Annotated in this window: 47 protein-coding genes (2 of these 47 running past the window's edge); 22 read left to right on the top strand and 25 right to left on the bottom strand. The window is 59.3% G+C overall.

The window, feature by feature from the left end:
• Together ACUNV4_RS07495 and ACUNV4_RS07490 are read right to left on the bottom strand one after the other, a co-directional pair.
• Positions 1–264: the 5' portion of a TRAP transporter permease gene (locus tag ACUNV4_RS07495; protein ID WP_430877887.1), read on the bottom strand. Its footprint begins 1,527 nt before the window's first position; only the first 264 of its 1,791 coding nucleotides appear in the window; it begins with the start codon at positions 262–264; the stop codon falls past the left edge of the window.
• A gap of 50 nt (positions 265–314) precedes the next feature.
• Positions 315–1,268, bottom strand: a complete 954-nt coding sequence (locus ACUNV4_RS07490; RefSeq protein ID WP_430877886.1) for a TAXI family TRAP transporter solute-binding subunit — start codon at positions 1,266–1,268, stop codon at positions 315–317.
• 194 nt (positions 1,269–1,462) lie between these two features.
• Here ACUNV4_RS07490 and ACUNV4_RS07485 point away from each other — a divergent pair, with 194 nt between their 5' ends.
• Positions 1,463–3,169 (top strand): thiamine pyrophosphate-binding protein, encoded by a 1,707-nt coding sequence (locus ACUNV4_RS07485; RefSeq protein ID WP_430877885.1) that lies wholly within the window; start codon positions 1,463–1,465, stop codon positions 3,167–3,169.
• A 90-nt stretch (positions 3,170–3,259) separates the two neighbouring features.
• Here the strand turns inward: ACUNV4_RS07485 and ACUNV4_RS07480 are convergent, their stop codons facing one another.
• The 4 genes from ACUNV4_RS07480 to ACUNV4_RS07465 all read right to left on the bottom strand — a co-directional run bounded on the left by ACUNV4_RS07480 (position 3,260) and on the right by ACUNV4_RS07465 (position 10,448).
• Entirely contained in the window at positions 3,260–5,722 is a 2,463-nt protein-coding gene (locus ACUNV4_RS07480; RefSeq protein ID WP_430877884.1) for a GcvT family protein, read from the bottom strand.
• 297 nt (positions 5,723–6,019) lie between these two features.
• Positions 6,020–7,042 (bottom strand): GlxA family transcriptional regulator, encoded by a 1,023-nt coding sequence (locus tag ACUNV4_RS07475; RefSeq protein ID WP_430877883.1) that lies wholly within the window; start codon positions 7,040–7,042, stop codon positions 6,020–6,022.
• An 18-nt stretch (positions 7,043–7,060) separates the two neighbouring features.
• Positions 7,061–9,064, bottom strand: coding sequence for a non-ribosomal peptide synthetase (locus tag ACUNV4_RS07470; protein WP_430877882.1), 2,004 nt, complete (start codon positions 9,062–9,064; stop codon positions 7,061–7,063).
• 37 nt (positions 9,065–9,101) lie between these two features.
• The gene (locus tag ACUNV4_RS07465) at positions 9,102–10,448 is read right to left on the bottom strand and encodes a cytochrome P450 (RefSeq protein WP_430877881.1); all 1,347 of its coding nucleotides are present in this window, start codon (positions 10,446–10,448) and stop codon (positions 9,102–9,104) included.
• A 152-nt stretch (positions 10,449–10,600) separates the two neighbouring features.
• On the opposite strand from ACUNV4_RS07465, the gene ACUNV4_RS07460 reads away from it, so the two are divergent.
• Positions 10,601–11,293 (top strand): lysophospholipid acyltransferase family protein, encoded by a 693-nt coding sequence (locus ACUNV4_RS07460; RefSeq protein WP_430877880.1) that lies wholly within the window; start codon positions 10,601–10,603, stop codon positions 11,291–11,293.
• 111 nt (positions 11,294–11,404) lie between these two features.
• On the top strand, positions 11,405–12,412 hold the full coding sequence (locus tag ACUNV4_RS07455; RefSeq protein WP_430877879.1) for an ABC transporter substrate-binding protein: 1,008 nt from the start codon (positions 11,405–11,407) through the stop codon (positions 12,410–12,412).
• Here the strand turns inward: ACUNV4_RS07455 and ACUNV4_RS07450 are convergent, their stop codons facing one another.
• Positions 12,413–12,895: an ureidoglycolate lyase gene (locus ACUNV4_RS07450; RefSeq protein ID WP_430877878.1), complete on the bottom strand. Its 483-nt coding sequence runs from the start codon at positions 12,893–12,895 to the stop codon at positions 12,413–12,415.
• A 135-nt stretch (positions 12,896–13,030) separates the two neighbouring features.
• Here ACUNV4_RS07450 and ACUNV4_RS07445 point away from each other — a divergent pair, with 135 nt between their 5' ends.
• Genes ACUNV4_RS07445 through ACUNV4_RS07435 form a run of 3 tightly spaced genes read left to right on the top strand, consistent with a single transcriptional unit; the run spans position 13,031 to position 16,025 of the window.
• Positions 13,031–13,546: a molybdopterin-dependent oxidoreductase gene (locus ACUNV4_RS07445; RefSeq protein WP_430877877.1), complete on the top strand. Its 516-nt coding sequence runs from the start codon at positions 13,031–13,033 to the stop codon at positions 13,544–13,546.
• Positions 13,543–15,345: an ATP-binding response regulator gene (locus ACUNV4_RS07440; protein ID WP_430877876.1), complete on the top strand. Its 1,803-nt coding sequence runs from the start codon at positions 13,543–13,545 to the stop codon at positions 15,343–15,345. The genes ACUNV4_RS07445 and ACUNV4_RS07440 overlap by 4 nt, the downstream gene beginning before the upstream one ends.
• Positions 15,342–16,025, top strand: a complete 684-nt coding sequence (locus tag ACUNV4_RS07435; RefSeq protein WP_430877875.1) for a response regulator — start codon at positions 15,342–15,344, stop codon at positions 16,023–16,025. Before ACUNV4_RS07440 ends, ACUNV4_RS07435 begins: the two co-directional genes overlap by 4 nt.
• A 78-nt stretch (positions 16,026–16,103) precedes the next feature.
• Here the strand turns inward: ACUNV4_RS07435 and ACUNV4_RS07430 are convergent, their stop codons facing one another.
• The 5 genes from ACUNV4_RS07430 to ACUNV4_RS07410 form a co-directional block, all read right to left on the bottom strand.
• The gene (locus ACUNV4_RS07430; protein ID WP_430877874.1) at positions 16,104–16,646 is read right to left on the bottom strand and encodes a queuosine precursor transporter; all 543 of its coding nucleotides are present in this window, start codon (positions 16,644–16,646) and stop codon (positions 16,104–16,106) included.
• Between the two features lie 149 nt (positions 16,647–16,795).
• A complete protein-coding gene (locus ACUNV4_RS07425) occupies positions 16,796–17,791 on the bottom strand; it encodes a branched-chain amino acid aminotransferase (RefSeq protein ID WP_430877873.1) in 996 nt (331 codons plus the stop codon).
• 12 nt (positions 17,792–17,803) lie between these two features.
• Positions 17,804–18,544, bottom strand: a complete 741-nt coding sequence (locus ACUNV4_RS07420) for an ATP-binding cassette domain-containing protein (RefSeq protein WP_430877872.1) — start codon at positions 18,542–18,544, stop codon at positions 17,804–17,806.
• Positions 18,537–19,253, bottom strand: a complete 717-nt coding sequence (locus tag ACUNV4_RS07415) for an ABC transporter permease (RefSeq protein ID WP_430877871.1) — start codon at positions 19,251–19,253, stop codon at positions 18,537–18,539. Before ACUNV4_RS07415 ends, ACUNV4_RS07420 begins: the two co-directional genes overlap by 8 nt.
• A 14-nt stretch (positions 19,254–19,267) precedes the next feature.
• Complete coding sequence (locus ACUNV4_RS07410) at positions 19,268–19,642, bottom strand: diacylglycerol kinase (protein ID WP_430877870.1); 375 nt, start codon at positions 19,640–19,642, stop codon at positions 19,268–19,270.
• A gap of 3 nt (positions 19,643–19,645) precedes the next feature.
• Between ACUNV4_RS07410 and modA the strand changes: the two genes are divergently transcribed.
• Genes modA through mbfA form a run of 4 tightly spaced genes read left to right on the top strand, consistent with a single transcriptional unit; the run spans position 19,646 to position 23,290 of the window.
• Complete coding sequence (gene modA / locus ACUNV4_RS07405) at positions 19,646–20,506, top strand: molybdate ABC transporter substrate-binding protein (protein ID WP_430877869.1); 861 nt, start codon at positions 19,646–19,648, stop codon at positions 20,504–20,506.
• Positions 20,507–20,523: 17 nt separating this feature from the next.
• Entirely contained in the window at positions 20,524–21,171 is a 648-nt protein-coding gene (gene modB / locus ACUNV4_RS07400; RefSeq protein ID WP_430877868.1) for a molybdate ABC transporter permease subunit, read from the top strand.
• A complete protein-coding gene (locus ACUNV4_RS07395) occupies positions 21,168–22,262 on the top strand; it encodes an ABC transporter ATP-binding protein (protein WP_430877867.1) in 1,095 nt (364 codons plus the stop codon). The genes modB and ACUNV4_RS07395 overlap by 4 nt, the downstream gene beginning before the upstream one ends.
• A 44-nt stretch (positions 22,263–22,306) precedes the next feature.
• Complete coding sequence (mbfA, locus tag ACUNV4_RS07390) at positions 22,307–23,290, top strand: iron exporter MbfA (RefSeq protein ID WP_430877866.1); 984 nt, start codon at positions 22,307–22,309, stop codon at positions 23,288–23,290.
• 166 nt (positions 23,291–23,456) lie between these two features.
• On the opposite strand, the gene ACUNV4_RS07385 is transcribed toward mbfA, so the two are convergent.
• Positions 23,457–24,452, bottom strand: coding sequence for a hypothetical protein (locus ACUNV4_RS07385; RefSeq protein ID WP_430877865.1), 996 nt, complete (start codon positions 24,450–24,452; stop codon positions 23,457–23,459).
• 67 nt (positions 24,453–24,519) lie between these two features.
• On the bottom strand, positions 24,520–25,329 hold the full coding sequence (locus ACUNV4_RS07380; protein WP_430877864.1) for a hypothetical protein: 810 nt from the start codon (positions 25,327–25,329) through the stop codon (positions 24,520–24,522).
• A gap of 373 nt (positions 25,330–25,702) precedes the next feature.
• On the opposite strand from ACUNV4_RS07380, the gene ACUNV4_RS07375 reads away from it, so the two are divergent.
• The gene (locus tag ACUNV4_RS07375; RefSeq protein WP_430877863.1) at positions 25,703–26,470 is read left to right on the top strand and encodes a response regulator transcription factor; all 768 of its coding nucleotides are present in this window, start codon (positions 25,703–25,705) and stop codon (positions 26,468–26,470) included.
• 129 nt (positions 26,471–26,599) lie between these two features.
• Positions 26,600–30,214 carry a bifunctional proline dehydrogenase/L-glutamate gamma-semialdehyde dehydrogenase PutA gene (gene putA, locus ACUNV4_RS07370; protein ID WP_430877862.1) on the top strand — a complete coding sequence of 1,205 codons (3,615 nt, stop codon included), beginning with the start codon at positions 26,600–26,602 and terminating at the stop codon, positions 30,212–30,214.
• Positions 30,215–30,360: 146 nt separating this feature from the next.
• On the opposite strand, the gene pntB is transcribed toward putA, so the two are convergent.
• The 4 genes from pntB to hemC all read right to left on the bottom strand — a co-directional run bounded on the left by pntB (position 30,361) and on the right by hemC (position 35,890).
• Positions 30,361–31,782: a Re/Si-specific NAD(P)(+) transhydrogenase subunit beta gene (pntB, locus tag ACUNV4_RS07365; protein ID WP_430877861.1), complete on the bottom strand. Its 1,422-nt coding sequence runs from the start codon at positions 31,780–31,782 to the stop codon at positions 30,361–30,363.
• 6 nt (positions 31,783–31,788) lie between these two features.
• On the bottom strand, positions 31,789–33,294 hold the full coding sequence (locus ACUNV4_RS07360; RefSeq protein WP_430877860.1) for a Re/Si-specific NAD(P)(+) transhydrogenase subunit alpha: 1,506 nt from the start codon (positions 33,292–33,294) through the stop codon (positions 31,789–31,791).
• A gap of 325 nt (positions 33,295–33,619) precedes the next feature.
• Positions 33,620–34,855: a sensor histidine kinase gene (locus ACUNV4_RS07355; RefSeq protein WP_430877859.1), complete on the bottom strand. Its 1,236-nt coding sequence runs from the start codon at positions 34,853–34,855 to the stop codon at positions 33,620–33,622.
• A 45-nt stretch (positions 34,856–34,900) separates the two neighbouring features.
• Positions 34,901–35,890 (bottom strand): hydroxymethylbilane synthase, encoded by a 990-nt coding sequence (gene hemC / locus ACUNV4_RS07350; RefSeq protein WP_430877858.1) that lies wholly within the window; start codon positions 35,888–35,890, stop codon positions 34,901–34,903.
• 290 nt (positions 35,891–36,180) lie between these two features.
• Here hemC and ACUNV4_RS07345 point away from each other — a divergent pair, with 290 nt between their 5' ends.
• A complete protein-coding gene (locus ACUNV4_RS07345; RefSeq protein ID WP_430877857.1) occupies positions 36,181–36,651 on the top strand; it encodes a hypothetical protein in 471 nt (156 codons plus the stop codon).
• Between the two features lie 203 nt (positions 36,652–36,854).
• Here the strand turns inward: ACUNV4_RS07345 and ACUNV4_RS07340 are convergent, their stop codons facing one another.
• The 6 genes from ACUNV4_RS07340 to ACUNV4_RS07315 all read right to left on the bottom strand — a co-directional run bounded on the left by ACUNV4_RS07340 (position 36,855) and on the right by ACUNV4_RS07315 (position 44,984).
• Positions 36,855–38,147, bottom strand: a complete 1,293-nt coding sequence (locus ACUNV4_RS07340) for an NAD(P)/FAD-dependent oxidoreductase (protein WP_430877856.1) — start codon at positions 38,145–38,147, stop codon at positions 36,855–36,857.
• A gap of 122 nt (positions 38,148–38,269) precedes the next feature.
• The gene (gene dgcA, locus ACUNV4_RS07335; RefSeq protein WP_430877855.1) at positions 38,270–39,274 is read right to left on the bottom strand and encodes an N-acetyl-D-Glu racemase DgcA; all 1,005 of its coding nucleotides are present in this window, start codon (positions 39,272–39,274) and stop codon (positions 38,270–38,272) included.
• Positions 39,271–40,266 carry an N-acetyltransferase DgcN gene (gene dgcN / locus ACUNV4_RS07330; protein ID WP_430877854.1) on the bottom strand — a complete coding sequence of 332 codons (996 nt, stop codon included), beginning with the start codon at positions 40,264–40,266 and terminating at the stop codon, positions 39,271–39,273. The genes dgcA and dgcN overlap by 4 nt, the downstream gene beginning before the upstream one ends.
• Positions 40,267–40,411: 145 nt before the next feature.
• Positions 40,412–42,055, bottom strand: a complete 1,644-nt coding sequence (locus ACUNV4_RS07325) for a c-type cytochrome (protein WP_430877853.1) — start codon at positions 42,053–42,055, stop codon at positions 40,412–40,414.
• 16 nt (positions 42,056–42,071) lie between these two features.
• The gene (locus tag ACUNV4_RS07320) at positions 42,072–43,355 is read right to left on the bottom strand and encodes a hypothetical protein (protein WP_430877852.1); all 1,284 of its coding nucleotides are present in this window, start codon (positions 43,353–43,355) and stop codon (positions 42,072–42,074) included.
• 78 nt (positions 43,356–43,433) lie between these two features.
• The gene (locus ACUNV4_RS07315) at positions 43,434–44,984 is read right to left on the bottom strand and encodes a phospholipase D-like domain-containing protein (RefSeq protein WP_430877851.1); all 1,551 of its coding nucleotides are present in this window, start codon (positions 44,982–44,984) and stop codon (positions 43,434–43,436) included.
• Between the two features lie 379 nt (positions 44,985–45,363).
• On the opposite strand from ACUNV4_RS07315, the gene ACUNV4_RS07310 reads away from it, so the two are divergent.
• The 9 genes from ACUNV4_RS07310 (at position 45,364) to ACUNV4_RS07270 (ending at position 56,416) form a co-directional block, all read left to right on the top strand.
• Entirely contained in the window at positions 45,364–47,577 is a 2,214-nt protein-coding gene (locus tag ACUNV4_RS07310; RefSeq protein WP_430877850.1) for an AAA family ATPase, read from the top strand.
• 263 nt (positions 47,578–47,840) lie between these two features.
• The gene (locus ACUNV4_RS07305; protein ID WP_430877849.1) at positions 47,841–48,539 is read left to right on the top strand and encodes an exopolysaccharide biosynthesis polyprenyl glycosylphosphotransferase; all 699 of its coding nucleotides are present in this window, start codon (positions 47,841–47,843) and stop codon (positions 48,537–48,539) included.
• A 278-nt stretch (positions 48,540–48,817) separates the two neighbouring features.
• Complete coding sequence (locus ACUNV4_RS07300; RefSeq protein WP_430877848.1) at positions 48,818–49,606, top strand: WecB/TagA/CpsF family glycosyltransferase; 789 nt, start codon at positions 48,818–48,820, stop codon at positions 49,604–49,606.
• Between the two features lie 5 nt (positions 49,607–49,611).
• Positions 49,612–50,970: a lipopolysaccharide biosynthesis protein gene (locus tag ACUNV4_RS07295; RefSeq protein WP_430877847.1), complete on the top strand. Its 1,359-nt coding sequence runs from the start codon at positions 49,612–49,614 to the stop codon at positions 50,968–50,970.
• Entirely contained in the window at positions 50,967–51,881 is a 915-nt protein-coding gene (locus tag ACUNV4_RS07290) for a glycosyltransferase family 2 protein (RefSeq protein ID WP_430877846.1), read from the top strand. Before ACUNV4_RS07295 ends, ACUNV4_RS07290 begins: the two co-directional genes overlap by 4 nt.
• Positions 51,881–52,825, top strand: coding sequence for a glycosyltransferase family 2 protein (locus ACUNV4_RS07285; protein ID WP_430877845.1), 945 nt, complete (start codon positions 51,881–51,883; stop codon positions 52,823–52,825). Before ACUNV4_RS07290 ends, ACUNV4_RS07285 begins: the two co-directional genes overlap by 1 nt.
• Positions 52,822–54,390: an O-antigen ligase family protein gene (locus ACUNV4_RS07280; RefSeq protein ID WP_430877844.1), complete on the top strand. Its 1,569-nt coding sequence runs from the start codon at positions 52,822–52,824 to the stop codon at positions 54,388–54,390. The genes ACUNV4_RS07285 and ACUNV4_RS07280 overlap by 4 nt, the downstream gene beginning before the upstream one ends.
• A 43-nt stretch (positions 54,391–54,433) precedes the next feature.
• Positions 54,434–55,447 carry a UDP-glucose 4-epimerase GalE gene (gene galE / locus ACUNV4_RS07275; RefSeq protein WP_430877843.1) on the top strand — a complete coding sequence of 338 codons (1,014 nt, stop codon included), beginning with the start codon at positions 54,434–54,436 and terminating at the stop codon, positions 55,445–55,447.
• A 102-nt stretch (positions 55,448–55,549) separates the two neighbouring features.
• The gene (locus tag ACUNV4_RS07270) at positions 55,550–56,416 is read left to right on the top strand and encodes a glycoside hydrolase family 16 protein (protein ID WP_430877842.1); all 867 of its coding nucleotides are present in this window, start codon (positions 55,550–55,552) and stop codon (positions 56,414–56,416) included.
• Between the two features lie 18 nt (positions 56,417–56,434).
• On the opposite strand, the gene ACUNV4_RS07265 is transcribed toward ACUNV4_RS07270, so the two are convergent.
• On the bottom strand, positions 56,435–57,671 hold the 3' portion of the coding sequence (locus tag ACUNV4_RS07265) for a sensor histidine kinase (RefSeq protein ID WP_430877841.1). 572 nt of this gene lie beyond the right edge of the window; 1,237 of the gene's 1,809 nt are visible here — the last part of the coding sequence; its start codon lies beyond the right edge, outside the window; it ends in the stop codon at positions 56,435–56,437.

The following is a 57,671-nucleotide window of genomic DNA, read 5'->3' as shown; positions in this document are numbered from 1 at the left end:
CTGCCAGACAATCCACAGACAGGCCGGCAGGCAGATGGCAAACAGCATGACCCCCAGGGTCCGGTTCAGCGGCGAGACATCCCTGTCCGGAACGTCCGGCCGAAATGCAGCCAGAAACACCCAGGGCAAGGCGAGTGCCATGTGCAGTGGCCGACTGACCAGATTGGGAATCAGCCCGCTGAACACCAGCCACAGATGGAAGCCTATGGACAGGGCACCCAGCAGCGCCCAGGGCAAACGGCATCCGGTTTGTCTGGCAGTCATCATGGAATGTACCTTTATCCGGTCCGTAGCCTCTGCGGCAGTTCAGTCGATCAGGGTCTCTGTGCTGCAGTCAGTTCCATGCCGATTTCATCGTAATACCGAACGGCCCCGGCATGCAGTTGCCCGAGATTCTCCATCAAGGCAGCATCTACACTACCCCACCACGCTGACGTGCCGCTCATCGCCTGTTTCTGTTCCCAGTACGTTCGTGTCATCTGATAAGCCGTTTCCTCGTCCATGCCCGTGGTGGTGTAGGCGACAACCGGTAGCGAGGTAGTGACGATATCCTCTTCCTGCCCACTGTAGGTGCCCGCCGGAATGACCATGCGTGTTCGACCGCTTGTCCCGATCTGCTCGTCATCCAGCGACAGTACCTGCACTCCGGTGCTGGCGGCGGCTTCGATGACATTGGGCGCCGGCCATGAACCGGCAGTCACGAAACCGTCAATCTGCCCGTTCTTCAGCGCCGCCACGGCGTTCGACAATTCCACCTCGGCCAACTCGACCTTGCCTTCCAGACCGAACAGGGTCAGATACCTTGCCCCTTCGGTGGCGCCGAACGAGCCCTTGCCAAGCAGTATCGTCTTGCCCGCCAGACCGGCAATATCCTCGATACCACTGTCGGATGCCACCACGAAATGCATGGTCAGAGACGGGATCGGGAACAATGCTCGAATCTCGTCGAAGGCGGGTCGACGCTTGCCTTCGAACATGGCCTTGCCGGACTGCGCCAGCCCGACCAGCGCCGGCGGCGTGGTGAATACATAGTTGCCCTGACGGATGCCGGCCTCCATCACGTTCTGCACGGATCCCTGGCTTTCCTCGACCGTCACGCTGATGTCTCCATCACTGCCCTTCTTCATGGCCTCCGCCAGCTCCACCGCCATCTGGTAGTACGAAGAACCGGTCTTGGCCGACTTGTAGGTCACGCGGGTCTCCGCCAGCGTTGCAGTTGCGGCAAGCAACAGCAGGCTGCCAGTCAATACTGAGGTGATCGATTTCATCAGGGTTCTCCAGTGATTCCAAGGTTGCGCTTCGCAATCTCGCAGTGTACCCGAGTGGCTCTGCGGCTTGATGCATGGGAACGAGTCTGAACATGAGCGGCAAGTCTGTCTACAATGGCAGATCAGGCAGTGCACCGTGCTCTGCTGCTTCCTATCTCACGACTGTATGCCGGCATGGCCGGACGGGAATCGACATGACTCGTCAAACAGGTGGACAACTACTGGTCAACGCTTTGAAGAACCACGGCGTGGAACGCGTATTCTGTGTACCCGGCGAAAGCTATCTGCCAGTACTCGATGCGCTGTATGACAGCGGTATCGAAAATACCCTGTGCCGCCAGGAAGGCGGAGCTGCCATGATGGCCGAGGCCTGGGGCAAACTGACCGCAACACCGGGCATCTGTTTTGTCACACGTGGCCCCGGGGCAACCAATGCCACCGCCGGTTTGCACGTTGCCTTGCAGGACTCGACGCCGATGATCCTGTTCATTGGCCAGATCGACACCGGCATCCGGGAACGCGAAGCCTTTCAGGAAGTGAACTACCACCGTTTCCTGGGTGAGTCGGTGAAATGGGTGGCCGAGATCGAAGACGCCGAACGCATGGACGAGATGATTTCCCGAGCGTTCCATGTCGCCACCTCCGGTCGACCGGGACCCGTAGCGCTGGCCTTGCCGGAGAACGCGCTGTCTCAGCTGGCCAGTTCAAAGCCGGTAGCCCCCTGGCAACAGATCGAGACCTGCCCCGGCGAAGAACAGATGGCGCAACTGACCGACCTGCTTAAGGATGCGCTCAGACCGATGGTCATCCTCGGGGGTTCGCGCTGGAACCAGGATGCGGTTCTCGGCTTCCAGAGACTCGCGCAACAATGGCAACTGCCTGTCGCCTGCTCGTTCAGACGTCAGATGCTGTTCGATCACACCCACGGCAATTATGCCGGCGATGTCGGCATCGGCATCAACCCGGCTCTGCGTCAACGCATCGAGGAAGCCGACCTGCTGCTCATGATCGGTGCTCGCCTGTCCGAAATGCCCTCCCAGGATTACACCCTGCTGGATATTCCGAGTCCGCAGCAGACGCTGGTTCATGTACACCCCGGTGCCGAGGAGCTGGGACGTGTCTACAGACCGACCCTGGCCATTCATGCCAGTCCGACGGCATTTGTGGCCTCCTTCGAATCCCGATCCATTCCAGCTGGCGTCGCTGACCGCTCGGCTCGGGTCGAATCCGCGCATCAGGACTACCTGTCCTGGTCAACACCTGACGATATCGTCACTCCCGGCGATGTGCAGATGGGCAAGGTCATGCAGTCGCTGCTGGCAAGCCTGCCTGAGGATGCCATCATCACCAATGGTGCCGGCAACTACGCCAGCTGGATTCATCGGTTCTGGAAATTTCGCCATTACGGCTCGCAGCTGGCACCCACCTCCGGTTCCATGGGCTATGGCCTGCCAGCGGCCATCGCTGCAAAACTGTGCGAGCCCGAGCGTACCGTGGTTGCATTTGCCGGTGACGGCTGCTTCCAGATGACAATGCAGGAGTTCGGTACGGCCGTCCAGTCAGGTGCCAACATCATCGTGTTGCTGATCGACAATGGCATTTACGGCACCATCCGCATGCATCAGGAACGACACTTTCCCGGCAGAGTGTCGGCCACCTCCTTGCAGAATCCGGATTTTGCAGCATTGGCCCGTGCCTATGGTGCGTTCAGTTGTACGGTCAGGAACGACGCCGAGTTCCTGCCGGCCTTGCAACAGGCCATGGACGCCGAAACACCGTCCCTGATCCACGTGTGCATCAGCGCAGAGGCCATCACCCCCACGATGACGCTGAGTCAGATTCGGCAACAGGCTGAAAAGGCGGCAGCAAGTACTGACACCGCCGCTGCTCGGGGACGCTGAGCCCGGAGTAGCCACGCTGGTGCTACCCCGGTCATGCAGATGGCTGTAGCGACGGATCACGCAGCCGTTGACGCCACAGTCACGCTCCTGTCAACGGCCCTGATCGCGCAGTGCCTTGTTATCGGGGTCGTAAGGTGATTCGGCGACCACGGTAGCCGATCGCCGGTGTCCGAGAACGTTGATTTCCACCGCCGTTCCGGGCACCGCCAGTTCGGGTCTGATGTAGCCCAGAGCCAGGCTCTGGCCGATGCGATGCCCGAAACCGCCTGAGGTGATGTAGCCGACGAGCTCATCCCCCCGATGGACGGGACAACCGTACAGCGCATCGGTCGCGTTGATCCTCTCGGCATCGTCACCGGCAACGTCCGCCTTGTCCAGCACGAAGGTGGCAAAGACATCCGGCAAGCCGGCCGCCGCTTCCTGCAGCAGTGACTCCTTGCCGATGAATGAGGTCTTGTTCAGGTCAACGAAGCGGTCCAGCCCCGAGCGCAGCGGCGAGTACTCGTGGTCCAGATCCACTTTCCAGGCACGGTAGCTCTTTTCCAGTCGCATGGATTCCATCGCGTACATGCCGAAATCCTGCATGTCATGCGCCGACCCCGCCTCCATCAAGGCGTCATACAAGGCCAGCTGACGGGCTGCCGGTACATGCAACTCCCAACCGAGCTCACCCACGTAGTTCACCCGCAAGGCCTGCACCTGTATACCGGCCAGCTCCAATGGCTGACACGTCAACCAGCGAAAGGCCTCATTGGAGAGATCGGTATCGGTCAGCGTCTGCAGTACATCCCGCGAGCGTGGTCCGGCCACCACCAGTGTGCCGTGCTCGTCACTGATATCGGACACGGTGATGCCACCCTGCGCTGGCAGATGATCGGTCAGCCATTGAGAGTCATGCCACTTGGCCGCAGCGGCGGATATCAGCCAGTAGTGTTCCGCGGCCAGTCGCGTCACGGTCATCTCCGACCAGACGCCGCCACTCTCGGCACAGAAATAGGACAAACCGACCCGTCCGATACCGGGCAATCGACCCGCGATCATGGTGTTCAGCCAGTCGGATGCTCCTTCGCCCTTGAGCTCGAATCGGCTGAAACCGCTCAGGTCCAGTAGGCCCACATTGTCACGAACATTGCGACACTCCTGTCCGACCGCGTCGAACCAGACTCCGTGCTGGTAGGAGGGACTCTCTTCGGCCGTATCCTGCTCCCGGGCAAACCAGGTTGCCCGCTCCCAACCGCCGCGCGCACCGAAGCGGGCACCCTTGGCCTGCAGCCTGTCGTAGCAGGGAGACACCTTGCGAGGACGCCCGGCAGGACGCTCTTCCACCGGGTAGTTGATGGCGTATTCATGCTGGTACAGCTCGATGGCCCGATCCACCACATAGTCCTGATCGGCATAATCGGTATAGCGCCTTGGATCCAGATTCCACAGATCCCATTCCGGCTTGCCGTCGATGATCCATTCGGCAATGGACTTGCCCGCACCACCGCCCTGACAGATGCCGAAACTGAACCCCGTGACATGAAAGAAATTCGGCAAACCGAAGGCAGGACCGATATAGGGAGCTCCATCCGGCGTGTACGGGATCGGACCGTTGATGACGCGCTGTACGCCGACACTACCCAGGATTGGCATGCGTTCGCAGGCCTTCTCGATATACCATTCGAGTCTGTCCAGATCATCCGGGTACAACTCGTAGGCAAACTTCTCGGGAATGCCGCCATCCTTCCAGCGTGCCGTTGCCTTCATCTCGTAGGGCCCCAGAATCAGGCCGGTTTTCTCCTGCCGCAGATAGTAGGAATCGTCCGGATCACGTACCAGTGGCAACAGACCCTCGGTGGCTTCGAGTTCGGGAATCGACTCGGTGACCAGATACTGGTGCTCCATCGTGACCAGAGGCAGAAACCTGCCACCCAGTCGAGCCACTTCTGCCCCACGATAGCCACCGGCGTTGACCACGTATTCGGCAATGACATCCCCCTTGTCGGTTGCAATCTTCCACTCGCCATTGGCCATGCGCGAGATTCCCGTCACTCGCGTGAAGCGGTGGATGCTCGCCCCCGCCTTTCGTGCATGAGCGGCCAGCGCCTGTGTCAACTGGCTGGGATCGATGTCGCCATCCACGGGGTCCCACAGAGCACCCAGCAATTCATGATCCTGCAGAAACGGATGACGCGCCTTCATTTCGGCAGTATCCAGAATCTCGTACTCCAGCCCCAGGGTGTTGGCCATGGCGCTGACATGACGAAACTCTTCCATGCGTTGTCTGGTCTGTGCCAGACGAATCGATCCGGTCTGATGATAATTGATCGGATACAGGGGATCGTCACACAGCCTGGCGTACAGCTGCGTGCTGTAATGCTGCAACTTGATGATGTTGCGCGAACTGGAAAACGTCGGGATGTTGCCGGCTGCATGCCAGGTGGATCCGGAGGTCAGTTCATCCATTTCCAGCAGCATGCAATCGGTCCAGCCACGCTGGGCCAGATGATAAAGCGCACTGGTACCGGCCACACCACCACCGATAATGACGACACGGGCTTGTGATTTCACGCTGATTCCTCTGTCTGGTTATCCACGGACTGGCATGACAGGACCTTGGGCGGTTCGTTCACCGGGGTGAACCCCGAGGTGATGTCATGTCGTGGCTCTGTGGCTGTGTCGGTATGAGACAGACAGGGTTTCGACCCTGATCTGTGGAACCTTGTACCGCCTTGCCGCAGTGTCTCAAGTATCGTCCTGTCAATGAACAACCAACAGGAGGCAGACGACCGTTTGGCGACACAAGACGACACGGGCGCGGGGATGACGCTGTCCAATCGCTCAATGAGCCTCTGCCAGGCTCACAGCTCAGACCTTGTCATCCCTTCTTCGAGCTTCCGTTGGCGAGCACCCGAACTGGCGGCGGAATCGTCTGGAAAAATAATCTGCCGAAGCGAACCCGACAGCAGTGGCAACGTCCATGACGCTCAAGGTTGTCTGGCGCAGCAGCTCACGCCCGGCCTTCAGGCGCAATGCCTGATAATGGAGAGTGGGTGTTGTCTGCAGATAGGTGCGAAACAGACGCTCCAGTTGTCGGGACGACAGGCCAACCATCTCCGCCAGCTCACTGGTGGCAATCGGCTGTTCCAGATTGACTTCCATGAGCTCGATGCAACTGACAAGGCCTGCGTGATGAATACCGGAGCGTTCCACGATGCTGCGCCGCTGCGGATCGGTGGCTGCTCGAATCCGCGTGGAAATGAACAGATCGGCCACCTGCAGTGCCAGTGTCGAGCCATGATCCTGGCGTATGATCGCCAGCATCATGTCCAGCGCTGCTGTCCCACCAGCGCAGGTGAACAGGCCCTCGTCTTCCTCGAACAATTCACTGGTGACGGCAATGTGGGGAAAGGCCTCGCGAAAGCCCGGCATGTTTTCCCAGTGAATGGTACAGCGTCGATGCCGGATCAGGTCCGCCTGCGCCAGCAGATAGCTTCCCGTATCCAGCGCACCAATCCGGGAACCCTGGGCGGCATACTGTCGCAAGGCACGCAGAGCCTTGGAGTCCTTGTAGGACAAGGGCTCATGCGGTCCGCAGACGATGACTCGATCGAAGCGATCGCCACTGCCGATTTCCCGATCAACCGCCAGTTTCATGCCGTTGTTGGCAATGGCATCAGCAGTCGAGGTACCCAGCAAGGTCCATTGATAGAGCGCCTGCCCACTGAATCGATTGGCCGCGCGCAGGGGTTCCACCGCCGCGATGAAGGGTAGCATGCCAAAGGTATCGGGCAGAAAGAACGCGATGGATTGCCGGGCCTCTCCGTCGATGACCCCGAATCGCCGATAGTCGGCTGCCCTGTCCGTGGCAACTTCCTGTTTATCGCGCACCGGCCGTCCCGCTCGACGTCACGCCGCGTTGCGTTCGTCCAGAAAGCGCGCCAGCTCGGCAACGGTCGGATAGTCGAACAGGTCGGTGATATCCACCTGATCCGGCCAGTTGTCCTCGATCGCCGCATGAATCTGCGCCAGGGTCAGAGAGCTGATACCCAGTTCGAACAGATTGTCCTCGGCCGCAACCGTCATGTCCTCGACCTGTGCATTGCAGATCGCCAGCAGACGTGAAGTGGTATCCCCCGCCTCTGCTGCCTCATCGACGGATTCCGAAGTGGCGTCAGTGTCGCTTGACGACGCTTGCAGCAGAGCCTCGTATTCGCCCTGCTCCAGCGCCTCTACCAGCAGAAAGCGCTGCACCTTGCCGCTGGTTGTCTTGGGAATGCGTGGCACCGGTATCACGGCATGCACGGCAACCCCGACGGTTTCTCCGAGCAGACGGGTCATGTCACGGGCCTTGTCCACCAGGTCGGCCGCTTCCGCGCGATGCAGAACGAATATCAGCAGCTTCTCTTCCCCGGTCTCGGCCACACGCCGACTGGATATCGCCAGTTTGCCTCGCTCGACCAATCCGGCCTGCAGAATGATCTCTTCCAGATCGTGCGGATACACATTCTGACCGCTGACAAAGATGATGTCCTTCGAGCGACCGGTGATGTACAGCTGACCCGCATGCATGAAGCCCAGATCTCCGGTATTCAACCAGCCATCGCCATCGATGGTCTGTCGATTGAGCTCGGGTTCGCGATAATAACCGGCGGTGACATTCTCGCCATGGATGCAGATATGCCCGGTCGTGTCATCTGGCAGAGCAGCTCCTCCTTCATCCGTGATGCGAATGCTGACATCCTTCACCGGATAGCCGACAGAGACGAACTCCACACCACGCTCTCCACCGTCGACAGTATCGAACATGGCGTCATCGGGTCTGGCGGTGCGGGCGTCGAACAGGCTGACCTGCTGGGCAATGCCCAGTCGAGTCCGGTCTATGACCAGGGTGGAAAACGTACTGTCCAGCGCCGGAAAGGCCACCGCCAGACTCGCTTCGGCCAGTCCGTACACCGGATACATGGAGGCAGGGTTCAGGCCCAAGGGTGCCAGCGCCGTCACGAATCGATGACACAGGGACACCGATATCGGCTCGGCACCATTGAAGATCAGGCGAATGCCTGACAGGTCCAGCGATTCGAATTTCTCCGGTTTGAAGGATTTGAGCAGATGCTGAAAACCGAAATTGGGCGAACACAACACCGTGGCGCCGGCCAGTACGGCTTCGTCCAGCCAGGCGCCGGGCCGGCGCACGAAGACATCCGTTGGCATCAGAGAGTGATTGTTGTCCATGAAGACCGGCGTCAGATGAAAACCGATCAAGCCCATATCGTGAGTGAGCGGCATCCAGCTGAACTGGTGCTCGGTGGGCGTCATGCCGGAGCTGCTGACAATGGAACGCAGATTGGTCAGCAGGTTCCGGTGAGTCAGTACCACGCCCTTGGGTGTACTGGTGGAACCGGAAGAGAACTGGATGAATGCAACATCATTCTCGTCAGGCGCATGAATCGCAGGTTCTGCCGCAGCAGGTGCCACCTGATCCGATATCACCGTGCGCTGGCTCAACTCGGCAAAGCCTTGCTCCAGGTCGTTCTGTGCAGCAAAGTCCTGCAAGCGCTCGGCAGTGCGGGCATCGGTGAAAAGGCCCGGTCTGTCGAGCGTCGAGGCGATACGAAAGAGTTTGAAGCGGTGTTCGGAACTGTTGCCGCCCGATACGGGAACAGCGGTGATACCACCGAGCAGACAGGCCCAGAAGCCTTCCAGAAAATGCGAATTGTCTGCTGTCTGAATGATCAGCTGGCTACCCGGCTGCAAGCCTGCATTCTGAAATTGTGCAAGCCTGGCACGGGCTCTCGTCAACAGTTCACGATAAGGCAGCTGTTGCCGTTTGCCTTGCCCTTCGATCAGGTTGACATGGCTTTCGCTGCCGGCCCTGTCCAACAGCATGTCGGTGAGTGTTTGATGGTTCATGCAATTCACAAGGCTCTTGAAGCAATCCTGCAGGACGTCAGCGCAATTCCGGCATCAGCATGATGCTGTGCAGGGAACGCAGATTGATATGGGGTTCAACTGTCACCGGTTTGCCGGCAACATGGGTAAAGCGGATATGTCTGGCCAGCAGGCCCAGATGCAGTTGCATATCCACTATCGAAAAGAATTCGCCAATACAACGTCTGGAACCCAGTGAAAACGGGTAATAGACGTGCCGGTTTCGCTGCCGGCTGGCTTCCTCGCTGAAACGCTCGGGCAGGAATTGTTCCGGCGCGTCCCAGTAGCGTGCGTCGCGATGCAGCAGATAGGGGCACAGGAACACATCCGCACCTGCCGGTACCAGGGTGTCCTGTTCCTCGCCGGGCAATCGGTCCTCGTTGATCGCCTTGCGGGAAAACAGCCAGACCGGCGGGTACAGTCGCAAGGTCTCGTCGATGATCTGCCGCGTGTAGCGCAGCGCCGGCAGATCGGCAAAGCCCGGCGCATGATCCAGCGCGTCGACTTCCTCATGCAACAGGGACTCTGCACGGGCATCCTGCGACAACAGATACCAGGCCCAATTGAGGGTTCCGGCCGTGGTCTCATGCCCGGCCACGATGATGGTCATGACTTCGTCGATCAGCGCCTTGTCGGACATCGGCTGACCGCTGTCCTTGTCACGGGTTTCCATCATCAGCGACAGGAAATCGTGTTCGATGCGGTTCTGCTCTCGTCGCCGCGCCATGATGGCCGCCACGTGGCGTGTCAGCGCACGGAAACGCATTGCCAGCTTCAGATCCCGAGTGACATCCTCGACCAGCATGGCAAAGGGATTGACACCTTCCTGCGCGATCAACTCGTCCAGATCCTGACTGAACAAGGCTCGCAGGATGACCTCCAGTGCCAGATCGCTCATTTCGGTGGTGATGTCCACCACCGTACCGCTGACGGCTTTCTCCTGCCATTGGCGCAACCTGACCTCGTTGCAGCCTTGCATCATGGCGGCCTGCGCCTCGATGATCCGGCGGTGAAACACCGGCTGGATCATGCGTCGTTGAGAACGCCAGAAGTCGCCATCGCTGACAATGATGCCATTGCCCAGCAGCATCTTCACCCGTTCGAAGCCGACACCCTTGTTGTAGTTGCGGTGATTGCCGATCAGGACGTGGCGCACATGATCCGGGTTGTTCAGCACCAGTGCCGGAGACTGCCGCTCCAGAGGCTTGACGGTGATGGTGTCCCCGTATTGTTCCTTCCAGAGCGCGAGTTTCTCGAACGAGGCATCGTCCACATTGACATCGAATGGCTCTTGCGGCCCGGGAGCCTGCCTGGCAGCCACATCGCTCGACGATGCTTCGGTCACGGTGGAATCGGTGTGCGACACGGTTCTGGATGGCGGGGTGGTGTGCGACACAAGGAAAGCAATCCGGTTGAACGACCCCGAAGTGCGGGTCGGAAAGAAACTGACTGAATGGTGCGAAAGTATATCATTGAGGACTCCGATCCGTGCCCGAGAGCCACGACGACACCATGAACATGAAACAGAGGCGCCGACAGCTGACCGCCCGGCTGATGCCACCACTGGTATGGGGCCTGATACGCCTGATCTGGAAGACCTGCCGGATAGAAGCCGTGCTGGGTGAACAGCACATGCACGCCTTGCGTGCAGAGCGGACTCCCTTCATTCCCTGCTACTGGCACCAGCAGCAGATTTTCTGCGTCCGTTATCTGCTTGATCAGGCAGCGATGGACCCCGACCTGAAGCTCGGCTATCTGATCAGTCCATCCCGCGATGGAGACATGGCCACGCGCATGTTCTCGTCTCAGGGAGTCCATATCATTCGGGGCTCGGCAACCCGAGGTGGCGCGCAGGCCCTGCGGGACATCTATCTGCAGATTCGCAAGGAAGGTGTCTCGCCGATCGTCACGCCAGACGGGCCAACCGGCCCCATCTACAAGACCAAGGCCGGGGTTGCCATGCTGGCGCAATTGAGCAAGGCTCCCCTGCTGCCTCTGGCCTACCAGGCATCGAGTGTCTGGTATCTGCGATCATGGGATCGCTTCATGCTGCCACGTCCCTTCTCACGCATCGTCATTGCGCTGGAGGAACCGATGCACATCGGTCGCGACGACGCTGCTGACGACTTCCAATCGGCCTGCCAGCGCTTCGACCAGAGACTGGAACAGGCATCAGCCGCCTGCCAGCGATATCTGCGGGACAAGCAGTGAACCAACCACCCGGCGTGAACAGCAAAGTTCATGGCGTTTAACCTCTGAGTTCTGGACGCCCTCTGCGCGCTGCGTCATCGTTGCTTGAACCTCCCAGCACAACGGAATGCCATGCTCCTGCGCGCCCTGTCCATTGCACTCCTGTATTTACATGCAGGAATTGCACTCGCTCAGTCGACAGCCATTCGCTATCTCAACGACTGGCGCTGGGAAGGACAGGCCGCTCCGCTGCTGCTGGCCCTGGATCGCGGCTTCTTTGACGCAGAATCACTCGATGTCTCCCTGGAACCGGGTAATGGCTCCGTCAACACCATCCCTCGAATAGCCTCGGGCGAATTCCAGATGGGTTCGGCTGACATCAACTCGCTGATCACCTGGAGAGACGAGCATCCGGACAGGGACATGAAGGCGGTCTTCATCATCTATAACGAAGCCCCCTATGCCGTCATGGGTCGCCCCTCGCAAGGCGTCACCGGACCGCTGGATCTGGAAGGTCGGGTTCTGGGCGCTCCCCGCTTCGATGGAGCTTTTGCACAATGGCCGGCATTCGTCGTCGCCAACGGCATCATCGAGGAGCGGGTCACCATCAGGGACGTCGGCTTTCCGCAGCGAGAAGCCATGCTTGCCAGCGGCGAGGTCGACGCCATTACCGGCTTTTCGTTCTCCTCCTACATCAGCTTGCAGAAAAACGGTGTGCCATCCAGCGATATCTCACTGATGCTGATGAGCGATTTCGGACTGCATCTGTATGGCAATGCGATCATCGTCAATCCCGAGTTTGCAGCAGCGCATCCGCAGGCGGTAGAGCGATTTCTGCGAGCGCTGGTCAAGGGTATTCAGGAAACCGTCGGCAACCCGACGGCGGCGGTCGAGCATGTGCTGGCACACGCCGGGAATGCCGATCGCGAGATCGAATTGCAGCGACTGGTCATGGCTGTCGGACATCATATCGACACCGAGGAAGTACGCGCCATGGGCCTGGGGGACGTGGTCGAGGCCCGACTCGAAAAATCCATTTCCCAACTGGATGCAATCCATGACTTCGCCAGCAAGTCCACGGCCCGCGATATCTTCGATGACCGCTTCCTGCCCGATTACAGCGCGCGCCGCCTGCCCTGATCAGAAAACGATCTGATATCCGGTGTCGAGCCAGTGTTCCTCCAGGTTGCTGCCATGGCCGATACGATCGACCACGGTGAACAGGCCGTTGCCTTCGATCGGGGTCAGTACACCGTGCCAGACATTGCGATGGTAGTTCACACCCTGCAAGCCGTCGGTCAGGAATACCCGGGGTTTTCCGGGTTTGCCGTCATTGTCCGGCGCAACAATCACCAGAAACGGATCACTGCTCATGGGGATGAAGGCCTGACTGCCCGAGGGATGCCGCTCCAGCATGCTCAGGGTCAGCGGCGAACGGTAGGGATGGGCGTGAAAGATGCTGATGCCCGCCCGCCCATCGCTGAAATCCAGGGTTGCCACATCGGTGTAGCGCGCGCAATTGCCTTGATTGATCATGACCGTGGGTGACGGCTGGACCTGGAGAATGTCACCAAAGGGTTCGAACTCGGCGGCGACCAGCGGAGAAATGGACAAGAGGCTCATTGAAGTGTTTCTCATTGTTTGCAGGGGTAGTCAATCACCCAAATGGGTAAGCCGACAACAGGGTTTCAGTCTGCCAAATCCTGCCGTGATCCGTTACGGTAATATCTTCAGGCAAATCAACATACCGGAGCGATCATGCGCTACTTGGCGTCTCTGTCAGCCAGCGTTCTCTGCATCATATTGTCATTTTCTGTTCAAGGGGTTCATGCCGACAACCTTCCGGCGCCCAGTGGCAAGGTACTGCTGACGATCACGGGAAACATGACGCTTCCCAATGTCGGGAATGAAGTACATCTGGATATTGCCACGCTGGAGAGCCTGCCGACTACCGAATTCGTGACCAGCTCCCCATGGCATGAGTCGGCCGAGCGTTATACCGGCGTTCGTCTGAACGACCTGCTGAGCGCCATCGGCAGCAGCTCCCGGGAAATCGTCGCCATCGGACTGGATGATTACCGCTTCACGATCACCGATCTGGATCTCGAACACTACCCGGTCATGATCGCCTACCGTCAGAATGACAGCTACATCTCGGTCAGAAGCCTGGGCCCCTTGCGAATCATGATGCCCTTTGATGAGTACCCCGAACTCCTGACACCACTCAATGAATCCCGCTCGGTATGGCAATTGGTGAAGATGGAACTGCATTGAGTAGACGCTGGGTTGCCTGGATTCCAGGCCTGGCAGCCTTGATCTGTCTGGTTGTCATGTTGTACCTGCTGGTGCAGATCGACAGCACCCGCAAGCAGTTGCAGGATGATGGTGTACTGGAATTCAACTTCGTGCAGCAGGTCGATCACAATCTGACCGGCTTTGCCCAGAGCCTGCTGGACTACCTGCTGGCCACACCCGCAGAACGCGACCAGCAGCGAGACCTGTACATTCAGAATTACGACATCCTGTATGGCTCGATCCTGCATTCGGGAAACAGCTGGCTTGGACACCTGACCGAACTGCAAAAGGCCCAGGAATTCATGCAACGAACCCGAGAATTCCTGTTGCGCAACGAGCCCTACATGTCGCCCGATCACACCTTCGGCAGGGATCAGCTCATGCAGCTCAAGCGTGAGTCGATCGAACTGTCACAGCTGATCTATGGCATAGGCCTGGAAATGTTCGAGCGCAAATCGATCGTTCGCGACGCCATCTCTCGCCGCATGGACGATCTGTACCGCGCCCTGTGGTTCTGCAGTATCTGTTTCGTGCTGGTATCCCTGACCAGCGTTCTGCTGTTCGTCGCCACGATGCGCCGTGCCGCCAGTCTGCGCTCCGCTGCCCAACTGACCCAGACACAATTGAGCACGGCACTGGATGAGCTGACAACCGGCGATATCGAACGGCGCGCACAGAATCGGTTCATGGCATCGGCCAGTCATGACTTGCGCCAGCCTCTGCACGCACTCGGACTTTACCTGAACGCACTCAGACGGCATGTCTCCACCGATCAGGGGCAGCTCATACTGTCGAACATCAACCGCTCCACCGAAGCGCTCAATCAGTTGCTCAACAGCATGCTGGACCTGTCGAAGCTCGATGCCGGAGTGGTCGATGTCAACTGGACCAACCTGAGCCTGGACGCCGTCTTCGACAATCTGCATCAGAACTTCCTGCCCGAGGCCAACCAGAAGGAGCTGGCACTGGATATCCAGTACAGCGGTCTGTATGTGCACTCCGACCAGGTACTGCTCGAGCGCATTCTCGGCAACCTGGTGGCCAACGCCCTGAACTACACCACCGCAGGCTCGGTATCGGTAAGAGCCACTTCCAGCGATGGCCAGGCTCGCATCTGTGTATCGGACACCGGCCCGGGCATTCCTAACAGTGAGCAGGATGCCATCTTCAACGAGTACTACCAGCTGCAGAACCCGGAACGTGACAGATCCAAGGGGCTCGGACTTGGCTTGTCGATCGTCAAACGGCTGACGCGTTTACTGGACGTCGAACTGTCCCTGAGCTCTGCAGAAGGCATCGGTAGCTCCTTCAGCCTGACACTGCCCTTGGCCAACAGCGCGGACATCGACAGCGCAGGCAACTCCCTGCAGGGATCCACCTCACTCTGCCGCGATACCCTGCACGGACTATCCATTCTGGTAATTGACGACGAGCAGGATGTGCGGGATGGTATGCAGACATTGCTGATTCAGCACGGTTGCGATGTGTCGATTGCAGATTCCGCCGAACAGGCTTGCGAGAACATCATTTCCGAAGACTGGGTGCCGGATCTGATCATTGCCGACTATCGCTTGCGCGACGAGAAAACCGGCGAAATGGCGATCAGACAGGTTCGAGAAGAAGTCAACATGGACGTTCCGGCCATGATCATCACAGGTGATACATCGCCGGCGCGCCTTCGGGAAGCCACCGCCAGTGGTTTTCTGCTGCTGCACAAACCGGTAATTGCCGACGATCTGTACAAGGCAATTACAAGACTGGTAGGAGACAGACCGTGAACATTCTGATGGTAGAAGACCACCGCCTCGTGGCAGACGCCATGCAGGTCATGCTGACCGAGATCGATTCCTCCATCCGGATCACGCCCTGCTATTCCACACAGCATGCGCTATCGGTGATCGATTCCGGCAAGCGTTTCGAACTGGTGCTGACAGACCTGTTCATGCCGGGTATCGACGGAATCGGCCTGCTGGTCGGCCTGCGCAACCGCGACAAGCGCATTCCCGTGGTGGTGATCAGCGGCTCCGATGACGACAAGTACATCCGCACGGCCATGGAAAACGGTGCCTCGGGATTCATTCCCAAGACCCTGCCTGCCGCCGAAATGATCAGTGGCATTCGCAAGGTTCTGGAAGGAGGCAGCTTCTTCCCCGAACGCTTCGCCGCCCTGGACAACCAGCTGCGGCGCGGAGATCTGCCCAGCGCCGGCAATCAGAATGCCAGCAGTCTGCGACCCGGCCAGAAACAGCTGCAAGTGCTGCAATTGATGGCCGATGGCAATTCCAACAAGCAGATCTCGCAGATCGTCGGCATTTCCGAAGCTACGGTGAAATATCACACATCGCAGCTGTTCAAACTGCTGGGCGTGAAGAACCGGACTTCCTGTGTGCGCGAAGCCCAGCAGCGTGGCCTGATCAACAGCTACGAAGACAATTCACCGGATACGCCGGTGGCCTGATAAGCAGGTCGAACGCCAGTACACAGGAACCGACCGATGGCAAGGTAGCTCAGCCGCCGTGATGCAGCTGAGCGCCTGTCACTTGCAGACGCCACTTCGGCTTGTGCTGCTCATGCGGGATGCCAGTACCCCGTACACCAACACGGACAGAGCAGCGACCGACCACTTGACGGCCAGATCCCCCATTGCCCATTGATGCCAGGGAGCACCGGTACCGATGAAGGCGATGCCGAAGAACAGCAGCGTGTCCACAACCGAGCTGATACCGGAAGAGACGCTCGGTGCTACCCACCAGCGACCGACGCGCAGTCTGTCGAAGATGGCCACATCGAGCAATTGAGCGAGCAGAAAGGCCAGGCCGGAGGCAATGGCGATGCGCTGATCGATGGTGTCCACGGACAGTGACAGCAGTACGCCGACGGCGAAGCCGACATACACCACCTTGCGTGCACAGGCAGCGCCCCAGAAACGATTGACAAGGTCATTGACCAGGAAGGCCAGCGGATACGTCAGCGCACCCCAGACCAGCCAGTCATTGATCGGGAAGGCAACCAGGTAATTGGATGCGCCGACAATGACCGCCATGGCAACCACGGCCCACCAGGGAAAACGAGATGTCAAGACAGAACTCCTGAAAACCGGCGATTATAACCCGAGCGGCGGCATTGGCAGGATTGCCGAGCGGATACGCTGCGACAATTGCTGCCTGTGTCGGAAAATCAGGAGCTCGAACGGACCCTTTGCTGGTATCCGGGCCTGCCGATCCAATATCAGAGGTGCGTCAGCCAGCCATGTGTGTCGGCACTCTTGCCCCACTGAATGGCATTGAGTTCCTCGCGCATGGCACGAATTCGTGGCCCCACCTGGCCGCTTCCCACCTTGTACTCCCGCCCACCGTGTATCAAGGTGCCCACAGCGGCCAGCACCGCAGCGGTGCCGGACAGGCCCGCCTCGCAATCGGGCTTTGCCGAACGCTCCAGCAGCTCTTCGACCGTCAGCTCACGCTCCTGCACATCCATGCCCTTGTCACGCGCCAGGGTCAGCAGCGAGTCCCGGGTGACCCCGTGCAGAAAGGATTCATCCAGCGCCTTGGTAATGATCTGGTTACCATCCACCAGAATGAAATTCGCCGCCCCGGTTTCCTGCACATCACCACCCGGACAGAACAGTACCTGATCGGCATTGACTTCGCTTCTTGCCCGCATGATGTGCTTCAGCGCGCTGGCGTAGTTGCCCCCGCCCTTGACCATGCCGTGATCCGGTCCACAGCGAACACCTTTTTCATCCAGCAGCAGACGCAGACAGGCATCGCCGCCGGCGAAGTAGTCGGCAACCGGTGACAACAGCACATACTGCATGGAGCTTGCAGATGGCGCGGCCGCCTTGCCGATGGCCGCTTCGGTACCGATATGTGTCGGCCTGATGTACATGGACGCAGGCGTGTCCGGGATTTCGTCGGCGTACAGAGCAACGATCTCGGTGATCATGCGCGTGGTCTGCTCCTGATCGATGGCCGGCAAATACAACAGCTGGCTGCTTTGCGCAAAGCGCGCCACATTTCTGTCCATGCGGAAGATGGCGACACTGCCATCCACCTGACGGAAGGCCTTCAACCCTTCGAAGCAGGTGCTGGCGTAATGCAGAACATGCGCCCCGGGATGCAGCGATATGGAATCACTGGGTACAATCCGGGCATCACTCCAGCCATCGGCAAAATGGCTGATGACCATCTTGTCCATGAATCGAGTACCAAAATCACCTGCCATAACCACTCCTTCTCATACCAGCAGCTCGCCAGCCAGCCAGCGACGCGATACCGGATTGTTAGTCTGATTGAAAAATATCGTGCAAGGGCTTTGTTCGACAATCCGGCCGTTGTGCATCAGCACGACTTCCTGTGCCAGTCGCCTGACCTGACCTACATCATGACTGACCATGACCAGACGCAAACCTGCCTGCATGGCGACAGTCAGTTGCTGCTCTATGACCAGTGTCGAGGCCGGGTCGACGTTTGCCGTCGCTTCATCGAGGAAGAGCATATCAGGCTTCAGTGCCAGCGCACGTGCCAATGCGACCCGTTGCTGTTCTCCACCCGACAGCCGCTGTGCCGACACATGCATGATCGTCTCCAGTCCGGCATCCTGCAGGGCCTGGATGGCCTGTTGTCTGGCCTGCCGTGGCGTCAGGCCGGTAAGGCGCAATGCATAGACGAGATTCTGCAAGGCGCTGCGGCGCAGCAGGACCGGACGCTGCAGCAGCAGTCCGATCTGGTGTCGGCGGGCTGCATCCGGGGCCGAACCCGCCCACAATACCCGTCCGTGATCGGGGACCATCAGATCACACAGGGTACGGATCAGCAATGACTTGCCCGCACCGTTCGGTCCGACGATGGCGCTGCAGGGCGCCTGCCCCAGACTGATGCTCGGCAGATCGAGCAGCACACGCCCAGCACGCTCGATCTGCAGGGATTCGCCGACCACGAGACCGACCGCTGATGACCCACTACGCTGCTCAGGCATGTCCACTGACTCCCTGACGACGCATGTAGGAGCCCAGTCCGAGCACCGCCGCATTGACCATCAGGGCCAGCATCACCAGCACGATGCCCAGGCCCAGAGCCAGCGACAGATTGCCCTTGGAGGTCTCCAGTGCAATGGTGGTGGTCATGACGCGCGTGACATGATTGATGTTGCCACCCACGATGATGACCGCGCCCACCTCGGCGATGGCTCGTCCGAAACCGGCCAGTACTGCGGTCAACAGGCCATGACGCCCCTCCCACAGCAGAGTCTGCAGCCGACGCCACCCGGTGACGCCGAACAGGGTCAGCTGATCGGCATACTGCTCGTGCAATACAGTGATCGTCTCGCGCGTCAGTGCCGTCAGAATCGGCGTGACCAGAATCGACTGAGCGATGATCATCGCAGCGGGCGTATACAGTAGCTGCAAGGGTCCCAGAACACCGGCATTGGACAACAGCAGATAGACCACCAGGCCGACCACCACCGGGGGGAGTCCCATCATGGCACTGGTCAGCGTCACCAGCACCGGCCGTAGTCGTGACCGGGTGACCGCCAGCCAGGCGCCCAGGGGAAATCCGATGATCGCGCCGATCAGCACGGCGCACAGACTGACCTTCAGCGACAGCAGAATGATCTCCTGCAGGTCACCATCAAAGGCCATGATCAGGTGCAGCGCTTCCAGCAGCGCATCGGAAAAACTCTGCATGGGAACTCAGGCAATCAAGCGGCAAACCAGATGCCGAATACCACGATATCCACCCAGACATACAGCCACAGAGCCAGCGTCATCAAGACGGCCCCCGACCCCATATCCTTGGCCCTGCCCGACAACAGGTGGTGCTCGGCACTGACCCGATCAACCACGGCCTCCACCGCACTGTTGACCAGCTCGACAATCAGGACAAGCGCAGTCACACTGACCAGCAGAACACGTTCGACACGACTGACGTCCAGCAGGAATACCAGTGGCAGGAAAACCAGCGCCAGAATCAGTTCCTGACGAAAGGCTGCTTCGTGATGAATTGCCGCTCGAATACCGTTAAAGGCGTAAACTCCCGCAAGTCGAATTCTTCGGATTCCAGTATTCTTCTGCATTCAATGACGACCCTGATTCACTTTCCGGTATGCACCCGCATGAAGCATAACGTGCTGAAGCAATCAACGGGTATGATGACAGTGTTGTTACTGGCCGTTCTGCTGTTCACAGCTACTGTGCCAGCATCGACACAAGCCTCCGGGCAACCGCCTCTGCTGGCACTGGCGTCAAGCTTTCGTGATCTGTGGCCCGAATTGAGCCAGCTGTACAGCGAACAGACCGGACAGCCGGTACCACGCACCAGCTTTGCATCCTCTGGTCTGTTGAGCACGCAGATTCGACATGGTGCTCCCTTCGAACTCTTCCTGTCCGCCGACGAAGCCAGCGTCGACCGATTGCATGCGGCCGGCAAGACACGCGATGCCGGAGCCCTGCTGGCACGGGGAACGCTCTCGTTGGTCTCCTTGCGCAATCAGGGCGATGACACCGATGAACAAGACCTTGATCACACGCCGACGCTGAGCATGCTGAATGAAGGCATCGAGCGGCAACAGGCCTTCAGAATCGCCATACCCAATCCGCAACATGCCCCCTACGGCAAGGCGGCCAGGGAATCACTGCAGAACAATGGCCTGTGGCCACTGCCACCCGGCTTTCTGCTCAATGCCGAGAATGCCGCTCAGACCCTGCAGTTTGCACTCACGGGGGCCGTCGAATACGCCATCGTTCCGGATTCATTACTGATTGGTGCGCCTGCCGAGTTGCTCGTCACGCCACTACCTGCTGACAGCTATCGGGCCGTTGTACACAAGATGGTCCTGCTTGAGTCTGCCGGCTTGCAGGCAGAACGGTTGTTCAACTGGCTGCAGCAGCCATCGGCCAGCGCGGTTCTGGCACGCCATGGCCTGACACCCGTTCACTGACCGGCATCGACGCACTCATGTCACCGTTTCTGGTTTCCTTCAAACTGGCCTTGTGGACGGCCCTCATCCTGCTGCCCCTGGGCTTGCTGATGGGTCGCTGGCTGGCGTTCTCGACCTTCCGCTACAAGCCCTGGATAGAAGCCCTGCTGTTTCTGCCACTGATTCTGCCACCGACAGTCATCGGCTATTATCTGCTGCAATTGTTCAGCCCGGAGACTGTCACCGGTGCCCTGAGCACCCGTTTGCTCGGAGCACCACTGGTGTTCACCTTTCCGGGTCTGGTGGTGGCGTCGATCGTGGTGAACCTGCCGTTTGCCGTGCAACCGATTCAACTGGCGTTCAGTGCCCTGCCACTGGAAGTGCGCGAAGCGGCCTGGGTCAGTGGTCTGTCACCCTGGAAGACCTGGTGGCACATCGAGCTGCCGCTTACCTGGCAAGGGCTGCTGGCCAGCGCCACCCTGGTGTTTGCACACACTCTGGGGGAGTTCGGTGTCGTGCTGCTGGTGGGCGGCAACATTGAAGGTGTCACTCGTACCGTGTCCATTGCCATCTACGACAGCGTGCAGGCCTTCGACATGCAGACTGCCGGCTGGTACAGCATTTCGCTGCTGCTGTTCTCACTGCTGGCCCTGCTGATCGTTCGCCGGAGTCAGCCTGCCACGTGACCGGTTCGCTGACAGTCCGCATTCGGCAATCACTTCCCATCAGTCTGGATGTGCAGCTGCACTGTGCTCCCGGAGAACTGCTGGCGCTGGTGGGCCCTTCCGGTAGCGGCAAGAGTACGGTACTGCGAACCATCGCCGGTCTGCACCATTCGGGGACAGCACATGTGAGCTGCGGTGACAGTCACTGGCAGGACAGCGAGGCAAACATCAACCTCTCGCCACAGCAACGACGTGTGGGCATGGTCTTCCAGCACTATGCCCTGTTCCCTCACAAGACGGTACTCGAGAATGTCATGCTGGCCATCCACGATTCCCCTCGGGAAGAGCGTCGGCGGCGGGCTCTGGAATGGCTTGCCCGTACCAACATGACAGGTCTCGAATCTCGCAAGCCTGCGCAGCTGTCCGGCGGTCAGCGGCAGCGCGTCGCCCTGGCCAGAGCACTGGCGCGCGAGCCAGCGGTGCTGTTGCTCGATGAACCGTTTTCTGCCGTCGACCAGCAAACCCGCCGCAAGCTGTATCGCGAGCTCGCCCAGTTGCGTCTCCACCTGCAGGTGCCGATGCTGCTGGTCACTCACGATATCAACGAAGTGCAGCAGTTGGCCGACAGCCTCTGTCTGATACATCGCGGGAAGTCCTTGCAGCAGGGCGATGTCCAGGAGGTCATCAACGCGCCTCGCGACAAGGAAACGGCCAAGCTGCTCGGTCACCAGAATCTGCTGCCGGCCAGGGTACTGCAGAACCAGCCCTCACAGACACTCTACGAGCTTGAATCCGGCGAACAGATGAGCGGACCACCCGGTGAACTTGCCAGCGGCAGCGCCGTGATACTGCTGGTGCCTCCCACCACGATCTCCATCCTGGATGCGTCACAACCGGGAACGAGTGGCAACTGCCTGCGAGGCACCGTCAGCGACGCGGTGGGCATGGGCGACGAACTGTCAGTCCGGCTTCATCTGGAAACGGTCACCAAGGCTCTGCGCTTCCGGGTTCCACTGCACGTTGCCAGACAATCCGGGATACGTGCAGGCGTGACACTTGACATCAGGATACGGGATACAGATATTCATGCGATCGCCGCTGAACCTGGATGAACAAGGCCAGCGTCATCTCAACGGACGCACACTGAACAAGCCGCATGCTGAGTCGAATCCTGCCCAATAGCCGTCGATCCTTCACCAGCCTGAGCGAACAGGAGATACTGGCACTGGCCATTTCCTCCGAAGAGGATGACATGCGCATCTACCGCTCCTACGCCGATGGCCTGCGCGACAGCTACCCTGACTCCGCACGCATCTTCGATGGCATGGCGGAAGAGGAAAATCGTCATCGAAGCCTGCTGATCGAGCTGCACAAGCGCCGCTTCGGCAATGAAATTCCGTTGATTCGTCGTGAACATGTCCGCGGCTACTACGAACGCAAACCCGATTGGCTGGTTCGCCCACTGCCTTTGGCCAGAACACGCGCCATGGCCGAAGAAATGGAGACGCAGGCAGAGCGCTTCTATCGCGCAGCCGCGTCCCGCGTTCAGGATGCCGATACCCGAAAGCTGTTGGGGGACCTGGCCAACGCCGAGTCCCGACACAACGATCTGGCGGTCAGGCTGGGTCAGGAGAACGTGCCGGAGGAAGTCAGGACCCGAGAAGAGGACACCGAGAAACGGCAATTCCTGCTCACCTATGTGCAACCCGGCCTGGCAGGCCTGATGGACGGCTCGATCTCCACACTGGCCCCCATCTTCGCGGCAGCCTTTGCCACCGGCGACACCTGGAATACCTTCCTGATCGGTTTGTCAGCGTCCATTGGCGCAGGGATCTCCATGGGATTCACCGAAGCGGCCCATGACGATGGTGTGCTGACCGGGCGAGGTTCACCGATCAAGCGCGGCCTGGCGTCGGGCATCATGACCACCATCGGCGGCCTGGGCCATGCCCTGCCCTACCTGATCCCGGATTTTCGAACGGCGACCACGGTGGCCATCGCCGTGGTATTCGTGGAACTCTGGGCCATCACCTGGATCCAGAACCGGTACATGGAAACACCGTGGGGACGTGCCATCTTTCAGGTCATTCTGGGTGGATCACTGGTGCTCGCAGCGGGTATCCTGATCGGGGTCGCGTGACAGGATCCGGCATCACGGCAACCGTACTTTTCAGGCATCCTTCCTGCGCCCTGGCTCTCGCCAGAGCGCAGGAAGGATGAAAAAGTCTGCCGATATCGCCAATAGCTACAGGACCTGCGATCCGACTTTCGCCAGGACGCCGGTGGACCGGAGTCTGCCGATACCTTCAGGTATTGTCTTCCAGCACGATTTCGTTCTTGTCACAGCTCCTGACGGCGGCCTGGAACCCCATCTTTATCAGGGACTCGTTGCTCGCCGAAAGACTGCCCTTCATGACCGTCGCGCCACTTCTCTCCACCAGTGCCGTGGTGGTGAGCTGCGCCTGCTCCAGAACCCGGGCGAACCTGATGCGGCGGTCATCATCGCGGGATGCCATGCCAAGCTCGTTGCCAGCCCCGGTCAGACCTCGGACGATGAAGATCTCCGACGTGATGTTGATCTCCCCCGTGTGGTTGGCTGCACCATTCAGATTGCAGGTACGAACCACGATTTCCCCGCCATGGAACAGCGACTTGCCGGCCAATCGGATCAGATAGGAGAGGCTCAGGGTCAACAGGCTGCGATCTGCCATGATGCGGTTCGGCAATTGTTCCAGCTCCAGACGGAACATGACGATGGCGGGCATCTCGTTGGTCAGCCTGGCAACGGTCTCCCGCAGGATCGCGTTCAGATCGACTACCGACAACTCCGTGTGTCCGGACGATGAAAACACGGTCAGTTGCTGAATCCGGTCAATGGCCAGAGTTGCTGCCTCGCGGATATTCTCCACCGGTTTGCAGGCCGGTGATTCCGACTCGAGCATCATGCTGGCCAGCTCGGCATTACCCACGACCACCTGCATATCGTTGTTGAGCTCGTGCTTCACCACACGAAACATCGACAACATGGCCTGCAACTGCCGATCGCTGTTGTTGGCCATTTTAAGGCTGGTCGCCTGATGCCAGTGTCTGATCAACAGGGCCATGGCCACCAGACCAGCAGCTGCCCCTTGCAGTAACAGTAGAACGCCTGGCTCGAACCACGCATGCGCGGGTGGCCAGATCTGCCATGCCATGGCAAGCAGACCTGAACCGATGGCCGCTATCAGCATCACGCTTACCGCCAGCCTCATCCACCGGTAGTTTCGTGATCGATCGGCCTCAAGCATTGCCTTCTGTTGCATGACGAGTGATTTGGCGGCTATCAGTCGGGCTTCGCTGGGATGTTGATTCTGCGAGCTAATGCCTGTGTCAGTCAAGTTCCTGCGAGTGAAGGGAAGTGTATTGGTACGCACTGACGCTGGTATACTTGGCACTGGACACCTCGTTGACAGAAGAAGCAGGCTGAGCGTTGGCTGAATTGAGCGTTGCCTGCAAGAGAGCCAGCAGTATGATCATGGTGGTGAATGGCACTCTGAGGTCGAGGCTCGAGATGTCGGAGCCAGTGAAGGCGGCGGTGTTCTTCGCCAAAGCTTCACTCAGTGGTCCGCGACGACGCAATGGCGTACGACGAAACCGGTCGATGCCTGTCTGCTGAGGATTGTCCGAGCGCCTGCTGACGCTGTTCACTCCCAGCCCGTCTTCGGAGGTCCGCTGATCATTGGCCGACACATCCACCCCCGATCTGTCCGACAGCACATCGTTGACAGATGCGTGATCAGGTCTTTGCAACACAGGCTGGGTCTGCGCCTCCGCAAATGCTTCAGGTTTGTAGAATTCCGGGACGTAGGTACCGACGCGCAACACCACTCTGGCCAGACAGTCGGAATTGTCTTCGTAGGCAGCTGCCAGTGTCTTGCGCAAGCGAAGTGCCAGCACACGGACAGACGGATCGGCTTGAGCATCGAAGTCGTCCGGCTTGCCAAGTGCGTCAACGCCAACGGTATAGGCCTTGATGCGCGAACCGTTACCTTTCAGTGTTTCGCATACGATGTAGCGGAGAAACGCCGACATCTGCCTGGCGCCCGAAAAGCGGCGGTCGGACAACAGACGATCCAGTTCCGCTCGAATCACGGAAGGATCAGATTCGGCGAGCGACGAGTTATTGCTTGGACTATTCATGGCTGACTTTGATTTCCGTATATTTGAATAGATAAAGGAATCAAACTGAACAACGCGCATGTCCGTCTCTGGTGTTACAGAAAGACAACTTCTTTCAGTGAGATCTCGTGAATTTCATTATCATTGCGGTTTGTAAAGCTATTAGTGACATTTCGCAGGCATTGCGTCAGGATTGGTAAGCGCTTGGTAATCCGGCTCGCAAGGCCCCACCCCTCAGGCATGCAGACGCTACGGACAGCTTCATGAAAATGCACCGATGGCCACCTACCAATATTGAGAGTTCAATCGCTGGTCGTTGCACTCGCTGCTGGTTATCATCCCCATGTAACAGACCAATGTATCTCCCTCTGCTCATCAAATCCTGTCAAACAAAGTGATCCATACGGCGAAGATACTGGTCGTCGACGACGACTTCAGAATTAGGGATCTGCTGCGGACTTCTCTTGAAGCCGAGGGCTTCGCTGTGGCAGAAGCAGCCACCAGTGAGGAGTTGTACGAATGCCTCGCTTCAGGCGAGATCGACCTGATCACCATGGATGTGCTGCTGGATCGTGAAAATGGCCTGGATCTGGTCCGGGACATACGCCGGCACAGCGAAATTCCGATCATTCTGGTGTCGGGCCGCGTCGACCTCATCGATACGGTGGTCGGCCTGGAGATCGGCGCTGACGATTACATTACCAAGCCCTTTCCGATCCGCGAACTCATTGCCAGAGTACGTTCAGTGCTGCGACGCGCCCGCTCGACCGCCAGCTCCTACTCGGCGCCACCACCCCCGCCGCCGCCTGCGCCCGAAGACACCGGCGATGCCATGGAGGTTGTCCGCTTCGGCGACTGGACCCTGATGCCCGCCGCGAGAGAGTTGCGAGGTCCCGACAACAAGATCGTCGGACTGACCACCGCCGAGTACGATCTTCTGGAAATATTCGTGAACAGCCCGATGCGAGCCCTGAGCCGTGACCATCTGATGGAGCAGCTTACGGGACGAGACTGGCAGCCCAACGATCGTGTGATCGACAATCATGTGGCTCAGCTTCGCAAGAAGATCGAATCGGACGACGGATTCGAGTGGATCAAGACCGTGCGCGGTACAGGCTACATGTTTGCCAGTAAAACCACTCGTGAGACGCTGCAAATCTGACTATTTGCCCTGTGCTGTGTCGTCATTTCAGATCAAACGTCGTTTAGAGACACAAATATAGACGAATAGTCTTACGCATTGCTTGCATACTCGATAACACACCCCCCTCCTTACGGATTGTTATCGACGATGCCTACCCGATCCCCTTTCGACGATGCCGCTGTCAACAGCCAGCCGACAGATGCAGCTCTGACCATATCGCATTCGGCCGACGACGATTCCCTGGCAGCAATCAGTGGCAGTTCCGATCGCCTCAATGCATTGCGGGCCGAGCTGCGACAACGCTATCTGATGAGTGAGCCTCAGGTGGTCGATCAATTGCTGACCTCGCTGGAACTCGATGACCGAACACTGGACATCATCCATCAGGACGCCTGCAATCTGGTCGAACAGCTGCGTGCACACGACAAGCCCACCATGATGGAGAGCTTTCTGTCTGAATACGGCCTGTCCACGCGGGAAGGCGTTGGCCTGATGTGTCTGGCCGAAGCACTGCTGAGGGTACCCGATGCCACCACCATCGACGAGCTGATTGCCGACAAACTGGAAAGCTCGGACTGGGCGGCTCACCTGGGACAATCCAGTTCGCCGCTGGTCAATGCGTCCACCTGGGCCCTGATGCTCACCGGGCGTGTGCTCGACGACGGCGACCACCCGACCCGATCCCTGTCCGGACTGCTCAAGCGAGTGGGTGAGCCCGTCGTGCGAACAGCTGTCGGTCAGGCCATGAAGCTGCTGGGCAGACAATTCGTGCTTGGTCAGAATATCGATCAGGCGGTCCGTGAGGCAAGAACACTGGAAAAGCAGGGTTACACCTATTCCTACGACATGCTGGGTGAAGCGGCGCATACCTTCGACGACGCAGATCGCTACACACGCGCCTATGCCACGGCCATCGAGCGTCTGTCCACGGTCGATGGCAGAACCATTCGCGACAAGCCGGGAATATCGGTCAAGCTCTCGGCCCTGCACCCGCGATACGAGTACACCCATCACAAGGCTGTCATGAGCGAACTGCTGCCGCGTGTCACGCAGCTGGCTATCCAGGCGAAGACCGCCGGCATCGGCTTCAACATCGATGCCGAAGAAGCCGATCGCCTGGAATTGTCCATGGATGTCATCGGCGCCCTGCTGGCAGACCCGGCCCTGGCAGGCTGGGATGGTCTGGGGGTTGTCGTTCAGGCCTACAGCCGCCGGGCACTGCCCGTCATCAACTGGCTGCTGGCCGTTGCCGAGCTCAACCAGCGCAGGATCATGGTCAGGCTGGTCAAGGGTGCCTACTGGGATACCGAGATCAAACAGGCACAGGAACTGGGACTGGCCTCCTTTCCGGTCTTCACCCGCAAGATCAATACCGACGTCAGCTATCTGGCCTGTGCCCAGGTTCTGCTGGCCAATCGGCACCTGGTCTATCCGCAGTTCGCCACGCACAATGCGCACAGCGTCAGCGCCATTCGCCAGATGGCCGGAGAGGATACGCAGAGTTACGAGTTCCAGCGCCTGCACGGCATGGGCGAATCACTGCATGAACGGGTACACCGGGAGTACAAGACACGCTGCCGGATCTATGCCCCCGTCGGCGCTCATCGGGATCTGCTGGCCTATCTGGTGCGGCGGCTGCTGGAGAACGGGGCCAACAGCTCCTTCGTCAATCAGATCGTCGATCACCGGATCTCACCAGCGGACGTGGCCCGTTGCCCGGTCAGGGAAGTACGCAGAACCAGCCCCATCGAACATCCCGGCATCGTACTGCCGGCCGACCTGTACCAGCCACAGCGCAGCAATTCCAAGGGCTTTCGCATCAACGACCCGGCATCCATCACGCCACTGCTGAATGACCGTGAAGCGTTTCGGGAGACTCGCTGGCAGGTTGCCCCGCTGATCAATGGGCAGCCTCCCATGGAAGCCGGCGAAGCCCTGTATTCACCCAATGATGCACGTGATCTGGTCGGGCATGTCGCCCCCGCAACAGCCGAACAGGTCAGCCAGGCGATCGATGCTGCCGTCAGTTTCCGAAACGAATGGGCAGAGACGCCGGTAGCCATTCGTGCTGCCGCCTTGCAGAACACAGCCGATGCCTTTGAAGCCCATACCGCGGAATTCTGCGCCATGCTGTGTCGAGAGGCAGGCAAGACCCTGAACGATGCCATCTCGGAAGTGCGTGAGGCCGTCGATTTTCTTCGCTATTACGCAGCCGTGGCACCGGAATCGGCAGCCTCGGCCGAAGGGACTGAAGGACACGGGGTCATGGCCTGCATAAGTCCATGGAACTTCCCGCTGGCCATCTTCACCGGACAGATTGCCGGTGCGCTTGTCAGCGGCAATGTCGTCATCGCCAAACCGGCTGAACAGACACCACTGCTGGCTGGCAAGGCTGTCACCCTGATGCACCAGAACGGCATTCCTGCCGGTGCATTGCAACTGCTGCCCGGATTCGGCTCCACGGTTGGGCAGCAACTGACCGCAGACCCACGCATCGACGGTGTCTGCTTCACGGGCTCCACCGATACCAGCCGGCTCATCGAGCGATCACTGGCCAGACGAAGCCCCGAGCAGGTCGCTGCAGGAGCCAGTCCCAACCCGCTGCTGATGGCCGAGACCGGCGGTCTGAATGCCATGATTGTCGATAGCTCGGCACTGACCGAACAAGTGGTGCGAGATACGGTCATGTCTGCCTTCCAGAGCGCCGGGCAACGCTGCTCGGCCTTGCGCATCCTGTATGTGCAGAAGGAAGCCTACCAACGCGTTCTGACCATGCTGCAGGGTGCCATGGATGCACTGTCTCTCGGACATCCCTGGCAATTGTCCACCGATGTCGGTCCGGTCATCGACGCAGATGCCCATACCGCATTCAGTGATTACATCGACCAGCATCGACAGGCTGGCAGCCTGTTGCACCAGGTCGAGATGCCGGCCGAGCTGCAAGCCGATGCCGACTGCAATCGCCTCATCATTGCACCAGCCCTGATCAAGGTAGATGGCATTGCCGACATGGAACGGGAAATATTCGGTCCGGTACTGCATCTGGCCAGTTTCGAGGCACGCGACCTGTCAAAGGTGGTCGCTGACATCAATGCTCGCGGCTTCGGGCTGACGTTTGGCCTGCACACCCGTATCGATGACCGGGTTCAGCAAGTGGTCGACTCGATACAGGCCGGCAATGTCTACGTCAACCGCAATCAGATCGGTGCGGTGGTCGGCTCTCAGCCGTTTGGCGGTGAAGGCCTGTCAGGCACAGGACCGAAGGCCGGAGGCCCCTGGTATGTACCGCGGCTGATGAACCGCAGGGTGGCAAGCCACACGCTCCCTCGGACTGATGCACAGGATGATTCAGCGGGACTGGTATTGCCCGGTCCGACAGGCGAGAGCAACCACTGGCGTGTTCTGCCACGCAAGGCAGTACTGCTGTTGGAAACGCAGGCTGGAGCCGGCCACGCCTTGACTGCGACCATCCAGGCATTGGGCTGCACGGTCACCACGATGCCACTGTCGGATGCTCTGGACAGCTCCGGCGAAGCGCTTCATGCACGATTGCAAGAGGATTCGGTAGCCGTGGTTCTGACCGACAGTCAGGACCCCGCTGTACTGCTTGCGATCCGACAGCAGCTGGCGGCAAGCAACGGCCCGCTGCTGCCACTGGTGAATTCGGTGGACGATTCCAGTCGCTTCCTGCTTGAGCGACATATCTGCATCGATACGACAGCAGCGGGAGGCAATGCCAGCCTGCTCGGATCGACGACCTGAGTATCGTCCAACGAAAAACGGGTCCGGGCATGGCCCGGACCCGTTGACGATGCGTGGTTCCTGCTGAATACAAAGCTGTCCCCGGCAGTGACTGCCGGGGCAGCTCGGGACAGGCCAGCGTCTGAACAGACGCTGGTCGTTACCGACTACAGATTGGCAAGTACGCCCTGGACGCTGTCCTTGGCATCACCAAACAGCATGCGAGTATTTTCGCGGAAGAACAGAGGGTTTTCGACACCGGCATAACCGGTGGCCATGGATCGCTTCGAGACGATGACGGTCTTGGCTTTCCAGACTTCCAGAACCGGCATGCCGGCAATCGGGCTGTTCGGATTTTCCATGGCAGACGGATTGACGATATCGTTGGCCCCGATGACGATGACCACATCGGTATCACTCAGATCGTCGTTGATCTCATCCATCTCGAGCACCAGGTCGTAAGGCACATTGGCCTCGGCCAGGAGCACGTTCATGTGGCCGGGCATCCGACCCGCAACCGGGTGAATGGCAAAGCGGATATTGATTCCGGCCGCCTTGAGTTTCTGAGTCAACTCCGATACGGGATGCTGTGCATGCGCTACAGCCATGCCGTAACCGGGCACGATAACCACCGAATCGGCGTTCTTGCACATCTCGGCCACCTCATCGGCATTGATTCCGATGACTTCGCCCTGCTCCTCATCACCGGCATCACCACCGGCAGTCTTGGGAGCATCACCCCAACCGCCCATGATGACGCTCAGAAACTTGCGATTCATGGCACGACACATGATGTAGCTCAGGATGGCACCGCTCGATCCGACCAGGGCACCGACCACGATCAACAGATCGTTGGACAGCATGAAACCGGTAGCCGCTGCAGCCCAGCCAGAGTAACTGTTGAGCATGGAGATGACGACAGGCATATCGGCACCGCCAATGGCCATGACCATGTGCACACCGAAGGCAAAGGCCAGCAGCGTCATGATGATCAGCAGGAAGGTTCCCAGCCCCTTGCCGGCATGTTCGGTGGCGGCATCGGGTGCCGTGCCCAGAAACATGAACAGCAGTACCAGACAGGCAACGCCGATACCGATGTTGAGTGCGTGGCGGTTTGGCAGGATCAACGGCTTGCTGCCGACCTTGCCACTGAGCTTGCCGAATGCAACGACCGATCCGGTGAAGGTCAGCGCACCTATCAGGATTCCCAGATAGATCTCGACGTCATGAATGGTGCGTTCCGTACCCACCAGATGAGACTCCGGCGTCAGATAGCTGGCAAAGCCCACCAGCACCGCCGCCAGACCGACGAAACTGTGCAGAATGGCAACCAGTTCCGGCATCTGAGTCATTTCGACACGCTTTGCCAGCCAGGCACCAATGGCACCACCGATACCCACGGTGACCAGCAGCACACCATAGCTGGACACACCGTCGCCGATGATGGTCGCCAGCACCGCGATGGCCATACCGGCGATACCGGCCTGATTGCCGCGTCTGGCGGTTTCCTGATTGGACAGACCGGCCAGGCTCAGGATAAAGAGAATGGCTGCAATGATGTAGGCAGCCGTAACCATACCTTGATTCATCTTTTCTTATTTCCTGAACATTTTCAGCATGCGCTGAGTTACCAAGAATCCGCCGGCAATATTGATACTGGCAATGAGAGTTGCGAGAGCGGCCAGAAAGACCACCAGACCGGATGAGGAGGAGATCTGCAGCAGCGCACCCACCACGATGATGCCGCTGATGGCATTGGTCACACTCATCAGAGGCGTATGCAGCGCCGGGGTGACACTCCAGACGACCTGATAGCCGACGAAGCAGGCCAGCACGAACACGGTGAAGTGACTCATGAAATCCGCCGGTGCGACACTGCCCACCAGCAACAGGGCAACCGCCGCAACAGCAGCCGCAATGAGACTGCCGCGCGCACTGCCGGTCTTGACTTCGGTGGTTTCGGGTACCACGGCAGGTTTGGCCGCTGGCTTCGGCGCAGCAGACAGTTTCGGTGGCGGGGGTGGCCAGGTGATCTCGCCCTCCTTGATCACGGTGGCACCACGGATGACTTCATCCTCCATGTTGACGTTGATCACGCCATCCTTTTCCGGCGTGAGGTCGGCCAGCAGGTGCCGCAGGTTCGTGCCATAGAGCTGGCTAGACTGGGCTGCCATGCGGCTGGGCAGATCGGTGTAGCCGATCAATGTCACTTCGCCATGCTTGACGATTTCGTTGGCTCGAGTGAGTTTGCAGTTACCGCCCTGTTCGGCGGCCAGATCGACGATGACACTGCCCGGTTTCATGGACTCGACCATGTCGGTCATGATCAGTTCGGGCGCTGGCCTGCCGGGAATCAGGGCTGTCGTGATGATGATATCGACCTCCTTTGCCTGTTCCCGAAACAGGGCCATCTCGGCATCGATGAATTCCTTGCTCATGACCTTGGCATAGCCGCCTTCACCCGCGCCGTCTTCATCGTCCTTGAAGTCGAGCATCAGAAACTCGGCACCCATGCTCTCGACCTGTTCGGCCGCTTCCGGACGAGTATCGAAGGCGCGCACGATGGCCCCCATGCCGCGTGCGGCACCGATGGCTGCCAGACCCGCAACACCGGCACCGATGACCAGTACCTTGGCTGGTGGCACCTTGCCGGCGGCCGTGATCTGACCGGTGAAGAAACGACCGAACTGATTGGCCGCTTCGACCACTGCGCGATAACCGCCGATGTTGGCCATCGAGCTCAGGGCGTCCATCTTCTGTGCGCGAGACATCCGTGGCACCGAGTCCATGGCCAGCACCGTCACATTGCGTGCGGCCAGAGCCTTCATCAGTTCCTCGTTCTGCGCAGGCCAGATGAAGCTGACCAGCGCTGTACCCGAACGCAACATGGCGACTTCATCGCCGATGTCCGAGTCCTGTGCCGGGGCCCTGACTTTCATTATCAGGTCGGCCTTGTCATATACCGCCTTGGCATCGGGCAGGACTTCCACCCCAGCGTCGGTATACAGTTCGTCTGCAATATTGGCTGCCAGACCGGCACCGCTCTGCACACACAGGGTGTGGCCGAGCTTCATGATGTGACCAGCGGTCTCGGGTGTCATTGCGACACGCCTTTCGCCAGCGTACGTTTCCGTAGGAACTCCGATTAGCACGTAAGACTCCTGCTCAAATTGACCTGTTATTGTACCAGCTGCAATGACACTCAGTTGACAGTCATTGCACTGTGATAATAAGCATAGGCAAATTCAATTGCAGGCCGAAGACAGGCTTGCGCTAATACATCGCGTATTTCGGAACGATCCCGCCTGATTGGCGACAGTTCCCGAGCGTGGTCCGACCAATGAGCCTGCAGTGATGACGCCACGGAAACATCTCACGAGGGAGCTCGTTCCCGCTCAGGCCTGATCGCCCGCTCCGCCAGCGATATCAGGCGACCTGCAGCAGGTCCTCGTCAGTGGCAGTCTTCAGGCAGAACGAAAAGACACTGCCGACGCCCAGCTCGCTTTCGACCTCCAGGGCGCTGCCGTGCAGGGCCACGATTTCCGAGGCGATGCTCAGGCCCAGCCCCATGCCCGGGCCGTTCTGCTGATCATTGGCAGGATTGACCTGATAGAGCCGGTCGAAGACCTTGCCGGTATCCGTTTCCGGAATACCACAACCGGTATCGCGAACACTCAGACGCAACAAGCGCCCACCGTCGATCAGCTCGCTGTCGACCGTCACGCTGCCACCGGAATCCGTGAACTTGACAGCATTGTTGATCAGATTGCTCAACACCTGGATGATGCGATTGGATTGCATCATGACCAGCGGCAGCTGCAACTGATCATTGACTGTCAAGGTGATGCCCTTGGCCACGGAGGCCGGCGTGGCCGCCACCACACAATGATCGAAGACATCGTGAATGCTGCAGGGCTTGGGGTCGATCGTCATCTTGCCCGTCTCGAAACGGGACAATTCCAGCAGATCGTTGAAATGTGTGGATATCTGCTCACAGCTCTCCAGTGCATAGGTCAGGATGGTTTTCTGTTCTTCTTCGATGGGTCCCGCCAGACCATCGGCCACGATGGCCACGAATTCCTGAATGGCCGTCAGGGGCGTCTTCACCTCATGCGACACCGTATGATAGAAGCGCTTGATCTCGTCATTGCGTTTGATCAGCAACTGATTCGCCGCTTCGAGCTCCTTGACACGGCTCATCAGTGACTTGCGCAGCATGCCCTTCTCGATCGTGTTCTTGACAGCCCGGCACAGGGACTGCTGCGTGACGTTGCGCTTGGCCAGAAAATCGTTGGCCCCGGAACGCACGGCCTCGATGGCGGCCTCTTCCCCTCCGTCAGCCGTGAACACGATGGTGGGGGGCATGGTATGGCCCATCTTTTCCCGAAGCATCTTGATGACCTCGGTTCCCATCATGTCCGGCAGTCGATAATCGATCACGATGCAGTCGAAAGTGTCCACCGCACAGATGGCCAGCGCTTCGGCCGTGGTACCGGCCGAGATGACGGTATGCTGAAACGAATCGTCCGAACGCAGATAGCGCTTGCACAGGAAGCAGTAGGCTTCGTCATCGTCGATGAGTAGAATGCGTGTCTTGACACGGCTGCCCGGAGACAGATAGTCATCTGTCTCGTTCAGCGACAACGAAGTAGTCGGTTCCATAGTGGCCTTAGTGACCATCCGGCGTCGTACTTTAGCTGCCGAGTGTTACGTCTTGCGGCTCCTGCGAACGTATTTGCCGGCACTGGCAGCCACTTCATCCAGCGACGCCGGCTGCAGGCCCAGATCACGAAGGATGTCATTGGCCCCACGATACAGCAACATTTCGGCCACCTTGACCCCCAGATCCACCGCCTCGTTGCAATGCCCGCGCGCGTCTGCCGTCACCACGGTCTGACCATCCGGCGAGGCCACCAGGCCACGCAACCAGAGCTGATTGCCCTCCAGCTCGGAGTAGGCCGCAATGGGCACCTGGCAGCCACCATCCAGACGTGCGCTCAGGGCTCGCTCGGCCTGCACGCGATAACTGGTTTCCTGATGATGCAGATGATCCAGCAGAGCAATGGTATCGGTGTCATCCACGCGTGATTCGATACCGACAATGCCCTGACCGGCTGCTGGCAGGCTTTCTTCCACACCGATTTCAGTCGCGATCCGCTCTTCCATGCCCAGCCGAATCAGTCCGGCAGCGGCGAGGATGATCGCATCGTACTCACCATCGTCCAGCTTGGCCAGGCGGGTATTGACGTTGCCCCGCAGGTTATGCACCTCCAGATGCGGGTACCTTGCCAGCAATTGCGCCTGTCGGCGCAGGCTGCAAGTCCCCACAATGGCGCGCTCGGGCAGTTGCGCTGCGGACTGGAACTGATTGGACACGAAGGCATCATGCGGATTTTCGCGCTCCAGAATATGCACGACCTGCAACCCTTCGGGCAAGACAGCCGGCACATCCTTGATCGAATGCACGGCAATGTCCGCATCACCGTCGAGCATGGCGGTCTCCAGCTCCTTGACAAACAGGCCCTTGCCACCGATCTTCGCCAGGGGACTGTCCAGCAACTGATCGCCACGCGTGGTCATTCTGACCAGTTCGACCTGCACATCCATGCCCAGAGCCTCGACTCTTGCCTTGACATCTTCTGCCTGCCACAGGGCAAGCGGGCTGTTGCGGGTGGCAATACGCAAGGTTTTCATCATCAGTCCAGGTTGGTGGCTTCGCCAGGGGATCGGAATCATGCACGACTGCGGGGTTCATACGGGTTGCAAGCCGGTATCAAGCCCCTGTCTGACATGGCCGCTACTGTACCACTGACTCACCGACAGACTGAAGCCGGCACGATGCTACGCCAGCCTGCTTGAGCAGACACCTGCGGTGGCGTACCATGCCTAGAACCCTGACAGGCACTGTTGTGCGGACAAGCACCATTGCGGCCTGACCAAACCGATCCTGCTGGTTTCACCAGCCAATTTTCCAGTGGAGTGTTTCGATGATGTGGATTGCCACCCTGTGCCTTCTGGCCATTGCTGCCTGGCTGTTCTTCAATGCCCTGAACGAACGACGTTGGGTCGAAGCCCACAGCCACGATGAAACCGTTGCCAGCGATGAGGGACTGCTGGCCAATTTCACCGCCCTGACCCGGACAGCCAACCCCACCGGAGACCCCAACGCGCCGGGCGAAGTCGTGCAGACACCACTGGGCCGTGCTGTCTCCAGAGTACAGGAGACGACCGCAATGGCCAGGACCAAATTCGATGAGCAACGTGCTGCCGCCGCTCGCGGCGAGGAAACCGTCATCGGACGCACCTATTCGAAGGTAACGGCAAAGGATGGCGTGGTTCGCCAGACGGCCGACAAGGTGGCTACCGGCATCGGCGCGCTCGAGAAGAAGGTGGGGTCCCGTCTGCAAGCCAACCGCGCACGCAAGGCAGAAACCTCGGAAGACTCCTCCAGCAAGTAGCACCTTGTTGAACTGATCTGATCGAACGGCGCGCAGTGCGGCGCCGTTGTCCTGCCCGTCACTCAGACCGGGTTACAGTAGTCAGCAACCCGGACTGCGTGACGATCGAATTGTACGCTGGCAACGCCCGGTCACGCCATCGGCGGCGTCGGGCAAGGTCGACGTCATGCAGCAGTGCATCGAACGCTCGGGAATCCGGACTGTCAGTGCAGCTTCAACTCGGCGCGCGTTGCCCGATGAATTCGATCCCCGAGCATGATCAGCAAGGTCGACACGGGGCCGTGGACCGCATTCTGATGCATGCGATACAGGGACAGATAGAACAGCCGCGCCAGCCAGCCTTCGACGAAAACGGTGCCACGCACGAGATTGCCCATGAGGTTGCCGATGGTGGAAAACCGGCTGAGACTGATCAGGCTGCCGAAGTCCTTGTAGACGAACTCCCTGGCTGGCTTGCCCCGGCGGCTTGCCAGAATGTTGTTGGCCAGGACCGAGGCCATCTGATGGGCTGACTGCGCTCTCGGCGGCACAGTGCCGCCATCCCGGGTTGGGCAATTGCAGCAGTCGCCAAGACCATACACATTGCTGTGCCCTTCGAGTGTCAGGTCCGGATTCACCTTGACGCGGCCGATGCCGTCACAGGCAAAGCCGCTGTCGGCCAGGAAGGCGGGAGCCTTGATGCCGGCGGCCCACACACTGATGTCCGCGCCGATCCGCTCGCCGTCGCTGGTGATCAGCGCGTCACTTTCGACGCGGGCAATGCGTGTATCGGTCTGTACCGACACACCAATGGATTGCAGCTCATCCCGGATGCTCAGACCGATCCGCTGGGGTAGTTGTGGCAAAAGCATGGCCCCGGCCTCGATCACGGCCACCTTGAGGCGTTCCTTGGAGAATTTCCGGAATCCGTAATCCTGTAGTCGACCTGCGACATTATGCAGATCGGCTGCCAGCTCGACCCCCGTTGCCCCACCGCCGACGATCACGACCGACAGCTCCGCATCCGGATCACTGGATCCGCTGACCCGATGCAGCTGCTTGAGGTAGAGCTGGTGGAAACGCTCGGCCTGTTCTCTGGAGTCGAGCGTGATGCAATGTTGCGCAACACCCTCGGTACCAAAGTCGTTGCTGCGACTGCCGGGGCTGAGCACCAGCTGGTCATAGGAAAGCGATCGTTCGGCGACCAGCTCAGCGCCGTTTTCATCGATCTCTGCAGCGACTATCACCTGCTGAGTGTCACTATCCACTCGCACGACCCGGCCCAGCAGAAAATCGAACTGGTGTTTTCTGGCCAGCATGCGGTAGCTGGTTTCATCATGGTGACTGTCCAGCGAACCGGTAGCCACTTCATGCAGCAGGGGCTTCCAGATATGCGAGGCATTCATGTCGATCAGCATGACCGACACATCCTCCGCACGCTTCAACTTGCGGGCGAGCCGAACCACCAGCTCCAGACCTCCGGCCCCGCCACCTACCACAATGATTCGTTTCGACATGCTGTCAGACCTCGGTAATCCACTCGCGATTGCGACCGGGAACCGCCCCGACGCCCATTGACTGACCCTTGCAACCTGCGTCCCGCCAGGAATCGGTCACCGCAATACTACAACAAGGGCGCCTATCCCCAAAGTACCGAGTCTGCCGGATGCATGTCACTGCCGTCATAGTGAATGGCTGCCGAGCGATCCTCGGCCAACAGCAAGGGGCCGTCAAGGTCCACGAACTCGACGCCCTGTGCCACCAGATGTGCCGGCGCCATACCCAGTGAACTACCCACCATGCAACCGACCATGACACCGAACCCTGCCTCGCGGGCGGCGCTGCGCATCGCCAGAGCTTCCGTCAGACCACCGGTCTTGTCCAGTTTGATGTTGATGACATCGTACTTGCCAACCAGTGATTCCAGGCTGTCACGAGCATGGCAGGCCTCGTCGGCACAGACCGGCAGGGGCCTGCCGCGTTCGGCCAGCGCCTGGTCGGATCCTGCCGGCAGGGGCTGCTCCACCAGAGCCACGCCCAGCTCCAGCATCAACGGAGCCAGTTCGTCATAGTCGGCGGCAGACCAGCCTTCATTGGCATCAACGATCAGGCGACAATCCGGTGCTCCTTGTCGAACCGCTCGCAAGCGCTCCAGATCACCTTCCCCGCCCAGCTTGAGTTTCAGCAACGGCCTGGACGCATTCTTCCGTGCAGACGCGAGCATATTGGCCGGGGTATCCAGCGACAGGGTGTACGCCGTGACAACACTTGTCGGCGCTGGCAGGCCGGCCAGCTGCCAGACCGGCTTGCCAGCGCGTTTTGCCTCCAGGTCCCACATCGCACAGTCCAGAGCGTTGCGAGCCGCCCCCGCTGGCAAGGCGCTCTGCAGCGCCTGACGATCCAGCCCGGCAGCCAGATCCGCCTGCAGCGAGCGGATCTGTGCGCAGACACTGTCCATCGACTCATCATAGCGAGCGTAGGGCACGCATTCACCACGGCCCACGAAGCCCTCTGAGCTCAATGTCACGGTCACCACATTGACTTCGGTTCGCGACCCTCTGGAAATCGTGAACGTGCCCGCGGTGGCGAATCGATCCCGACTGATTTCCAGCGAGGTCACAACCCCGGCATTCGTTCCGCTCATGCCAGCGCATCCACCAGACGATCGGCACCGTAGCGGTACGGATCGACCGTTGGCAGCTGCATGCGCTGCTCGATATCGCCCAGCACTTGCCTGGCCTGCGCCTCATCCAGCGCCGCAGTATTGACCGAGATGCCGGTCACCTGGCAATCGGGATTGACGAAGCGTGCCAGCGTCAGCGCCGTGTCGCGCAACAGTTCAAGGCTCGGCAAGGCGTAGTCCGGCAAGCCTCGCATGTGGGTACGAGTCGGTTCATGACACAACACCAGAGCATCCGGAGCACCACCGTGTATCAAGGCCATGGTGACCCCGGAATAGGAGGCGTGGAAGATACTGCCCTGACCTTCGATCAGATCCCAGTGATCGGCATCGTTGTCGGGTGTCAGCCACTCCACGGCACCCGCCATGAAGTCCGCGACCACGGCGTCCAGCGGGATACCGCCGCCGGTGATCAGAATCCCCGTCTGACCGGTTGCCCGGAAGGTTGCCTTCATGCCTCGCTCACGCATGGTTTTCTCCATCGCCATGGCGGTGTACATCTTGCCGATGGAGCAATCGGTGCCGATCGGCAGACAGCGCTTGCCACTGCGCTTCTTGCCGGTGGCAATGGGGAAGTCCTGCTGCGGCACCCGTACATCGAACAGCGATTGACCATGCTCTTCAGCCAGGGTGACCAGTCGCGGGTTGTCAGCCAGCAGAGTGTGCAGTCCGGAGGCAATGTCCATTCCTGCGGCCAGCGCCTGTTCGAAGGCGACGTTCCAGCTTTCGCCGATCCGCCCCCCTCGATTGGCCACCCCGACCAGCAAGGTTCGCGCGCCGGCCTTGACAGCCTCCTCGATGCTCATGTCCGGCAAGCCCATGTCGGCCTGGCAGCCCGGCAGACGAAACTGACCGACGCAGTTCTCGGGACGCCAGTCGCGTACGCCCTGTGCAACCTTGGCTGCCAGAGCATCAGGGGCATCTCCCAGAAACAGAAGATAAGGTGTATTCAGCATTTTCTTGTTATTCCAGACGAATGAGAGGCAGGGTCAATCTGCACGGGTGAACAATCCAGTGATACTCCAACACAGATTCGAGCGTAATAGAAGTCGATGACGGAGCCAACTGGCAGATAAAGAAGGTTCCAGTCGGATTGGCCGGCTACAGCGTTTTCAGATACTCCAGAACGGCGGATCGCTGAGACTCGTCGAAGTGATCACCGAATCGATGACCCGAGTTCGAATATCCCGGAAGACGGGTGTCGTAGATGGACTGTGGTACTGCGGCCTCATTCTTGTCCTCGGCTGGTATCTCGAAGGCCCATCCCATGTTCACCTGATCATAGCTGTCTGGATCGGACGCATCAGAGGCGCTGTGCCGCCACAGCACAGGCCGACTGCCACTGTCCAGCACGGCGCGCAAGCTGGGGACTGACCCGTTGTGAAGGAACGGGGCCGTGGACCAGATGCCATCCAGCGGAGGCGCCACGTATCCGGGCCCGGGAGCGGCCGTTGCCAGCAAGCCGTAATAGGAACGATTGAACCAGTCCACGTAGGCTGCGCCCTCTCCACGGGCAAACTCGACCAGCACCGGATCCGTGCCAATGATGTCCAGCGGTACCAGTCGCGCAGGATACTCGGGCTGATCCCCATAGCTGCCGTGACAGCGCGAACAGGTCTGTTCGAACAATTGTCGCCCTTCGCCAGCCAAGGCGGTATCCAGCTCGAAAGGCCACGGTGGCGCTTCGAGGCTGGCGATGAATGCGCGGATGTCGGGCGCATAGGCATCGATCCGCTCAAGCTCATCGATATTGTCACTACACAGCATGGAGGCCGACATCATCAGCCGCGCATGATCGCCCCGCCCTTCCCCCATGTTGAACATGGCCGGTTTCTTCTGCATGCGCCACCAGGGCGGCACACTCACCGGCGGCGGGTCCTGTGGTGGCAGAGGCAGTAGTGGCGTGTCTGACCAGGCGTTGTCGTCGGCATGTCGATGGGCAATCAGGGCGGCGGTCAGGTTGTTAGCCGGATTGACGCCAACGGTATGAGGTCGAATGTACGGCGCAATGGCCGCCATGCGATCGGCAAAAAGCTCCCAGATGGCTGTCTCGGCCGGTCCATCGACCAATAGTCCCGCTCGCTCGGCCTGTGCAGACGCATCCCCGGTAAAATCCAGGAACTCGTTGCCCAGCCCGACGACCAGCTCACCGAACAACGGTGTGGCGTGGCAGGTCAGGCAGTTGCTGCTGACGATCCGGTCACCCTTGTCGTTCTGCAGAATGTTGACACTGTAGGGCAGACCTCGGGCGGCCTCCGTGCGGCCGCTGATTTCAACCACGTCTGCATCATCAAGCAATTGCCGGAAGACACGTTCGGGCAGACCGCAACTGACGTAGGCCGCTTCCAGCAGTGCGGTTCGACCGGCTTGCACATCGCCCTGACGCTGTGTTTCCGCAGGAATCGGACCGCTGGACGAGAAACGCGCTGCCGGCCACTGATCCGCCAACCCCGCCGGCAGTTCGGCCTCACTCAACACGACGCTCTGTCCCGCATCGGGGGCCGGGTGTTGCGTGACGCCTTCGCTCGCCTGGTCGATATCGATCACTGCCGCAGGCCTGCTGTCAACACCGGCACTGTTGGCCACCCCGGCAGTTGCCGATTCATCATCACGCTGACACGCGCTCACTCCTGCCAACAACGCGAACGCCAGCAACGCAACGCCAATGTTCATACCCTGTATCGATCTGCGGTACTGCATGATTGCCCGACCATGCCTGCCGGAAGCGCCCTTCGGACTCTTCATCGGTCTGCCTCCGTTTTCAATCCGCCCGCTGCACAGGCTGAAAATCCGCAAATCCGAAACCGTCATGCGTGCCGCTGATGCTCACCGCACCGCGCCAGCGCTTACCGTCGATATCACGTCTGACCACAGGCGGCTGCAAGGGTGTCAACTGCAATGCGATGGCGCCGTCATCACTGTCGATGCGAATGGACTCCGGCAGCTCATGCGTATCGTCTGATACACGCTGGCCAAGTGTATCCGTCCAGCGCAGCTCGACAGACCGAGCTGCGCCGTCTGTCCCGCGCAGCCTGCTCTGCACCGTTTCAGGGCCTCTACCGGAACGACGCTTGCTGCGCGTGACACTCAAACGCTGCTGTGCGGAGTCATCAGTCGACGATTCCAGATAGAGTTCGAGCGTATCGATGACCACAGCACCCCCGGATGATGGAAGTGCCCCCCAGCTATTGGATAACCAGGCTCTTCCCTGCCAGACCGGCTGCAGTGCTTCACCTGCCAAGACGCTATCTCGCCTGTCTCCCGGTGCCGACAGGGAGGCGCTGACCGGTACGGCACGCGCCATCCACTGCCGAAAATCCCCAACCTCCAGTCCATCCGGGCAGTGGTCAAGTGCCAGCTGCAATTCCAGACGTCGCCCGAGCCCGTCGGCCGGGTTCTGCTTGTCGTCAACTATCATGGCTGGCGGCCTCGTTGTAGCCTGGGCAGGCTCCACCGCCGGCAGAGCGGCAGTCACCCGAAGGCCGGCGTGGCAGGAAGTGTTCGCTGCAACCGTGTCACCCAGTCCCTCGGGAATGAGCCAGTCAATGCGAGTGGCTGTCACGAACAGGCTCGTCTCGTTGCTGTCCGCCAGCCCCAGCGCGCGCCGTTGCACACTCTGCCCTTGTCGCGGAGCAGTCGCGGCAGGTCCGGCGACAAGCAGGCTGGAGCGCATGACATCCGAATATTCCCATGCCGACGCCTGCACAGACTGACGCTCCAGTGCCAGCCGGTCCAGCCGCAGTTGCACTTCCACCTGTTCGCCATGCTCATCCTCCAGTAGCGCCTGCAGACTGAAAGATTCGGCATCCGCCCGAGGATGCGGACGCAGGTCAGCGGGATACACGATGGCGCCACCGACCGGATCCGCGTCTTGACGGGCTGCCAGTTCGACCAGAGCTGTCAGGGAGAGCGTCTCATCGCCGGCGGCAGTTTCCTGCATGCCGCTCACGACGTCGGGTGCACGCTCCCGCTCGCAGGCGACCACCAGCAGACTCGACACCAGCAGCGACAGCATCCAGCCACGACCGAAGCGACGCCCTGCCACGGACCGGCGCCTGCAGCGCACAGAGTCGCCAGCGCTGATTCGGTGACTAGACACCTGACCAGATCAGCTCGACAGCCATCAGAACGTGCTCAAACCCGTCATCTCCATGAATCGGTATTGCAGTTTCAACCACAGGCTGTCGTTCGCGAATTCGTCATAGTCCAATGAATACGTACGTCCGCCGGAATTGTTCCACTGCCTGTCGAAAAAAGTGATCATCTCTTCGGTCAGTGGCGACTCCGATGTCGTCCGCACTTGCACATCGGTCTCCATGTTCAGGTCATGCAGATTGCGCCGGGTGAAATTCGCCGAGCCCAGCAAAAAGACATGCGCAGCCGAGCCCTGTGACACATGCAACCATTTGGCATGACATTGCTCGCCGGACGTGGCGCACCAGCGCACCTCGACACCGCTGGCGACCAGTTCTGCAGCAACCGGCCGGTTCGGCACACCGTTCTTCTGCCGGCCGAAGGCATCACTGTTGACATCCAGTAATACCCGGACACTGGCACCGCGCGATTCGGCTGCGATCAATGCCTCGATGATGGCACGCTCACTGAGGTAGAACATGGCAAGATCCACGGCATCACCGGCACCGGCTCGGTCCAGGGCCTGCAGTACGGCCTGCTGGATGCGCGACTCCCCCAGTACCTGCACCGTCGGCAGGTCGGATGCCTTCGGAGTCTGTGTCGAACCGGAAACTGCGGCTTGCAGATCGGAGTCCGGCAGCAATACGCCAAGATGGTGCAGCACTTCATCCAGCAGCTGAACCTGTTGATGCGCCTCGTTCATCAGAAGCAGTTCGCGCTCGGCTGCCACCAGATCAACCACTGCTTCACCCGAGAACGACATGGCCACGTTGCGGTGGGCACTGCTGCCATCGTGCGGATTGGCAGAGGCCACCAGAGCGCGAAGCTTGTCATCATCGCCACTATCGGTGATCAGCAGTTTTCTGTGATTGGCCTTGAAGTTCAGCAGCGACAGATAGCTGCGCAGGGACACCCGCCCCTCGCCGAAGGGGTTGGGCAGCAGCTCGCCCGGCGCATTGCCGAATGGCTGAATGAATACGCGCCAGAAACCCGACCAGGTGGGGTTGCTGTCCTGCAACTTCGTCAGGTCGGTCTGCACCACGGTGATGCCGGCCTGCTGCAAACGGTTGAAATGGACCGACTGCAGGCCTCCGTAAACGGTATTGATCGGATCGCTGATGACGATGATCGGCAAGTCGGCAATTTCTTGCCTACGGGCTATCAGCGCATCCGTGAGTTCATCCGACAAGGCCCGATGCCTCTCGGGTACCGGGCCCTGCCAGGCGTTGAACAGGAACATGTCCAGCAGGATCAGTTTGTCCGCCTGCGCAATCATGCGGAACAGTTCATCGAATATCTGTTGTGACAGCTGTCGCTCGCCTTGCTCATCCAGCCAGCTGTCATCATGCAGAAACTGCAAGTGTCGGGCACTATGCTGCACGCCCTGCATACTGACCGCCGCAGGAGGGGGAAACAGTGAGTGCAGCAGCAACGTCAGCAGGGCATAGAGGAATATCGCGGCCAGCAACCAGCGAACGGCAGAGCGCCCACCGCCAGCCGACTGGCGGCGAAATATGCGCCATGTCTTGGAATCGCCCACAAACTACCTCCAGCGGGTGTTTATTAAAACAACTTCACAATTCAGCGGAGGCGAGTTGCTACAATCGCGCCATGCCGATTCCGGAAGCAGGGCCGGATCTGTCTGCAATTGCAATCTCGAATTGATGACTACCACCCTCAAGTTTGTAGGTAGGACTCGCACAACCTATACGTCATGCAACACGCAAGGCGCGTGTACCAATAATAATAACAAGCAAGGCAGCAGTGAACGATTTGAGTGAACCCGGGGCACAAGTGATATACGACCCAGGCTCTATAATCGACAGGTTCACAGCCGAGCCAACGACGACGGACTTAACGCTTTGATGAAGACACTCAATTACCCTCAACCCGGCGCCCCTATGCAAGGATATGCAACCGTGCCAGCAACCAGTGACGCGAAAGAATACCTGCGCCTGCTGCTGCGACACAAGTTCGGTCTGTTCCTGACACTGCTTCTCGGCCTGTTCCTGGCCTGGCTTTACCTGATCAGCACTGACAAGACCTACGAGACATCCGCTCTGGTGGAAGTCCTGGAAGAACGCAACTATTTCGACGATGGCAGCAGTGTCGCGCAAACGGACTGGAATGCCCCGACCATCAAGGAAGAGGCCAATCTGCTGCGTTCGCGCAAAGTGCTCAGCCCGGTGGTCGAGGCCTATGATCTGCGCACCTCCGCTGAGCCGAGGCAACTGCCCATCCTGTCCGACCTGACCCGGGAAATTCCTGCCCTGGGCAACCTGGTCAGCCAGCTGTCCTTCGCCCAACAGTATGCCTGGGGAGATGTCGACATCAGCCTGACCGAGCTGGTAGTGCCGCGCCAGTGGGAAGATCGCGCGCTGACACTGACCGCTCTGGGTGAGACGGCCTACAGTCTGACCGACGACGATGGGCTCGAGCTGATCGCCCAGGCTGAAGTCGGCACGTCAGTCACTGTGGAGACGCCCGGCGGTGACCCGCTGACCATCCGTGTTGATGAACTGAATGCTCCGGCCGGTGTGGAGTTCTCGGTTTCCCGAGCCTCCCTGCAGGCAGCCGTCAGCGAGCTGCGTGCGGATCTCTCCACTGAAACCACCGATACCAAGTCACGCATGATCACGGTCAAGCTGCGCGGCCACGACCCGGCGCATATTGCGGACCTGACCAATGCGATCCTCGGTGAATACACGGACGTCAAACTCGGCTCGCAGAATCGCTCATCCGACGAGAAGCTCGAGGTGTTCGAAGAACAGCTGCCAAAGGTGGAAGCCGAACTGCGAGCGGCGGAACTTGCCCTGTCTGACTTCCGACGCAATGCCGGCTCCTTCGGCGAAGACACCCAGACCAACTTCAAGCTCGGTCAGTTGGACAAGCTCGAAACCGAGCTGCTGGAAAAGGAAGTCGAACGAGACGATCTGCTCAAGCGTTATACCGTCAACCACCCCACCCCCAAGCGCCTGCAGAAGGAAATCGACGTACTCATCGACAAGATCGGCCAGGTACGCGGCACTCTGAGTGCCCGCCCCGACACACAGCGTGAGCTCGCCATTCTGGAAGACGAGCTGGAAACCAAGCGCAAGCTGTTCATCGAGATCTCCGAGGAACTGCAGAAACTGCGACTCGCCAATGTCGGCAATGTCGGCGAAGTCCAGGTCATCGATGATGCCTTGCCACCGCGCAAGCCGGTATCACCGAGCGCCCTGCTGGCCATCGTCGGCGGTACGCTGACAACACTGTTTCTCTACACGCTGTACCTGACGCTGCGCTCTGCACTGTCCACTGTCATCAGTGACCAGGACTCGCTGGAAAGGGCCTCCGGTCTGCCCGTATACATGAACATTCCGAAAAGTTCGGCGCAGCGCCGCCTGGGCAACCCGACCACTGTCGACCCTCGCAAGCTGCTGCCCGGCAGTAGCGGTGGCGATGCCAGCAAGGCCATATCGGGCAACGTACTGGCCCTGTCAAAGCCGGAAGACTATTCGATCGAAAACCTGCGTGGATTGCGCAGCATGCTCGAAGATGTCATGGCCGACGCCGACAACAATGTCCTGATGTTCACCAGCCCCCTGCCCAGCATGGGCAAGTCCTTCCTGAGCATGAACCTGGCGGTACTGGTGGCACAGACCGGCAAGAAGGTCCTGCTGATCGATTCCGACTATCAGCGCGGGCAACTGCACAAATCGCTGGGTCTGCCGGTCGGACCGGGTCTGCCCGAGGTTGTACGAGGCAAAAGCGAGCTGAAGGAAACCGTCAAGGCGACATCGGTTGCCAACCTGTACTGCATACCGCGTGGTTATTCCGGCGCTGGCAATGTTGGCGTTGACATGCCGAGTGACAAGGAGTTCGGGGCCTTTCTGAATGCCGTAGCACCTCGATTCGACCTGGTCATCATCGATACCCCACCTGTTTTGAGCGTTTCCACTGCGGCATCACTGGGCAAACACGCAGGTTCTACTATCATGGTAGTGAAGGAAGGCGAAGTGAAGGAGCCACAACTGAATGAAGCACTCAAACGACTGACCTTTTCAGGCGTACGCGTGAGTGGCTGCATCATGAATGGCTCGTCAACTCCGACGCCCAGACACTACACCTATTACCAGGAACAATTGGACTGAATAACGGCGAGTGAAACAATGTGTCCCATGGGGTATGTGTGTCGTTGACTGCAGACACTGTAATACCCTGTTGCTACATTGAACAAACGAGCCAGCTGTCACGCAACGGAAATGTTGCTTGCAGTAATATCATTTGAATTTCAATCATTTAACACGGGCTCCTGGTCATGGAATCAGGAAGCTCGGTGTCACGTCCAATACGGATACAGGAGAACAAGGTGTCAGGCGCCAGCGCAATCAAGAATAATCAGAGCAACACAGTCTTGGATACTGAAAGTGCCAACGCGGCTTATATCAACGACCTGCCTGGCGAGGAAGAACGTCTCGGCACACTGGTACACAGCGACAGCTCCACGCTGTGGCCGATCACCGGAATCAATGCGGCGCTCAAGCGCCTCGAGGATTTCATCTTCGGTTCGATCGCCCTGCTGATCCTGTTCCCGCTGATGGCCCTGATCTCCATTGCCATCAAGCTGGACAGCACGGGCCCCGCCCTGTTCTGCCAGGCTCGCAGCGGCCGCAACCGGGAAATCATCAAGGTCTACAAGTTCCGCACCATGTACCAGAGTGGTTCGCAGGAATTCAAGCAGGCACAGAAGGATGACCCTCGCATCACCCGAATCGGCGCCTTTCTGCGACGCACCAGTCTCGACGAACTGCCTCAGCTGTTCAACGTGATTCAGGGTTCCATGTCCCTGGTCGGTCCCCGACCTCACCCGCTGAAACTGGATGAAGACTTCAAATACGTGATTCCCGCGCTGGGTTCTCGCTACTGCGTGAAACCGGGCATCACTGGCTGGGCACAGATCAATGGCTATCGCGGTGAAACCCGTCGTGTCAGCGACATGGTCTCGCGCATAGAGCACGATCGCTACTATGTGAAGAACTGGTCATTGTTTCTCGACATCAAGATTCTCGTCCTGACCGTCTTCAAGGGCTGGACCCACAAGAACGCCTACTGATCACCCTGTCAGCCAGATCAGCCATACCGCTCACGGTTGCCCCCCCAGCCCTATGACTGATCGAAGGCAGCCTGTCGCCGGGCTGCCTGATGTCGGCGACCACCCGCGTCAGCCGGCAGTCGTTTCTCAGGCGCGGCCCCGGTTGTAGACCGGGCAGCCAGCAGCCGATAAGGTATCGAGTCAACACTGGAAACCGACTCGAACGCATACCGGAAATATCAGCACCGCAGACCCGGACCGGACTGCCTGCTCCCACAAACCTCTGAAAGTTTCTCACGATGGCAACTGATCCCGCTGGACTGCCGCAGCGATCCCTGCTGGGCTTTTTCGCACACCCGGGCACCCTGGAAGACTACCTGCAACTGACCGAGTCGACCATACAGAACTCGGAACGCCGCAGTGTTTTCTATCACAATCTGCATTCGCTCTACAGCTACTTCACCGATGCCGAGCTGCGGAAACATTATCAGGGCACCACGGTGCTGGTGGACGGCATGCCGGTCATCTGGCTGATGCAGTTGCTGGGCATACCGGTCACCCGAGCACACCGCCTGACCTACGTCGACTTCATCATGCCACTGATGCAACTGGCAAGCGATCGGGGCTGGACTGTCTTCCATCTCGGACAGAAGGCCGAGGTTCAGGCGAAGGCCATGGATATCGTTCGAACGCAAAGCCCGAACATCCATCTTGCAGGACACGATGGCTACTTCGATCAGACACCCATGAGCACACAGAGCCTGGCGGTCATCGAGCAGATCAATGCCAGCAATGCGCAGATCGTGCTGGTCGGATTCGGAGCGCCGAAACAGGAAGCCTGGTTGCATGCTCATCGTCACCTCATCAATGCCCCCATCGTCTTCACCTGCGGTGCCTGCATGGAATATGTTGCAGGAGCCGTCAAGACCCCCCCTCGCTGGATGGGTCGTCTGGGACTGGAATGGAGTTTCAGACTGCTGGAAAATCCGCGCCGTTTCGCCTTCCGCTATCTGGTGGAACCGGTTCTTCTGGGGGCTATACTGCTGAAGAACGGCATGGGCATGCTGATCAGTAACAAGCGGGCCTGAACACGGTGAGCAGCATCGATACGGCCGATGAACAAACGGCAGCCATGAATGGCGCACAGGCAGTCCTGGAGACTTCAGATGCCGGAAAGGGAATGACGGGCGTGAGAATCATCGACAAGTGCATCCAGCTGGCGACCTCCAGGCTGGCTCTGTCGGTCGGTGCTCAGGCCATGGTCAGTGGCTTTCATTTTGCACTCAATCTGGTCCTGCTGCGCCTGGTGACACCCTATGACTATGGCATCTTCGCCTTTGCGTTCGTCCTGGCGATGTTCGCATCGGCAGTCAACAATGCGCTGATCTCCACCCCCCTGACAGTCTACACACCCATCGTCAAGGACCCTGCCGAGAGATCACGCCAGGAGGGCATGTTCAGCACGTTGAACATGATGCTGTTTCTTGCGTTGCTGGTCTGCGGCTTCGTCTATTCCGGCTGGAGTGAACAGAATACGACTGTGACCCTGTCGGTGGCATTGTTCGTGGCCATCTACTCGGCCCGCCACTTCAGTCGCAGTGCCGGTTACGCACGCATGCGTCCTCTGGTGACTGCATTGGGTGATGCCACCTATGTCGGCACCGGTATCGTGGTCATGCTGGCCATCATCCTTTGGGTGGACGACCTGAACATCAGTCACGTCCTGCTGGCACTGGTGGCGGCCAACCTGGCGGCCATGCTGGTGGAACGCCATCGCCTGCACGGTAGCGGACGCAAATGGCTGACTCTGGCCGGTATCGGCAGTTATCGCGACGTCTGGGAGCAATCCCGCTGGGCCCTGGCGGGTTCCCTGACCACACTGTTTCTGGCACAAGCGCACAGCCTCATCATCACGGCCACCAACGGGCCGCATGCCTACGCGCCTCTGGCGGCCGGATTCGTTCTCTTCGGGCCCGTGCGGGTTGCGCTGCTGACCTGGCAGAACATGGTCAAGCCCGAGCTGGCTGTCGCGCTGTCCGAGTCCAGACATCTGGCCGTCAGGCAACAGATCCGGACGACCAGCCTGCTGATGGCCGGGGCCGTACTGCTGATGGGTCTGATGCTGTTGATCCTGTGGCCCTGGATCGATGCCTTTCTGTATGCCGATCAATACGCGGACGAACCCATGGGGCTGATCGTGGCCACCTGGTCCGTCATCACCCTGTTCGCCGCCAGTTACAACGCGCCTGCAGCTGCGCTGCAGGCCATGCGCGACTTCCGGGTACTGGCCATGGCAAGTGTCTATGGCGCCATTCTCAGTGGTGTCCTGGTCAGCGTCACACTCTACTTCTTCAACCCTGAATCCACCCTGTTGGGAATACTGGCGGCAGAAGCGTTCATGGCGATCTACCTGACCCGCATTCTCTACACCCGATTGAAAGCGGCCTCGTGAAAACCGTTCTCTGCATCTGCACCTATCGTCGTCCGGCAGGACTGCGCAAACTTCTGGAAACCCTGCCACAGCTTGCCGGCACCGATGGCCTGGAGGTCGTCGTCTCCGACAACGACCCGGGAGCTGAAGGTCTGGCTGTCTGCGAAGCGCTGAGCGCGGCGGGCTACCCTTTTCCGTTGCACACGGTGTCCGCGACAGAGCCGGGAATTTCAGCTGCCCGCAATGCAGCCTGCACACGGGCCTTGCAACTCGAACCCCGCTTGCTGGCCTTTCTCGACGATGATGAATGGCCAGAGCCGCAATGGCTGACCGAACTGCAACGTGTTCGCAATGCCTGCAATGTCGATGTGGTCGGTGGCCCGACTCGACCGGTGTTTCCCGAAGGATGCGCCGAATCGAGTCGACAGAATGCCTATTACGGCGCGGACCTGGCATTGCCCGATCAGTCCCTCTGCCAATTGCAGGCCGGCGGCAATTTCCTGATCACCAGTGATGCCTTGCAGGCGCTGGCTCCGGAGTTCTTCAATCACGCCTTTGCGCACAGCGGTGGCGAGGACCTGGCCTTCTTCATGCAACTCCGGCAACGGGGCTATTCCATGGCATGGGCGGCGCATGCCATTGTCCATGAACCGGTACCCGAGGATCGTCTGCACGACGCCTGGGTACAGCAGCGCATCGTCAACATCCACAATTCACGGGTCAGGGTCATGCAGTTGCTGCAGCCCGGCGTCGGCCATAGCCTTGTGCGGGGACTGAAAACCATCGCGCTGGGGGGACAGACCCTGCTTGCCAGTGCGCTGTCATGGTTGAGTCCTTCCTGGATGGAACGCTCGCGACAATTACGCTGGAAACTGCGCGGCAAGGTGAGTGCGCATCTGGGTCACGCTACCATTCGGAACGAAAACTACTGATGTCCCCCCGATTCTCCATAGTCATACCGACCTACAATCGATCTGCCTCGGTGCTGGATACGCTGCAGTCATGCTTCGAACAGACTTTCGACGATTTCGAGGTGGTGGTAGTCGACGATGGCTCGAGCGATGACACCCGTGATGTGCTGGCAGCCATCGACGATCCACGCCTGAGAGTGCTGCATCAGGACAATGCAGGTCCGGCTGCGGCGCGCAACCACGGCATGAAGGTCGCAGCGGGTCAGTACATCGCCTTTCTCGATTCCGATGATCGCTGGTATCCGACGTTTCTGCAGGTCGCCAACGACTGCCTCGAAGAGGATGAAGACGTGTTGCTGTACGGGCAGATCATCGTCGATCGCGGCGTCGACCGCTACTGGGTGAAACCCGCGCGTGCACTTGGTGCGGAGGAATCGATATTCGATTACCTGTACGTCGATGGCAGCTTCATCCAGACCAGCACCATGGTCATGCCACGCACCCTGGCCACCAGGGTGCAGTGGGACGAATCCGTGACCTTCGGGGACAATGATCAGTTTGCCATCGACTGCTGGCGCACCGGAATTGCTTTCCGCATGCTGCCTCAGCCGCTGACCTTGTACGCCGATGTGATCAGCGATGAGGCCCTGTCGCAGCTGCCCATACATGCCGGCACGTCCGAGAAATACACCAATTTCTTCCGCTGGATGGATACACAGAAAACCGCCATGTCGCCAATGGCCTGGGCGGGATTCCAGGCACGTTTCGCAAGTGTCGGTCTGGCCCGCTCGGCACCCGTTCGGAGTTTCGGATTGCTCTGGAAGGCCTATCGCACCGGCGCAATGGGACCATTGGGCATGGTGCGGCAAAGTGTTCAGAATCTCTTCCCGAGACTCTACCGCCGCCTGGTGGATCAATACGTACGATATCGCGGCTTGACGCTCGAGCAGGCCAGGCGTCAGTGAATCTCTCCGCTCAGCACCAGGTACCGCGACCAGCCCTGGCGACCTATCAGGCGCCTTACCGGGTGCCGCTGCTGGCATCACTGATGCTGGTACTGACCCTGCTGCAGGGCACCAGCTTCACCCTCACCCTGGCAGTGCGATCTCCCTTTGCCGGTGATCTGCCAGTGACCCTGGTCACGCTGCTGTGGCTGGTCATGTATCTCACCTCTGCCGTGGCCCTGCTCGCCAGCTTCGGACTCAACTGGCTGACCTGGCTGGTGCGTTATCGACTGGCGCTGATCCTGGTGGTGGCCGGTACTGCCTTTTCCACCGCCTGGTCCGTTGACCCCAATCTGACCATCGAACGCTCGGTACACCTGATCGGTACCACCCTGCTGGCCATCTATCTCGGCTTCAGTCTGCCCTTGTCGCAGATTCTGCGCATCAGCGCGACGACTCTCGGCCTGCTGATGTTCGGCAGCGCCCTGGCCGCCTGGTTCATGCCATCGCTGGGTCTGGAGCAATATGAGGGGCAACTGGTCTGGGCCGGCATCACCGCTTCCAAGAATACGCTGGGATTCTGGTCGGCCATCACGGCCCTGTTGCTGTCCAGTCTGTGTTTCTGGCCGATCTCCACGGCGCGTCGTGTCACCTGTCTGATCCTGATCGTGCCTGCCCTGCTGTGTCTCTATTTCAGTGTGTCGGCGACATCGGCACTGGCACTGATCTGCGCAACACTGGTCATGCTGTACCTGCATACCACGCGCAGTCTGCGCATGGGCATGCTGTCGATGTCGGTCCTGGGCCTGCTGGTGGCCGCCTTGCTGGCCATGGCCTTCAGCTATATCGACACGGCAGAATTGATCGGGCGCTCTGGTGACCTGACGGGACGTGGGGATGTCTGGCAACAGACCTGGCAACTGATTCTGGACAGACCGCTGACGGGATACGGCTATGGCACCCTGTGGTATCCAACCGACGACAGTGTCTGGATTCAGCAATCCCTCACTGACTTTTCCTGGACCGTGTTCCATGCGCACAACGGTCTGCTGCAGATTGCCTCGGAGATCGGCCTGCCGCTGACGGCGCTGGCGGTCTTCATGATCGTGCAGCAACTGATCGAACTGTTCCATTGTCAGTATCAACGTCCTTTCCCCGGCGTCCTGTTCGCACTGGGTTTCATGATTGCCCTGCTGGTGAGCAACTATTCCGAGGCACGATTGCTGGTCAATCGCGAGCTGTACTGGATTCTGTTCGTGACACTGCCCATCAGCATGTTGCAACAGGTCACGCTCAGCAGCTCCCTGACTCGATCTCAGACTCCCGCATTCGGCCTGCCCGGCGACATGCCCGGCAAGCTGGCAAAGTCACGTGAAAGGACCCGACAGCGGCGCTCATTGAAGAAGCGCCTGCTGCTGCAACGTCGCCCTGTCATCATGAACAATGACGACGATGAATCCGTTCTGCCCCTGACTGACAGTCAGGGACAGCCGCTGCTTGCGCTCGACAAGGGCACCACCCGCTCGGAAGAGGATTCCGCGGGTCAGGGAATACCTGCGACACGCAATGACGCCAGATCACAGTAGCGCCAGCTGGCGCGACAACCTACAAGACAATTAGAGAGACAACGTGAGCAAATCCATTCTGGTTACCGGAGGCGCCGGTTTCATCGGTTCGCACATGGTTCGCATGCTGGACCAACGCGGTTTTGACGTTCTGATATATGACAATCTCGAACGAGGCAATGCCGATGCCGTCACGGCGGGCACGCTGATCGAAGGCGATCTGCACGACAGTGAAAAACTGCATGCCGTCTTCAGGGAACATGATATCGAGGCTGTCATGCACTTCGCCGCGCTGGCCTATGTCGGTGAATCGGTGCACGAGCCAGCATTGTATTATCGCAACAATGTCACGGGCACCCAGTCTCTGCTGGACAGCATGTGTGCCAACGATGTGAAGAAGCTGGTGTTCTCCTCCACCTGTGCCACCTATGGCGAGCCGGCAACCCTGCCGATTACCGAAGATACCCCACAGAACCCCATCAACCCCTATGGGCAGTCCAAGCTCATGGTCGAACAGATTCTCAAGGATTACGCACCGGCCTACGGACTGCGCAGCATAGCCTTGCGATATTTCAATGCAGCCGGTTGCTCTGAAGACGGCAGCATCGGTGAACGGCACGATCCGGAGACACACCTGCTACCGCTGATCCTGTTTGAAGCCTTGCGCGTACAGGCTGGCGGCAATCCTGCGGACACCAATCTCATGGTCTTCGGCAACGATTTCGACACGCGTGACGGTACCTGTATCAGAGACTACATCCATGTGAACGATCTGTGCAGTGCGCATATCGCCGCCTTCGAACGCATGCAGAAAACGCCGACAGAGGGCGCCGAGCAATTCAACCTGGGCGTCAATCGTGGCTATACCGTTCTGGAAGTGATCGACGCCTGTCGCCAGGTGACAGGCGTCGATTTCGGTTACAACACGGTAGCGCGCCGAGCTGGCGACCCACCGGAGCTGGTGGCCGATGCCAGTCTGGCCATGAGCCGGCTGAACTGGAAACCGGTGCACGCCGACATCAAGGACAGCATCCGGCATGCATGGCAGTGGTATTCAGCGCATCCTCCGGCAGCCTGAAACGAACTTCACGCAGGCCAGCGAGTCCTACCCTCGCTGGCCAACTGAACCGTAACCCTGATTTCGCCCAACCGGCATGGCGGAACAGGTAATACTCCCTACATGAAAATGACCTGTCACAGACGATTCGCCCTGCTAGTCACCCTGAGCCTGCTCGGCGGTGCTGCCCATGCCCAGTCCGAAAAGCGGATACTGGATGACCGTTGCTGGGACTTGAGCTTCGAAGAGCCCTTCGATACCTTGTCGCTCTGGAACGAATCGACCCGCGAAGGCCTTTGGCGCACCCGGTATATCTGGCCACGCGACGTCATCATCAATGATGAACAGCAGTTCTACATCGACCCGGAGGAACACGGAGTGTCACCGTTCTCCATCGATGATGGCATTCTCAGCATCGAAGCGAACCCCACTCCCAGAGCATTGCGTGGCGTGGTATCCGGACAACCCTACATTTCAGGCGTCCTGACGACCGAAAAGAGCTATTCGCAAAAATACGGTCGCTTTGAAGTCAGTGCACGATTGCCCCGGGGCGGACAGGGCTTGTGGTCTGCATTCTGGCTACTGCCCAGTTTCGAGCAATGGCCCGAAGGTGTCGCGGTGCTGCCTGAAATCGATGTCATGGAGAGTCTGGGTCACCAACCGAATACCTACCACACCACCTTGCATACCAACCAGACCGGTGAGCTGACCTCCTTCCCGTTTGACCACACCCTGAAAGCCGACCTGACCCGTGACTTTCATCTCTACAGCGTTGTCTGGACGCCCGAAACAGTGACCTGGTATCTGGACGGCAAGCGTATGGCATCACATCCGACACCGGATGACTACACCCGCCCAGTACACTTTCTGTTGAACCTGGCGGTAGGTGGCAGCTGGCCGGGGTCGCCAGACGCCAGTACCGAGTTTCCGGCCAGTTTCGATATCGATTATGTCAGGGCGTGGACTGACAACGGCTCCTGCAACAGCTGATTCTCGCTTGAACCCTGTTCAGGCCGCCTTGTCGAGAGACACTTCGTTCGCCGGCAGGCAGATTGCAAACGTGCTTCCTGCCTCGCTGGAACTGACTATGCCGATCTGCCCTGCATGGCATTCGGCAATCTGCCGGCAGATGTGCAGCCCCAACCCGGTACCGACGATATCGTCATGCTGGTGCAATCGCTGGAACGGCTCGAACACCTTGTCATGGAAACGCTCCGCGATGCCGATGCCATTATCGGCAACGGTGATCTGCCATTGTGCATCTATCAGTCTGGCCTCGATCCTGATCGTCAAGCTGCGTGCCCTTGAGCGATACTGGATGGCATTGCTCATCAGTTTGTGCACCAGCAGCTCCAATTGCAATCGATCGCCCGCAAGCTGCGGCAAGCTGCCGATGTCGATGCTGGCCTGAGCTTCCTCGATCAAGGGTGCCAGCCGAGCCTGCACAAGCGCAAATACCTGGTTCAGATCAACGCACTCGAATTGCCGGTTTTCACGACCGATCCTTGCCAGGTCGTGCAGGTCGTCCGCCAGCTTGTGCAGCCGTGATGATGCCGCATGCAGTTGGTCCAGGTTTTCCCTGACCGGCGAAGTCATGCGCGTATTCAGTACATTCTCGAGCAGTGTCACTGACAGGTCGACGTTGCGTACCGACAACTGCAGGTCGTGTGAGGTCACATGAGCAAAGTGTCGCAGCTCGTCGTCGCTCCGTTGCAGGCGTTGCCTGGCAAACCGGAGATCTCCGCTCAGAATCCCGGTACGATGCAGAGCACGATTTCTCGACGCCACCAGTCTGCCGGTACAGAAGCCTGCCAGAGCAGTGATGGCCAGAGCACAGATGGCAATCAGCCAGAGTTGTGCCGAGCTCTTGAGCTGCGCCAGGGCATGCGGGCCAAGAGACACCGCCAGCTGCCACTCACGTCCGCCTCCTCCCTTGATACGCCTGAACAGTGTGCTTGCACCAGAGACGGTTTGGCCGTCCTGGTAGAATGGCTGGATTGACGCGGTGTCTTCCGCCCCCCTGGCATCCGTGATGTCGCGGATGGCGACGGCCGTGAACTGATCCAGGGCAAATGGTTCGAGCAACTTTTCATGGCGGAATATGCCCAACAACATGCCGCGATAATGCTGTCGGCGCTGCGCCAGATTCTCCGGCTCGACATCGCCGTAGGTGGGTAGCATCAGAAGAAAGCCCTTGGCAGTCGGCTCCTCCCGCGTCATGACGAGCGGTGGACTCATCGCGAAT

The sequence above is a fragment of the Granulosicoccus sp. 3-233 genome, from assembly GCF_052681095.1.
This window is presented reverse-complemented; position numbering and strand designations above follow the sequence as displayed.

Excerpts from the sequence above, each read along its gene's own strand:
- ACUNV4_RS07360 (WP_430877860.1), bottom strand. The coding sequence starts at position 33,294 with ATGACACCCGAGACCGCTGGTCACATCATGAAGCTCGGCCACACCCTG.
- ACUNV4_RS07460 (WP_430877880.1), top strand. The coding sequence starts at position 10,601 with ATGAAACAGAGGCGCCGACAGCTGACCGCCCGGCTGATGCCACCACTG.
- ACUNV4_RS07355 (WP_430877859.1), bottom strand. The coding sequence starts at position 34,855 with ATGGAACCGACTACTTCGTTGTCGCTGAACGAGACAGATGACTATCTG.
- pntB (WP_430877861.1), bottom strand. The coding sequence starts at position 31,782 with ATGAATCAAGGTATGGTTACGGCTGCCTACATCATTGCAGCCATTCTC.
- dgcA (WP_430877855.1), bottom strand. The coding sequence starts at position 39,274 with ATGAGCGGAACGAATGCCGGGGTTGTGACCTCGCTGGAAATCAGTCGG.
- ACUNV4_RS07470 (WP_430877882.1), bottom strand. The coding sequence starts at position 9,064 with ATGAACCATCAAACACTCACCGACATGCTGTTGGACAGGGCCGGCAGC.
- ACUNV4_RS07450 (WP_430877878.1), bottom strand. The coding sequence starts at position 12,895 with ATGAGCCTCTTGTCCATTTCTCCGCTGGTCGCCGCCGAGTTCGAACCC.
- modB (WP_430877868.1), top strand. The coding sequence starts at position 20,524 with ATGTCACCGTTTCTGGTTTCCTTCAAACTGGCCTTGTGGACGGCCCTC.
- ACUNV4_RS07325 (WP_430877853.1), bottom strand. The coding sequence starts at position 42,055 with ATGAAGAGTCCGAAGGGCGCTTCCGGCAGGCATGGTCGGGCAATCATG.
- ACUNV4_RS07285 (WP_430877845.1), top strand. The coding sequence starts at position 51,881 with ATGTCCCCCCGATTCTCCATAGTCATACCGACCTACAATCGATCTGCC.
- ACUNV4_RS07445 (WP_430877877.1), top strand. The coding sequence starts at position 13,031 with ATGCGCTACTTGGCGTCTCTGTCAGCCAGCGTTCTCTGCATCATATTG.
- ACUNV4_RS07340 (WP_430877856.1), bottom strand. The coding sequence starts at position 38,147 with ATGTCGAAACGAATCATTGTGGTAGGTGGCGGGGCCGGAGGTCTGGAG.
- ACUNV4_RS07425 (WP_430877873.1), bottom strand. The coding sequence starts at position 17,791 with ATGGCAGGTGATTTTGGTACTCGATTCATGGACAAGATGGTCATCAGC.
- hemC (WP_430877858.1), bottom strand. The coding sequence starts at position 35,890 with ATGATGAAAACCTTGCGTATTGCCACCCGCAACAGCCCGCTTGCCCTG.
- ACUNV4_RS07410 (WP_430877870.1), bottom strand. The coding sequence starts at position 19,642 with ATGCAGAAGAATACTGGAATCCGAAGAATTCGACTTGCGGGAGTTTAC.
- dgcN (WP_430877854.1), bottom strand. The coding sequence starts at position 40,266 with ATGCTGAATACACCTTATCTTCTGTTTCTGGGAGATGCCCCTGATGCT.
- ACUNV4_RS07345 (WP_430877857.1), top strand. The coding sequence starts at position 36,181 with ATGATGTGGATTGCCACCCTGTGCCTTCTGGCCATTGCTGCCTGGCTG.
- modA (WP_430877869.1), top strand. The coding sequence starts at position 19,646 with ATGACGACCCTGATTCACTTTCCGGTATGCACCCGCATGAAGCATAAC.
- ACUNV4_RS07270 (WP_430877842.1), top strand. The coding sequence starts at position 55,550 with ATGAAAATGACCTGTCACAGACGATTCGCCCTGCTAGTCACCCTGAGC.
- ACUNV4_RS07380 (WP_430877864.1), bottom strand. The coding sequence starts at position 25,329 with ATGAATAGTCCAAGCAATAACTCGTCGCTCGCCGAATCTGATCCTTCC.
- ACUNV4_RS07420 (WP_430877872.1), bottom strand. The coding sequence starts at position 18,544 with ATGCCTGAGCAGCGTAGTGGGTCATCAGCGGTCGGTCTCGTGGTCGGC.
- mbfA (WP_430877866.1), top strand. The coding sequence starts at position 22,307 with ATGCTGAGTCGAATCCTGCCCAATAGCCGTCGATCCTTCACCAGCCTG.
- ACUNV4_RS07455 (WP_430877879.1), top strand. The coding sequence starts at position 11,405 with ATGCTCCTGCGCGCCCTGTCCATTGCACTCCTGTATTTACATGCAGGA.
- putA (WP_430877862.1), top strand. The coding sequence starts at position 26,600 with ATGCCTACCCGATCCCCTTTCGACGATGCCGCTGTCAACAGCCAGCCG.
- ACUNV4_RS07385 (WP_430877865.1), bottom strand. The coding sequence starts at position 24,452 with ATGCAACAGAAGGCAATGCTTGAGGCCGATCGATCACGAAACTACCGG.
- ACUNV4_RS07490 (WP_430877886.1), bottom strand. The coding sequence starts at position 1,268 with ATGAAATCGATCACCTCAGTATTGACTGGCAGCCTGCTGTTGCTTGCC.
- ACUNV4_RS07415 (WP_430877871.1), bottom strand. The coding sequence starts at position 19,253 with ATGCAGAGTTTTTCCGATGCGCTGCTGGAAGCGCTGCACCTGATCATG.
- ACUNV4_RS07485 (WP_430877885.1), top strand. The coding sequence starts at position 1,463 with ATGACTCGTCAAACAGGTGGACAACTACTGGTCAACGCTTTGAAGAAC.
- ACUNV4_RS07300 (WP_430877848.1), top strand. The coding sequence starts at position 48,818 with ATGGCAACTGATCCCGCTGGACTGCCGCAGCGATCCCTGCTGGGCTTT.